General features: G+C 70.9%; 53 protein-coding genes (2 of these 53 cut by a window edge). 31 read left to right on the top strand and 22 right to left on the bottom strand.

Annotated elements, in window-relative coordinates; genetic code table 11:
• Both AB0B64_RS34625 and AB0B64_RS34620 read right to left on the bottom strand, forming a co-directional pair.
• Window positions 1-800, bottom strand: partial view of a propionyl-CoA synthetase gene (locus tag AB0B64_RS34625; protein WP_358182618.1) — the 5' portion only. It extends 1,057 nt beyond the left edge of the window; 800 of the gene's 1,857 nt are visible here — the first part of the coding sequence; the start codon lies at window positions 798-800; the stop codon falls past the left edge of the window.
• Window positions 801-968: 168 nt separating this feature from the next.
• The gene (locus AB0B64_RS34620; RefSeq protein WP_358182673.1) at window positions 969-2,843 is read right to left on the bottom strand and encodes an amino acid transporter; all 1,875 of its coding nucleotides are present in this window, start codon (window positions 2,841-2,843) and stop codon (window positions 969-971) included.
• A gap of 300 nt (window positions 2,844-3,143) precedes the next feature.
• Here AB0B64_RS34620 and AB0B64_RS34615 point away from each other — a divergent pair, with 300 nt between their 5' ends.
• From AB0B64_RS34615 to AB0B64_RS34595, 5 genes are read left to right on the top strand one after another with little or no spacing between them, the layout of a single operon-like run.
• Window positions 3,144-5,765 (top strand): MXAN_6230/SCO0854 family RING domain-containing protein, encoded by a 2,622-nt coding sequence (locus tag AB0B64_RS34615; protein ID WP_358182615.1) that lies wholly within the window; start codon window positions 3,144-3,146, stop codon window positions 5,763-5,765.
• Window positions 5,762-6,415 (top strand): nucleotidyltransferase domain-containing protein, encoded by a 654-nt coding sequence (locus AB0B64_RS34610; protein ID WP_358182612.1) that lies wholly within the window; start codon window positions 5,762-5,764, stop codon window positions 6,413-6,415. The genes AB0B64_RS34615 and AB0B64_RS34610 overlap by 4 nt, the downstream gene beginning before the upstream one ends.
• Window positions 6,412-7,149, top strand: coding sequence for a nucleotidyltransferase domain-containing protein (locus tag AB0B64_RS34605; RefSeq protein ID WP_358182609.1), 738 nt, complete (start codon window positions 6,412-6,414; stop codon window positions 7,147-7,149). Before AB0B64_RS34610 ends, AB0B64_RS34605 begins: the two co-directional genes overlap by 4 nt.
• 43 nt (window positions 7,150-7,192) lie before the next feature.
• Window positions 7,193-9,544: an AAA family ATPase gene (locus AB0B64_RS34600; RefSeq protein ID WP_358182606.1), complete on the top strand. Its 2,352-nt coding sequence runs from the start codon at window positions 7,193-7,195 to the stop codon at window positions 9,542-9,544.
• Between the two features lie 17 nt (window positions 9,545-9,561).
• Window positions 9,562-9,738, top strand: coding sequence for a helix-turn-helix transcriptional regulator (locus AB0B64_RS34595; protein ID WP_357953185.1), 177 nt, complete (start codon window positions 9,562-9,564; stop codon window positions 9,736-9,738).
• A gap of 63 nt (window positions 9,739-9,801) precedes the next feature.
• Here the strand turns inward: AB0B64_RS34595 and AB0B64_RS34590 are convergent, their stop codons facing one another.
• Together AB0B64_RS34590 and AB0B64_RS34585 are read right to left on the bottom strand one after the other, a co-directional pair.
• Entirely contained in the window at window positions 9,802-10,584 is a 783-nt protein-coding gene (locus AB0B64_RS34590) for an arylamine N-acetyltransferase (RefSeq protein WP_358182603.1), read from the bottom strand.
• A 116-nt stretch (window positions 10,585-10,700) separates the two neighbouring features.
• Complete coding sequence (locus AB0B64_RS34585) at window positions 10,701-11,645, bottom strand: GNAT family N-acetyltransferase (RefSeq protein WP_358182600.1); 945 nt, start codon at window positions 11,643-11,645, stop codon at window positions 10,701-10,703.
• Between the two features lie 142 nt (window positions 11,646-11,787).
• On the opposite strand from AB0B64_RS34585, the gene AB0B64_RS34580 reads away from it, so the two are divergent.
• A complete protein-coding gene (locus AB0B64_RS34580; protein WP_357953190.1) occupies window positions 11,788-12,762 on the top strand; it encodes a hypothetical protein in 975 nt (324 codons plus the stop codon).
• 11 nt (window positions 12,763-12,773) lie between these two features.
• Window positions 12,774-13,319 carry a hypothetical protein gene (locus AB0B64_RS34575; RefSeq protein WP_358182597.1) on the top strand — a complete coding sequence of 182 codons (546 nt, stop codon included), beginning with the start codon at window positions 12,774-12,776 and terminating at the stop codon, window positions 13,317-13,319.
• A gap of 130 nt (window positions 13,320-13,449) precedes the next feature.
• Here the strand turns inward: AB0B64_RS34575 and AB0B64_RS34570 are convergent, their stop codons facing one another.
• Window positions 13,450-14,244: a methyltransferase domain-containing protein gene (locus AB0B64_RS34570; protein ID WP_358182594.1), complete on the bottom strand. Its 795-nt coding sequence runs from the start codon at window positions 14,242-14,244 to the stop codon at window positions 13,450-13,452.
• A 140-nt stretch (window positions 14,245-14,384) separates the two neighbouring features.
• On the opposite strand from AB0B64_RS34570, the gene def reads away from it, so the two are divergent.
• Together def and AB0B64_RS34560 are read left to right on the top strand one after the other, a co-directional pair.
• Window positions 14,385-14,924, top strand: a complete 540-nt coding sequence (gene def / locus AB0B64_RS34565; protein WP_358182591.1) for a peptide deformylase — start codon at window positions 14,385-14,387, stop codon at window positions 14,922-14,924.
• A 79-nt stretch (window positions 14,925-15,003) separates the two neighbouring features.
• Window positions 15,004-15,366, top strand: coding sequence for an MmcQ/YjbR family DNA-binding protein (locus AB0B64_RS34560; protein WP_357953198.1), 363 nt, complete (start codon window positions 15,004-15,006; stop codon window positions 15,364-15,366).
• Here AB0B64_RS34560 and AB0B64_RS34555 read toward each other — a convergent pair.
• The gene (locus tag AB0B64_RS34555) at window positions 15,335-16,198 is read right to left on the bottom strand and encodes a hypothetical protein (protein WP_358182588.1); all 864 of its coding nucleotides are present in this window, start codon (window positions 16,196-16,198) and stop codon (window positions 15,335-15,337) included. The genes AB0B64_RS34560 and AB0B64_RS34555 overlap by 32 nt on opposite strands.
• Window positions 16,199-16,219: 21 nt before the next feature.
• Here AB0B64_RS34555 and AB0B64_RS34550 point away from each other — a divergent pair, with 21 nt between their 5' ends.
• Window positions 16,220-16,825, top strand: coding sequence for an SAM-dependent methyltransferase (locus AB0B64_RS34550; protein ID WP_358182585.1), 606 nt, complete (start codon window positions 16,220-16,222; stop codon window positions 16,823-16,825).
• A gap of 15 nt (window positions 16,826-16,840) precedes the next feature.
• On the opposite strand, the gene AB0B64_RS34545 is transcribed toward AB0B64_RS34550, so the two are convergent.
• Window positions 16,841-17,749, bottom strand: coding sequence for a hypothetical protein (locus tag AB0B64_RS34545; RefSeq protein WP_358182582.1), 909 nt, complete (start codon window positions 17,747-17,749; stop codon window positions 16,841-16,843).
• An 88-nt stretch (window positions 17,750-17,837) separates the two neighbouring features.
• Here AB0B64_RS34545 and AB0B64_RS34540 point away from each other — a divergent pair, with 88 nt between their 5' ends.
• The 8 genes from AB0B64_RS34540 (at window position 17,838) to ptsP (ending at window position 24,504) form a co-directional block, all read left to right on the top strand.
• Window positions 17,838-18,599: a DeoR/GlpR family DNA-binding transcription regulator gene (locus AB0B64_RS34540; protein ID WP_357953205.1), complete on the top strand. Its 762-nt coding sequence runs from the start codon at window positions 17,838-17,840 to the stop codon at window positions 18,597-18,599.
• 34 nt (window positions 18,600-18,633) lie between these two features.
• Window positions 18,634-19,584 carry a 1-phosphofructokinase gene (gene pfkB / locus AB0B64_RS34535; protein ID WP_358182579.1) on the top strand — a complete coding sequence of 317 codons (951 nt, stop codon included), beginning with the start codon at window positions 18,634-18,636 and terminating at the stop codon, window positions 19,582-19,584.
• A 111-nt stretch (window positions 19,585-19,695) separates the two neighbouring features.
• The gene (locus tag AB0B64_RS34530) at window positions 19,696-20,868 is read left to right on the top strand and encodes a PTS mannitol transporter subunit IICB (RefSeq protein WP_357953207.1); all 1,173 of its coding nucleotides are present in this window, start codon (window positions 19,696-19,698) and stop codon (window positions 20,866-20,868) included.
• A gap of 3 nt (window positions 20,869-20,871) precedes the next feature.
• Window positions 20,872-21,180 (top strand): PTS lactose transporter subunit IIB, encoded by a 309-nt coding sequence (locus tag AB0B64_RS34525; RefSeq protein WP_357953209.1) that lies wholly within the window; start codon window positions 20,872-20,874, stop codon window positions 21,178-21,180.
• Entirely contained in the window at window positions 21,161-21,601 is a 441-nt protein-coding gene (locus tag AB0B64_RS34520; protein WP_358182576.1) for a PTS sugar transporter subunit IIA, read from the top strand. Before AB0B64_RS34525 ends, AB0B64_RS34520 begins: the two co-directional genes overlap by 20 nt.
• On the top strand, window positions 21,598-22,602 hold the full coding sequence (locus AB0B64_RS34515; protein ID WP_357953212.1) for a zinc-dependent dehydrogenase: 1,005 nt from the start codon (window positions 21,598-21,600) through the stop codon (window positions 22,600-22,602). The genes AB0B64_RS34520 and AB0B64_RS34515 overlap by 4 nt, the downstream gene beginning before the upstream one ends.
• Window positions 22,603-22,613: 11 nt before the next feature.
• Complete coding sequence (locus AB0B64_RS34510; RefSeq protein ID WP_225292945.1) at window positions 22,614-22,895, top strand: HPr family phosphocarrier protein; 282 nt, start codon at window positions 22,614-22,616, stop codon at window positions 22,893-22,895.
• The gene (ptsP, locus tag AB0B64_RS34505) at window positions 22,888-24,504 is read left to right on the top strand and encodes a phosphoenolpyruvate--protein phosphotransferase (RefSeq protein ID WP_357953214.1); all 1,617 of its coding nucleotides are present in this window, start codon (window positions 22,888-22,890) and stop codon (window positions 24,502-24,504) included. The genes AB0B64_RS34510 and ptsP overlap by 8 nt, the downstream gene beginning before the upstream one ends.
• Before the next feature lie 3 nt (window positions 24,505-24,507).
• Here the strand turns inward: ptsP and AB0B64_RS34500 are convergent, their stop codons facing one another.
• Window positions 24,508-25,542 (bottom strand): aldo/keto reductase, encoded by a 1,035-nt coding sequence (locus tag AB0B64_RS34500; RefSeq protein ID WP_357953216.1) that lies wholly within the window; start codon window positions 25,540-25,542, stop codon window positions 24,508-24,510.
• Window positions 25,543-25,627: 85 nt separating this feature from the next.
• On the opposite strand from AB0B64_RS34500, the gene AB0B64_RS34495 reads away from it, so the two are divergent.
• Window positions 25,628-26,320: an HAD family hydrolase gene (locus tag AB0B64_RS34495; protein WP_357953218.1), complete on the top strand. Its 693-nt coding sequence runs from the start codon at window positions 25,628-25,630 to the stop codon at window positions 26,318-26,320.
• 66 nt (window positions 26,321-26,386) lie between these two features.
• Window positions 26,387-27,811, top strand: coding sequence for an NADP-dependent phosphogluconate dehydrogenase (gene gndA, locus AB0B64_RS34490; RefSeq protein WP_357953220.1), 1,425 nt, complete (start codon window positions 26,387-26,389; stop codon window positions 27,809-27,811).
• Between the two features lie 55 nt (window positions 27,812-27,866).
• On the opposite strand, the gene AB0B64_RS34485 is transcribed toward gndA, so the two are convergent.
• Window positions 27,867-28,637, bottom strand: coding sequence for a thioesterase family protein (locus tag AB0B64_RS34485; protein WP_358182573.1), 771 nt, complete (start codon window positions 28,635-28,637; stop codon window positions 27,867-27,869).
• 11 nt (window positions 28,638-28,648) lie between these two features.
• On the bottom strand, window positions 28,649-29,587 hold the full coding sequence (locus tag AB0B64_RS34480; RefSeq protein ID WP_358182570.1) for a YafY family protein: 939 nt from the start codon (window positions 29,585-29,587) through the stop codon (window positions 28,649-28,651).
• Window positions 29,588-29,650: 63 nt separating this feature from the next.
• Here AB0B64_RS34480 and AB0B64_RS34475 point away from each other — a divergent pair, with 63 nt between their 5' ends.
• Window positions 29,651-30,763, top strand: a complete 1,113-nt coding sequence (locus AB0B64_RS34475) for an epoxide hydrolase family protein (protein WP_358182567.1) — start codon at window positions 29,651-29,653, stop codon at window positions 30,761-30,763.
• On the opposite strand, the gene AB0B64_RS34470 is transcribed toward AB0B64_RS34475, so the two are convergent.
• Window positions 30,661-31,077, bottom strand: a complete 417-nt coding sequence (locus tag AB0B64_RS34470) for an SRPBCC family protein (RefSeq protein ID WP_358182564.1) — start codon at window positions 31,075-31,077, stop codon at window positions 30,661-30,663. The genes AB0B64_RS34475 and AB0B64_RS34470 overlap by 103 nt on opposite strands.
• 4 nt (window positions 31,078-31,081) lie before the next feature.
• Entirely contained in the window at window positions 31,082-31,441 is a 360-nt protein-coding gene (locus tag AB0B64_RS34465) for a VOC family protein (RefSeq protein ID WP_358182561.1), read from the bottom strand.
• A gap of 212 nt (window positions 31,442-31,653) precedes the next feature.
• Here AB0B64_RS34465 and AB0B64_RS34460 point away from each other — a divergent pair, with 212 nt between their 5' ends.
• The 4 genes from AB0B64_RS34460 (at window position 31,654) to AB0B64_RS34445 (ending at window position 35,799) form a co-directional block, all read left to right on the top strand.
• Window positions 31,654-32,496, top strand: coding sequence for an AraC family transcriptional regulator (locus AB0B64_RS34460; protein WP_358182559.1), 843 nt, complete (start codon window positions 31,654-31,656; stop codon window positions 32,494-32,496).
• Window positions 32,497-32,645: 149 nt separating this feature from the next.
• Complete coding sequence (locus tag AB0B64_RS34455) at window positions 32,646-33,077, top strand: type II toxin-antitoxin system PemK/MazF family toxin (RefSeq protein WP_357953234.1); 432 nt, start codon at window positions 32,646-32,648, stop codon at window positions 33,075-33,077.
• Between the two features lie 41 nt (window positions 33,078-33,118).
• Window positions 33,119-34,345, top strand: a complete 1,227-nt coding sequence (locus AB0B64_RS34450; protein ID WP_358182556.1) for an FAD-dependent oxidoreductase — start codon at window positions 33,119-33,121, stop codon at window positions 34,343-34,345.
• 242 nt (window positions 34,346-34,587) lie between these two features.
• A complete protein-coding gene (locus AB0B64_RS34445; protein ID WP_358182553.1) occupies window positions 34,588-35,799 on the top strand; it encodes a cytochrome P450 in 1,212 nt (403 codons plus the stop codon).
• A 192-nt stretch (window positions 35,800-35,991) separates the two neighbouring features.
• Here the strand turns inward: AB0B64_RS34445 and AB0B64_RS34440 are convergent, their stop codons facing one another.
• Complete coding sequence (locus tag AB0B64_RS34440) at window positions 35,992-36,570, bottom strand: helix-turn-helix domain-containing protein (RefSeq protein WP_357953239.1); 579 nt, start codon at window positions 36,568-36,570, stop codon at window positions 35,992-35,994.
• A gap of 94 nt (window positions 36,571-36,664) precedes the next feature.
• Between AB0B64_RS34440 and AB0B64_RS34435 the strand changes: the two genes are divergently transcribed.
• The 4 genes from AB0B64_RS34435 (at window position 36,665) to AB0B64_RS34420 (ending at window position 40,937) form a co-directional block, all read left to right on the top strand.
• Window positions 36,665-37,453, top strand: a complete 789-nt coding sequence (locus tag AB0B64_RS34435) for an SDR family oxidoreductase (protein ID WP_358182550.1) — start codon at window positions 36,665-36,667, stop codon at window positions 37,451-37,453.
• 90 nt (window positions 37,454-37,543) lie between these two features.
• Window positions 37,544-38,665, top strand: coding sequence for an MBL fold metallo-hydrolase (locus AB0B64_RS34430; protein ID WP_357953243.1), 1,122 nt, complete (start codon window positions 37,544-37,546; stop codon window positions 38,663-38,665).
• Window positions 38,647-39,918, top strand: coding sequence for an MFS transporter (locus AB0B64_RS34425; RefSeq protein WP_358182547.1), 1,272 nt, complete (start codon window positions 38,647-38,649; stop codon window positions 39,916-39,918). Before AB0B64_RS34430 ends, AB0B64_RS34425 begins: the two co-directional genes overlap by 19 nt.
• A gap of 104 nt (window positions 39,919-40,022) precedes the next feature.
• Window positions 40,023-40,937 (top strand): pirin family protein, encoded by a 915-nt coding sequence (locus AB0B64_RS34420; RefSeq protein ID WP_358182544.1) that lies wholly within the window; start codon window positions 40,023-40,025, stop codon window positions 40,935-40,937.
• Between the two features lie 165 nt (window positions 40,938-41,102).
• Here AB0B64_RS34420 and AB0B64_RS34415 read toward each other — a convergent pair whose 3' ends face one another.
• Together AB0B64_RS34415 and AB0B64_RS34410 are read right to left on the bottom strand one after the other, a co-directional pair.
• The gene (locus AB0B64_RS34415) at window positions 41,103-43,637 is read right to left on the bottom strand and encodes a protein kinase (RefSeq protein ID WP_358182541.1); all 2,535 of its coding nucleotides are present in this window, start codon (window positions 43,635-43,637) and stop codon (window positions 41,103-41,105) included.
• Between the two features lie 61 nt (window positions 43,638-43,698).
• A complete protein-coding gene (locus AB0B64_RS34410; protein WP_358182670.1) occupies window positions 43,699-44,853 on the bottom strand; it encodes an Lrp/AsnC family transcriptional regulator in 1,155 nt (384 codons plus the stop codon).
• A gap of 136 nt (window positions 44,854-44,989) precedes the next feature.
• On the opposite strand from AB0B64_RS34410, the gene AB0B64_RS34405 reads away from it, so the two are divergent.
• Window positions 44,990-46,459, top strand: a complete 1,470-nt coding sequence (locus tag AB0B64_RS34405) for an MFS transporter (protein WP_358182538.1) — start codon at window positions 44,990-44,992, stop codon at window positions 46,457-46,459.
• A 38-nt stretch (window positions 46,460-46,497) separates the two neighbouring features.
• Window positions 46,498-46,989, top strand: a complete 492-nt coding sequence (locus AB0B64_RS34400) for a hypothetical protein (RefSeq protein ID WP_358182535.1) — start codon at window positions 46,498-46,500, stop codon at window positions 46,987-46,989.
• Between the two features lie 353 nt (window positions 46,990-47,342).
• On the opposite strand, the gene AB0B64_RS34395 is transcribed toward AB0B64_RS34400, so the two are convergent.
• The 7 genes from AB0B64_RS34395 to AB0B64_RS34365 form a co-directional block, all read right to left on the bottom strand.
• Complete coding sequence (locus tag AB0B64_RS34395) at window positions 47,343-48,191, bottom strand: hypothetical protein (RefSeq protein WP_358182532.1); 849 nt, start codon at window positions 48,189-48,191, stop codon at window positions 47,343-47,345.
• Between the two features lie 135 nt (window positions 48,192-48,326).
• Window positions 48,327-49,280, bottom strand: a complete 954-nt coding sequence (locus tag AB0B64_RS34390; protein ID WP_358182529.1) for an ABC transporter permease — start codon at window positions 49,278-49,280, stop codon at window positions 48,327-48,329.
• Window positions 49,281-49,300: 20 nt separating this feature from the next.
• On the bottom strand, window positions 49,301-50,239 hold the full coding sequence (locus AB0B64_RS34385) for an ABC transporter permease (RefSeq protein ID WP_358182526.1): 939 nt from the start codon (window positions 50,237-50,239) through the stop codon (window positions 49,301-49,303).
• Between the two features lie 41 nt (window positions 50,240-50,280).
• A complete protein-coding gene (locus tag AB0B64_RS34380) occupies window positions 50,281-51,843 on the bottom strand; it encodes a sugar ABC transporter ATP-binding protein (RefSeq protein ID WP_358182523.1) in 1,563 nt (520 codons plus the stop codon).
• A complete protein-coding gene (locus AB0B64_RS34375) occupies window positions 51,830-52,891 on the bottom strand; it encodes an ABC transporter substrate-binding protein (RefSeq protein WP_358182520.1) in 1,062 nt (353 codons plus the stop codon). Before AB0B64_RS34375 ends, AB0B64_RS34380 begins: the two co-directional genes overlap by 14 nt.
• Window positions 52,892-52,907: 16 nt before the next feature.
• Window positions 52,908-55,418: a PA14 domain-containing protein gene (locus AB0B64_RS34370; protein WP_358182517.1), complete on the bottom strand. Its 2,511-nt coding sequence runs from the start codon at window positions 55,416-55,418 to the stop codon at window positions 52,908-52,910.
• Window positions 55,419-55,429: 11 nt separating this feature from the next.
• Window positions 55,430-56,692, bottom strand: the 3' end of a protein-coding gene (locus AB0B64_RS34365) for a PA14 domain-containing protein (protein ID WP_358182514.1). The gene runs 1,545 nt beyond the window's last position; only the last 1,263 of its 2,808 coding nucleotides appear in the window; its start codon lies off the right edge, out of view; its stop codon occupies window positions 55,430-55,432.

Here is a 56,692-nt window from a genome sequence, read left to right as displayed (position 1 = left end):
GCGGCGCCATAGACGTTGGCCATGCTCCAGTGCAGCGCCACGGCGTGCCCGCCATTGTCGCGGACGACGCCCTTGGGCACGCCGGTGGTGCCGGAGGTGTAGAGGATGTAGAGCGGATCGGTGGCCGCCACGCTCACACAGCCGGCGGGCGCGGCGTCGCGTACGGTCTCGGCCCAGTCCAGGTCCCGCCCTTCGGCGAGGTCGGCGGGCGACTCGGGCCGCTGGAGGATCACGCACCGCGCCGGCCGATGCCCGGCCTGCTCCAGGGCGGCGTCGAGCAGCGGCTTGTACGGCACGATCCGAGTCGGCTCGATCCCGCAGGAGGCGGAGAGCACGACCTTGGGCTTGGCGTGGTCGATGCGTACGGCCAGCTCATTGGCGGCGAAGCCGCCGAACACCACGGAGTGCACGGCGCCGAGCCGGGCGCAGGCCAGCATCCCGATCACCGCCTCGGGCACCATCGGCATGTAGATCACCACGGTGTCCCCGGCGACGACGCCGAGGTCACGCAGCATCCCGGCGGTCCGGGACACCGCGTCGAGCAGCTCGGCGTAGCTGAAGCTCCGCACCACCCCGGTCACGGGGCTGTCGTAGATCAACGCGGCCTGCTCGCCCCGTCCGCCGGCGACGTGCCGGTCGACGGCGTTGTGGCAGGTGTTCAGGCGCCCGTCGACGAACCAGCGCCCCTTGTCGAAGACGATCGTGGGGGCCACATCCCACTCGATGTCCCGGGCGGCCTCTCCCCAGAACGCCTCAGGCTCCACGATGCTCCGCTGGTAGACCGCATCATAAGCACTCATAATCCGATCAGATCAGCGCCTCACCCCCGATGGCAAGCGCAAACGGAAGCCACGGCCAAGAAGACGCGCGTAACGGCGCCCGGCCCCGTGCGGGTTCAGCGGCCGTATTCCTGGAGGCCACCCGCCCAGCGCGGCGGGTGGCGGTGGGTGCGGCTGTGCCGTAACAGATCAGCCGACGTGCACCTGAGGGCGGCGGCCGGGCTCCTCCTCGGCCTGGCGCAGGACCTCACGCGTGAGCGGCGGCACGTCACCCCCGCCGAACAGCAGGTATCTCAGCAGCGCCAGCACCGGATTGCCCTCCGCCCAGTGGAAGTACACGTGGGGACGGCGGGCGGACGTGTCGCGCAGATGCAGCAGGATCGCGGCGATCGTGTTGGGCACCGCCGCGCTCGTCGCGGTCAGCACCCCGTAGCCGTGCCGCACCTCGCCGCGCACGAGCACCTCGGACTCGAACTCCGACGTGTCGCCGAGCGTGACCTCCAGGAACAGCATCGGCTCGTCGTCGGGCAGGTGATGGTACTGGCGCGTCTCGCGGTCCTTCTCGGCGTACTCGGCCTCGTCGCGGGCGTCGGGCTCGTTGGCGATGATGCGCAGCTCGCCCGGCGGTAGCTCGTCGATGAGCCGCTTGGCCTCCTTGTCGAGCGCCACCCCCGTCACCCGCAGCTCGGTGGAGCGCGTGGCGCGGGAGATGATCGAGGTGACGATGATCGCCACGACGAAGAACACCGCGATCGACAGGCCGTCGGGGCGTTCGATCACGTTGGCGGCGAAGGTGTAGGTGAGGATCAGCGAGATGAGGCCGAACGCCGCCGCCGCGCCCCGCCGCCCGGCGCGCGCGACCGAGATGGTGACGGCGACCGCGGCCGACAGGATCAGCGCGAGCACGCCGGTGGCGTAGGCGCCGCCCTGCGACTCGACGTTCGCGCCGAACAGGATCGTGATGACGAACGAGATCGCGGTGAACACCAGCACCAGCGGTCGTACGGCCCGCGCCCAGTCGGGCGCCATGCCGTAGCGGGGCAGGTAGCGCGGCACGATGTTGAGCAGGCCCGTCAGCGCCGAGGCGCCCGCGAACCAGAGGATGGCGATGGTGCTGATGTCGTAGAGGGTGCCGAACCAGTCGCCCAGGTACTCGTGCGCCAGATACGCCAGGGCGCGCCCGGCCGCACGGCCGCCCTCCTCGAACTCCTTGTGCGGGATGAGCACGGCCGTGGCGAACCCGCTGAACACCAGGAACACGCTCATGATCAACGCGGCCGTGGTGAGCAGCCGCTTGGCGCCCTTGACGCGCTGCTCCAGGTCGCCCTCGATCTGCGGCATCACGGCGACGCCCGTCTCGAACCCGGACAGGCCGAGGGCGAGCTTGGGCAGCGCGAAGGCGGACAACGCGATCATCGCGAGCGGGCTGGAGTGCCCCGCGGTGAGCGCGTCCTGCCAGTCGCCCACCAGCTCCGGGCGGGACAGCACCTGGGCTATGGCGGTGCCGACGACGACCAGGTTCAGGGCCAGATAGACGGCCACGAGCGCGATGGCCAGCCCGATGGCCTCGCTGAACCCGCGCAGGAAGATCGCGCCGAGCGCGGCGATGAGCAGCAGCGTGATGGGCACCTGCTGACCGGCGAGCGCGTCGGGGAAGAACGGGTTCTGCAGGATGTGGGCGGTCGCGTCGGAGGCCGACAGCGTGATCGTGAAGATGAACGCCGTCGCCACGAACCCGAGCAGCACCAGCACCAGCAGCTTGCCCCACCAGCTCGGCAGCAGGCGTTCGAGCATGGCGATGGAGCCCATGCCGTTGGGGCTCTCGGCCGCCACCACGCGGTAGGTGGGCAGCGCGCCGAACAGCGTCAGCGCCACCAGCATCAGTGTGGCGATCGGCGACAGCGCGCCCGCGGCCAGCGCGGCGATGCCCGGCTGGTAGCCGAGGGTGGAGAAGTAGTCGACACCTGTGAGGCACATGACCTGCCACCAGGAGTGACGCTTGCCGGGATGTTCGTCGTGCATCCCGGACGTCGGCTGCAGCCCGTGTAGCAGCCAGCTCCGCATGGTCACCGGTCGGCCCTTCTCTCCTGGACTCTGTCCTGGTCGAATTCGGAGACCCTATCCATCGGAGCGGCTCTCGCGCATGTCGGGCCTTGCCGGACTGGAAATTCGGCGGACATTTGGCTATTTGTGCCGGTACCGTGGATCACCGGGGTGGCTCTTTGGGTGTGCTTCCTTCTTCATCTTTCAAATGATTCCAGCGCGCCCGCTCTCCACCTCTCCAGAGGTCGCGCGGTGCTCCCACGCGGCCTCTCTCAATGCGAAGGGTCGCTCCGCGGTCTCTAGGGCATCGGAGGTGCCTCCATGAACGGTCCCGCCGAGATCCTGCTGCGCCGTACGCGGGTGGTCGCGCCCGCGCTGCTGGCCGCCGATCCGCGCATGCCCGAAGCCGTCGGCAAGCTGCCCAAGTCCCTGAGCATGACGCGGGCCGATGTGCGGTCCGGAGTGGCGGCGCTGGAGTTCGAGCTGCTGCAGCTGGGCTTCCTGGTGTCGGCGGAGCTGTATCGGGCGCTGGCGGCGCTGTCGTCGAAGGAGCTGACGCGCGTCGGGCGGCGGCTGCTGCACGGCCTGCGGGGTGAGCTGGGCGCGGCGGTCTCGCACGTACCCCTGTTCCGGAAATTTCCGGACAGCGTGCCCAGGGACACCGGCGACTTCTACGTGCGGCGGGTGTTCTCGCTGCTGCTGCAGCAGCCGGAGCGGCCGTGCGTCCTGTGCGGGAACGTCGGCACCGTCCACGCCGTGGCGCCCTGCGCGCACCTGGTGTGCCGTTCGTGCTGGGACGGGGCCGACTTCAGCGCCTGCCCCATCTGCCACCGGCGCGTCGACCCGGACGACCCGTTCCTGCTCCCGTCGGAGGAACGCGCAAGCGTCGACCGCGCCGCCGTCACCGCCACCGGCCTGCTGCGTCTCGCGGACGACCCCGCGGCGGCCTGCCGTGAGGTGGCCGTGGACCTGATGACCCGCCGCACCCCCATGCCGCCGCACGACCGGGCCGACCTGGAGGCGCTGCTGGAGGCGTTCTGGCCCGAGTCGGGCGACTGGCTGCCGGAGAGCGTCCCGGTCAAGGAGACGCGGGCCGTCGTGCTCGCCGTCGCGCTGCGCCGGGGCGCCCCCGACGAGCTGCTGCGCAACCATCTGGAGACGGCCACGGACGTGCTGCGGCTGCTGTACGTGCTGATGGACGCCGATCCAGGGCTGCGGATCCGCCCGCGGCGCCGCGTGTCGCTGCCGCGCGCCGTCCGCCGGACCCTGCTGTCGTGCCTGGACGCGATGCCGTACGCGATCGAGGACCTGTTCCGGTACGGCGAGCAGTGGAAGCGCATGGCCGAGGTGCTGCACCCCCACGAGCACCACGCCCGCTACCCGAACGCCGCACTGGCCTTCGCCGCCCTGCGCGGCACCCGGCTCGACTCGGAGACGGCCTTCGGGCGGACCTTGCTGGAGCTGGCCGCGCGGCGGCCGGGGGTGCTGCGGGTGCGCGACGGGCGGCTGGTGGCCACGTCGTTCGCGAGCCGTGTGGAGACGGCCCTGGCCGACGGCCGCCACTCCGACGCGGCCGACCTGCTGGTCCACCGGCCCGGCGAGCTGATGCGGCGGCTGTCGCAGCTGCTCCGCCTCTCCCCCCGCCTGCTGGAGACCATCGGCCGGGCAGAGGCGGACACACCCGCGTCCGGACCGGCGGTTGCCGGACCGGCGGGCGTGGCGACGCCTGCCGGACTGGCGGGTGTGGCGGCGCGGGTCGCGCCCGGGGTGCTCCTCGCCGCCCTGGGGCAACTGCGGACGCCGCCCGGCGGGCTGCGGCTGTTCCTGCCGCGCGGTGGCACCGCGCGCTTCCACACCCGGCCCGACGACCGGCCGCCGCTGCCGGACGAGGTCGTGCTGGAGGCCGAGCGGACGCTGGCCGCCGAGCTGCTGCGCCGCGCCGCCGCGCTCCCCCCGCTGCGGCGGGTGCTGCTGGACGAGGGCCTGGCCGACCTGATCGCGCCGACGTCCGAGCGGACGGCGGTCAAGGCGCTGGTACAGCTGCCGCGCGGCAGCGTCCAGCCCATTCCCGGCGGCGAGCGGCTCCGGTTCTTCCTCCACTGGGCCGAGCCGAAGGACACCCGGGTGGACCTCGACCTGTCCGTGGCCGTCTTCGACGAGCGCTGGGCCTTCGTCGGGCTGTGCGACTACACGAACCTGCGGCTGGGCATCGCCGTCACCCACTCGGGCGACCTGACGTCGGCGCCCGAGCCGCTGGGCGCCTCGGAGTTCATCGACGTGAACGTACGGGCCCTGCGCGGCCGCTACCTCGTGCCGGTCGTCTTCAGCTACAACGACGTGCCGTTCGAGGATCTGGTACGCGGGTTCGCCGGGTTCATGGAGCAGCCGAAGGGGCTGTTCGACCCGCTGGCCGTCCGGCAGCGCTTCGATCTGACGGGGCAGGCCAAGATCCTGGTGCCGCTGGTGGCCGACCTGTGGACGCGGACGATGCGGTGGGCGGACTTCAACCTGGGCGCCGCCGGTTACGGGCACAGCGTGGACGGGAGCGCCGACGAGCTGAGCCTGCTGGGCGCGGCGCTGGAGCAGGCGTTCACGCACCGGGTGACGCTGTGGGAGGTGGGCTGCTGGCACGCCGCCGCGCGCGCCGCCGAGGTCCTCGTCCGAAACCGCCAGGGCGAGCTGGTCCGCTACGAGCGGCGGCCGGGCGAGGACGTGGCCGCGTTCGCCGACCGGCTGATGGCCCGCGCCGACGCCCCGGCCGTCGGGCGGCCCGCGTCGTTCGACGGGGTCGAGCTCGCCATGCTCGTCCAGGGCGACCTGCCCCTGCCCAGCGGCTGCGCGGCGTACGCGCTGCACCCGGACGGCCTCGGTGACGTACACCGGCTTGGAGCGGCCGACCTGCTGGCCGGCCTGTCCCCCGACCCTGTGAAAGTGGCCACGTGAGCGAAGACCTGATCCTCTCGGTCGTGGTGGGGTCGCGGGCCTACGGTCTGGACACCGCCGAGTCCGACACCGACCGGCGCGGCGTGTTCGTGGTGCCGACGGAGGCGTTCTGGCGGCTGGACAAGCCGGTGACGCACCGCGACGGGCCGCTGCCCGAGCAGTTCTCGTGGGAGGTCGAGCGCTTCTGCGGGCTCGCCCTCGACGCGAACCCCACGGTCCTGGAGTGCCTGTGGTCTCCCCTCACGGAGGTGCTCACGCCGGAGGGCGGGCGGCTGCGCGACCTGCGCGGGGCGTTCCTGTCGCGGCGGGCGCACGAGTCGTTCACCCGGTACGCCGACGCCCAGTTCCGCCGCCTCGACCCGGCCGCGCCGAAGTGGAAGCAGGCGATGCACCTGATCAGGCTGCTGCTGAGCGGCCGCCACCTGGTACGCCACGGCGAGCCCCTGATCCAGGTGGGCGACTACCGCGACCGGCTGCTGGCGATCAAGCGGGGCGAGGTGGCGTGGGCGGAGATCGCCGCCTGGCGGGCCGAGCTGACCGGCGACCTGGCCGACGCGGCCGGCGTTCTGCCCGCGGCGCCGGACCGGGCGTCCGTCGAGACGTATCTCGTGGCCGTACGGAGGGCCCACCTGTCCCGGGAGCGCGTGTGAACCTGCCTGCCTGGCTGCCGGAGATCCCCGAAGAGCAGCCGTACCCGCTGGTGTTCGCCACGATCAGCGGCGCGCACCTCTACGGTTTCCCCTCGGCCGACTCGGACGTGGACCTGCGGGGCGTACACCTGCTGCCGCTGCGGGAGGTCGTCGGCCTGCGTACCGGACCGGCGACCCTCGACCGGACCTGGACGCGCGACGGCGTCGAGGTGGACCTGGTCACGCACGACCTGGCCAAGTTCTGCGGGCTGCTGCTGAACCGCAACGGCTACGTCCTGGAACAGCTCCTCTCCCCCTTGGTCGTGTCCTCCTCTCCGCTGCACCAGGAGCTGAAGGACCTGGCGCCCGGCTGCCTGACGCGGCATCACGCCCATCACTATCTGGGGTTCGCGCGTACGCAGTGGCGGCTGTTCGAGAAGAACGGGGAGCTCAAGCCGCTGCTCTACACCTTCCGTGTGCTGGCCACCGGCATCCACCTGATGCGCACCGGTGAGCTGGACGCCGACCTGACCCACCTGTTCGCGTACGTCCCGGCGTATCTGCCCGACCTGGTGGCCGCCAAGCGGGAGACCGAGCACGGCCGCGCGCCGGGGGTGAGCACGGCGGGCGACGACGTGACGCGCCTGACCGCCGAGCTGGAGGCGGCCAGGGACTCCTCACCGCTGCCGGAGGCCGCCACGGTCCGGGACGCCATGCACGACCTCGTGGTCCGGGCGCGCCTCGCCACCGCGTGAGGACTGGTCCGGACGTTCCTCGGTACCGCGTGAGGACGACGTCGTGACGGGGGAAACCAGAGGCGACGCGCTCCGGCACATCGAGGAGATCCTGCCGTCGGGCGGCTGTGTGATCGTCGACGGGGTGGCGGGGATCGGCAAGAGCCACCTGCTGGCGGCGGCGATGGCGCTGGGACGCTCGCGCGGGCTGGCGATCGGCGCCGGGCACGCCACCGAACTGGATCGCGTCGCGCCGCTGTCCACCCTGCTCACCGCCCTCACCGTCCTGCCCGGCACACTCACACCGCCGTCACGGCTCGGCGGGTTCCGGGAGATCCACACGCCGCCGTCGCGGCCCGGCGGATTCCGGGAGATTGAGCGGCTCGGTGACGCGATCGAGCGCTTCACCCGGGATCGGCCGCTCATGGTGGTGCTGGATGACGCCCAGTGGGCCGATGAGCTGACCTGCCTGGCGCTGCGACTGCTCGTCCCCGGGCTGAGCTCGTCCCCCGTGACCTGGCTGCTGGCCCGCCGTCCCCTGCCCGCCCAGGAGGCCCTCGACCGGCTGATCGCCGAGGGCGCGCGGCGGCTGTCGCTGCCGCCGCTCACTCCCGGCGAGTCCGCCGAGCTCAGTGCCCGCCTCCTCGGCGCCGAGCCCGGCCCGTCGGTGCTGGAGCTGGCCGAAGCCGCCGGCGGCAACCCGTTCCTGCTAGAAGAGGTGCTCACGGCCATGCGGGCGGACGGGCGGGTCACGGTGGCGGACGGGCGCGCCGCGATCACCGGGGCGCCGGACGGGCCCGGCGCGGCAGGGATGGGGCTTCCCCTGCGGTTCCTCGCGCCGGAGCTTCCGCAGCGGTTCGTCGCGACGGGTCTTCCGCAGCGGTTCGTCGCGGCGGTGGAGCGGCGGTTGCGCGACCTGTCGCCGCAGGCCCGCAGGCTGCTGGAGGTGGGGGCGGTGCTCCGGCGCCCGTTCTCGGTGCATGAGGCGGCCGGGCTGCTCGGCGTGCCACCGGTCGGGCTGCTGGCCACCGTGGAGGAGGCCGTCGGCGCGGGAGCGCTGACGGGTGAGGGTGAGCGGCTCGGGTTCAGGCACGATCTGATCAGGGAGGCGGTGTACGGCGGGCTCTCGACGCCGGTCAGAACCGCGCTGCACCGGGAGGCGGCGACCGTGCTCAGGGAGGAAGGGCGGCCACCGGCCGAGCTGGCCGAGCACCTCCTGCACGGCGCCCGGCACGGAGACACGACCGCGATCCGCGAGCTGCGGGCCGCCGCCGAGGAGATGAAGTCCACCGCCCCGTCGGCCGCCGCCGACCTCATGCTGCGCGCCCTCGACCTGGCAGGCGTCCCGGACGCCGCCGTCACGGGCGATCAGCCGACCTCGCCAGGTGGGCCGGTATCCGGGCTGGTCGCCGGGGCGGTGCGGTTGCTGGCCTCCGCAGGACGGCTGGGCGAGGCCCGGCAACTGGCCGACGGTGCCGGTCAGCTGGGCGCGGCCCAGGAGGCGGACGTCGTACTGGGGCTGGCCGAGGCGCTCAAACACGCGGGAGAGGACCGGGCGGTGATCTCGCGGACGGCGCGGGTGCTGGCCCGGCCGGGAGTGCCGGTCGCGGCGCGGGCGCGGCTGCTGGCCGTACAGGCTCACGCGCTCATGATGTCCGGGCGGATCGACGCCGCCGACCTGGCGGCGGCCGAGGCGGTGGCCGGTGGGGAGCCGTTCGGGCAGGTGGTGGGGTTGCAGGCGCGCTCGACCGTGGCCCTGTTCCGGGGCGAGCTCGCCGCCGCGCTGGCATACGCCGAGGAGTCGGTACGGCTGGCCGACGCGGCCGGCGGGGAGGTGGCGCACAGGCATCCCCGGCTCTGGCTGGGGGCGGCGCTGGTGGCGCTGGATCGGTTCGAGGAGGCGGACGACGCCTACGCCGTCGTGGAGCGGCGGTCCGGGGCGCTGGGCACCGCGTGGTCGATGCCGTTGCGCCACCGGCTGCGGGCCGAGCTCCTGCTGGCCTGGGGGCGGCTGGCCGACGCGGCGGCCGAGGCGGAGGCCGGGCTGCGAGTGGCCGAACAGCTGTCGGCGCCGGCGCTGGTCCCGGCCCTGCTGGGGATACTCGGGTACCTGGCGCTGTCGCGGGACGACGTGGCGAACGGCCGTACCCACCTGGAGCACGGACGTTGTCTCGCCGGCGACCAACCGGGACTCGTGCGGGACGAGCTGCGGTGGCGCATCGGCCTGTTCCGTCAGGCCACCGGCCCGGCGCAAGGAAGCGGTTGGGTCGATGAGATGGCGGGGACGCTGCCGTACCTCATTCTCCAGGAGCCGCAGGCCGCGGCGCGGTTGCGGGCGATCCCGCGCGTCACGGCCCGCGTGCGGGAGCTCGCCGACCGCAATCCCGGAGTCCCGTCGCTCAAGGCCGCGCGCTGACTCCGTCGGAGGTACGTGTGGCCCGGCTGGTCGCTGAGGGGCTGACGAACCGGGAGGTGGCCACGGCCCTGTTCGTGTCACCGCACACGGTCGACAGCCACCTCAGGCACGCCTTCGCCAAGCTGGGCGTGAACAGCCGCGTCGAACTCACCCGCAAGGTGCTGGCCGCCCTCGGCCACGACCCTGGCTCATGACACGACCCTGTGGCTCAGGAAACGGTCACGACCCCGGCGCATGAAGGGGGCACGATCCCTCGTTCACGAATCGGCCGCGGGTCGGCTCGCCAGCCGAGGCAGCAGTTGCGCCGCGTCCGACTCCACGATGTCGATGCCCAGCCGGTCGCGCAGTGCGGCCGCCAGCTCCCGCGCCGTACTCGCGGGGGGCAGGTCCTCGACCCGGATCCGGGCGTCCGCCGTGGTGCGCTGGGCGAGGACATGGTGGACGAACGGCGAGTGCGGATTCGTGGCGACGTAATAGTTGGCCACCTCGAAGTCGCTCGGGTAGTGCGGCTCGTCCTCACGGAAGGCGTACAGCTCGACGTCACCATGATGCAGCACCCAGAAGTCGTCGTCCCTGCCGAGACGCCACCGCCACGGACCCACCTCGGCTGTGGCGCCGTCGGCGAAGGGCAGCGGCTCCACCAGCCCGTCGCCGCCGAAACCCACGTCGGCCAGCCAGCGAGTGCCCGACGCCTCGACGGTCAGCGTGGCGTGTGAGCGCGGCAGGTGGCGGCGGCCCAGCCGGATCCTGGCCAGGTGCCTGGTCAGGGGGAAGCCCAGGCGTTCGAGCACGGCGGCGAACAGCAGGTTGTGCTCATGGCAGTAGCCGCCGCGCCCGCCCGTCACCATCTTGTCCTGCAAGCTCCCGAGGTCGAGGGAGATGCCCCTGCCGAGCACCGCGTCCAGGTTCTCGAACGGGATGGCCAGGACGTGCGCGCGGTGGACGGCGCGTAACGTCTCGGCGGTGGGGTCGCGCGGGCCGTCGTAACCGACGTGAGCCAGATAGGTGTCAAGATCGAGCTTTTCGATGTTCCACGTCATGGCTCCACTCTGCCGGTCGCCACGGCCCGCGCACCATCACGTGTTCACGTGATCAGACGGCGCCGGCTCCCGTGTTCACCGGACCGGCGGCGCCACCGGATCACGTGTTCATGTGGTCAGGCGGCCCCCGCCGACAGGATGAGTCTGACGGCGAAGTTGTGGTAGCCGGACCGCTCGAAGGCCCTGGCCATCGGGACGTTCACGGCGTCGGTGTCGGCGACGATCCGCTCGGCGCCCCGCTCGGCGTGCAGCCGGGTGATCTCGCCGAGCAGGTCGTCGGCGTAGCCGTGGCCGCGGTGCTCGGGCACCACGCCGAGGTAGCCGACCACGGGCCCGCCCGCGTTGGCCGACGGCAGCGCCACGCCGACGAGGTCGCCGTCCGGCGTGTACGCCAGGCGCCACCAGCCCCTGTCGCCCGGCATGCTCCGGTAGTCCTCGACGTCCTCGCGGGCCTGCGCCTCGGGGTCGGTAGTGGCCAGGGCCTGCCGGGTGTGGTGGTCGAGCGTCCCGACGGCCACGCGGCTGAACGCCTCGACGAACACCTCGTCGTCGTCCTCCGCCCGGAACACCAGCCGGTCCGACGCCTCCGGCACCGGCGTGCCCCGCGTCCACTCGTACCTGAGCCGTTCGAGCTCGTCGGTCAGCCCGGCCAGGGCCCCGGCCCGCCACCGCCAGTCGATGGCGGCCGTGACCTCCGGGTCGTCCCGCCAGCCGTTCGCGACGAACACGTGATAGGCGGGCGCGTCGCCGTACCCCTTATGGGCGTGTCGCAGCAGCTCGGCGGCCAGTTCCACGCGGTCGGGCACCGACGGGTGGACCCAGAGGCAGTCGAGCGCGAGCGGGCGGTCATCGTCGGGCAAGCCCCACCAGACGGCGCGGGCGAGGATGCGGCCGTCCTGTTCCGCGACCCAGATGCGGTCGTGGCGGTAATGGCCGGTTTCGAGGAAGGGAAGCAGCCGGTCGGGGTCGGCCCAGCTGATGGGCTCATCGACGGCGCAGTCGAGCAGTCGGTCGAGGTCAGCCTCGACCGTAGAGCGGAAAAGCGTTGTGGCAGAAAGCACGATTCCTCCGGAAAGTTACACCAGCGGACGCGGAGAGCGTCCGGATACCACGGACCATCTCGACGCCTCCCTTCTTCCGGACTTTTCGCGGTCAGCGGGGACTTTATCGCAAATGTAAGGCGAGTTCCGACAGGATAAGGACGTGGGCTCCTACGACGACGACACGCTTCCGCTCCAGCCTCCCGTCCGGCTGCCGGCCGACGACGAGCTGGTGGCGGCCGTACGCGAGACTCCTCTGGCGACCGGCGACGCCGACGCTTCCGCTCATCCGGCGTTCGCGCCGGACGCGGCCGAGGCGCTGCGTGACGGCTCCGACGACAAGGTGCTCCAGGTGTGGGCGGACGTCTGCCGCCGCACGCTGAGCACCGACGAGACGCTGTTCATGGAGGTGGTACGCCTCTATCTGGGCCGCGGCCCACTGACCGACGAGGTGCCCTCCGTCCTGACGGACCTGGGCCTGGTACGCCAGGCGCCGCCGCGCACCCTGACCCCGCTCGGCATCTGGGCGGCCGGGCTGGTGATCGGCGAGGCGACCGGGCAGGACATCCCGGTCATGGGCTCGCTGGCCGGCCGGGACGCCGGCGCGCTGCTGTACGGCCTGCGCTCCTACCCGGAGCCGGAGCGCGACGAGGAGCTCGCCGGCTGGCTGGCCGGCCGGGATCAGGGCGAGGCGGCGGCCGAGATCGCGGCCGCCCTCAGCGAGGTCAGCCCACTGAGCCGGGCCGTCGGCGTGGAACTGCTCGCCACGGGGCTGGGCGACGCGGGCACGCAGGCGCTCGACGGGCTGCTCGGCGCGCCGAGGCTGGGCGCCGTCGTGGCCGCCCGGCTGGGCCGCGAGGAACGGCCGCCGACGCCCGAGGAGATCGCGTGGGCGTTCGTGGACATGGCGGCGGCGCTGCTGGAGTTCGGCGGGGAGGCGGCCGAGGTCATCAAGTCGGTCTCCCAGGGCATGGAGAAGGACGAGCAGGCGGGCACGATCGCCCTCCTGGCCCTCGGCGACCATCCCTGGACCGAACGGGTGCTGCAGGTGTTCATCGACCACCATCCGGACGAGCGGGTGGTGGCGGCGGCCCGCAAGGCGCTGCGCCGGCACGGCCTGATGGACGTCCGAGGGTAGGGTTTCCCGAGATGACGAACCACACGATCAGCCCGCGGACCGGCGTTCTCGGCGCGTACTCCTGCGGTTGCGAGGCTGACCTGCCCGACCTCATGTCCGCCGAGCTGCACGCCTCCGAGACCAACCAGTGCACCGTCTGCCTCGGCTCGGCGGAGCAGCCGGTGCTGCCCGGCCTGGTGCCCGCCATCCTGCCCGGCCTCTCGCGTGGCCTGATGCGCCCCTGCACGGCCTGCGCGGCCACGGGCCGCCGCAGGGAGCAGATCGTCTGGGAGCTGGCCCACGCCGAGGCCGAACAGATGATCACCATGAGCCTGGTGCGGGGTGTGGTGGCGGAGTTCGGCGGGCCGTTCCACCTGTCGGAGGTCGCGGACGCGGTCCGATCGGGCCTCGGACTCCCGCCCGGCCGCCTGCCGGTGGGGCCACGGGTCCGCGACCTGCTGCTACGGCTGCAGGCGGCGGGCGAGATCACCATGCTGTCGGCTCCTGACGAGCTGCTGGACGGCGCCGACGTGGTCCTCTACCGCGACCCGCAGTGGGCCCGCACCTCCAGCCTTTAGCGCCGTGGCCACCGAGGTCCCCCTCGGGTTCGGTCCGCTCCCTGTGACGGGTCCGTCGTGGCTGACGTCCCTAAGGACGGACACCCCCTTCGGGAGGGAAGAGGCACGCGGCCCGTCGGGAGAGAACGGGCTAGCGTGCGATGCGGCAGAGGATTTCGCCGTGGGTGATCGAGATCCAGCCGTCGTCGGCCGCGGCCCACTTCAGCCAGCCCTCGGAGATGCGCCGTAGGTCCTCCTCCGTGGCGGCGCCCGTGGCGAGCGCCTGTTCGGCCATCGCGGACTGCTTGATCCGGTCGGCCCACATCCCGCCCCACCAGGCTCGGTCCTCCGGCGTGGCGAAGCACCAGGTGGACGAGGTGGCGGTGACGTCGTCGAAGCCCGCGGACCTGGCCCACGACAGCAGGCGTCGCCCGGCGTCCGGCTCGCCGCCGTTGCTCCGCGCGATGCGCTGATAGAGCGCCAGCCACTCGTCGAGCTCCGGCAGCAGCGGGTACCAGGCGAACGCGGCATAGTCGCTGTCACGCGCCGCCACCAGGCCGCCCGGCTTCGTCACCCGCCGCATCTCCCGCAGCGCCCGTACGGGGTCGCCGACGTGCTGCAGCACCTGGTGGGCGTGGACGACGCAGAACGTGGCGTCGGGATAGTCGAGCGCGTGCACGTCGGCGACGGCGAACTCGACGTTGCCCACGGCTCCCACTCCGGCCCTGGTCAGCTCCAGCGTCTCCGCGCTCACCTCGGACGCCGTCACGTGCGCCACCCGGCCGGCCAGGTCGGCCGTGATGGTGCCGGGCCCGGCGCCCACGTCCAGCAGCTTCATCTGGGGCTTGAGGTGGGGCAGCAGGTACGCGGCCGAGTTCTCGGCGGTGCGCCAGCGGTGGGAGCGCAGCACGGACTCGTGGTGGCCATGGGTGTAGACGGCGTCCATCGAAACTCCTTCGTCTCGCCTCGATAGGACGACCATAGCCTCTATCTCACAATTCAAGAATATATGTCTCATTATATGAGCAACATTGAGTGCTGATCATCTCCTGGTCGCTCGTACACTTTGTGGCGACACATCCGCATGTGGAAAGGGCACTGGTCGTGGGAGAGGTCCGGCCGATCGTTCAGGTGGGAGACCCGGTGCTGCATACGCCCTGCGAGCCGGTCACCCGGTTCGACGGAGCGCTGGCGGCGCTGGTGGAGGACATGTTCGCGAGCATGTACGCGGCGGAGGGCGTGGGCCTGGCCGCCAACCAGATCGGCGTGGCGTTGCGGGTGTTCGTCTACGACTGCCCCGACGAGAACGGCGACCGGCACAAGGGCGTCGTGGTCAACCCATCGCTCGAACTGCCCGGACTCGGCGAGCGGCACCTCGACGCGGGCGAGGAGGGCTGCCTGTCGGTCCTGGGCCAGTACGCCCCGCTCCCCCGCCCCGACCACGCCACCGTGCACGGCTTCGACGCCGAGGGCGCGCCGGTCACGGTCGAGGGCACCGGCATGCTGTCGCGCTGCCTGCAACACGAGACGGACCACCTCGACGGCTATCTCTACATCGACCGCCTCCCGGCCAAGCGCCGCAAGCAGGTGCTGGCGGCGTACGAGGAGTCCCGCGCCGTGAGGTAACCACGGAAAGGGGACTGCCCGCGGAAAGTGGGCTGCCCGCGAAAAGTGGACTAAAGCGGAAATGGACTACGGTGGCGATGTGATCACGGTGGAGGACGTGCGGCGGCTGGCGATCACGCTCCCGCGCTCGTCGGAGCATCTCATCAGAGACCGGATCAAGTTCCGCGTCGGCTCGATCGTCTACGTCGCCTTCTCCCGCGACGAGACCCTCATGGGCTTCGGCTTCCCCAAGGAGGAGCGGGCCGCCCTGGTGGCGGCCGAGCCGGACAAGTTCCTGCTGCCCGGCGAGTCCGACATGCGGTTCAACTGGGTCGTCGCGCGACTGGCCGCCATCGACGCCGACGAGATGCGGGAGCTGGTCGTCGAGGCGTGGCGGCTGGCGGTCCCGAAGAAGGTCTACGCCGCCTACATCAGCTCAGCCGGTCAACACCCAACGCGCTGATCAGCAGGCGCTCCTTGCGGTTGCCGAGCAGGCGGGCCGTCCAGTCGACGAAGCCCCCGTCACCCAGCTCCACGCCGTCCGCGTAGATCTTGAAGCACAGCCCTGTGTAGTAGCCCCGCCCGGACTGCCGGTCCAGGTCGTCCGTCGCGCCGATTCCGTCCGCCACCCGCTCAAAGCGAGGATCGAGGACGGTGAGGCGGACCTCCGGCTCGGGGATGCCGCACGCCCGGACGGCGTCCGTCAGCACGCCCAGGTGCTCGGCCAGGTGACGGCGTTCGAAGGCCAGGTTCCCCTTGTCCCGGTCGCCCGACACCAGCGCGAACAGGCCGAAGTGCGCGGACATCCCCGCGCCCGCGAAGTGCTGCGCCCGCACCACGCGCTGGAACGCGGCCAGCCGCACCGGACCGGTGGAGCGGCGCCGCCGGACGGCCGCCTCCAGCGCGAGGGCGTTGGTCGGGTCGGCCGCGACCTCGGTGTTCCTGATCGTGGTGATCACCTTGTTCTGGTCCACGGTGGCCGGCGCCGAGTGCGCCCCGAGCGGCGCGACCGGCGCCAGCGTGAGCACCTCGAAAGCGTCCGGTACGACCGACAGCACCGCGTCCTCAGCCCGGCGGACGCGCTCGAACGGCACCGTGGCCGGCCCCACGAACCGGTCGGTCGTGTAGCGGCGCAGCACATCGGCCGGGGTCAGGCCTTTCGCCCGCACCCGCATGACTTCGAGCAGCAGTGTGGTGAGGTCGGCGCCGGACAGCCGCTCGGCCAGCACGTCGAGGATCTCGGGGCCGCCCGCTTTCCTGAGCACCCGCCGCAAAGCCGTTGATTCATCACCCATCACCCAAGCATGATCGTGATCATGAGTGAGCGCGACTGGATTACCTGGCACGACCACTACGACACGCCCGGCTCCTCCCTGAGCCGGCGGCTGGCCGTGGTACGAGAACGCGTCCGGCTCGCCCTTGACGCCGGCGCCGAACGGGTGGTGAGCCTGTGCGCCGGACAGGGCCGCGACCTGCTGCCCGTGCTCGCCGGCCACCCCCGCCGGGACCGCGTACGCGCCCGACTGGTGGAGCTCGACGAGCACAACGCCCGGATCGCCGAGCGTGACGCGCCGGACGGCGTCGAGGTGGTGTGCGGCGACGCCGCGCTGACCGACGCCTACGCGGGCGCCGTGCCCGCCGACCTGGTTCTCGCCTGCGGGATCTTCGGCAACATCAGTGACGCCGACATCCGGCGTACGGTCGCCACGCTCCCCCGCCTCTGCGCGCCCGGCGCGACCGTGATCTGGACCAGGGGCCGCCACGAACCCGACCTGCTGACGACGATCTGCGACTGGTTCGAGCAGGACGAGTTCGAGCGGATCCACCTGGACAGCGACGGCCACTACGGCGTCGGCGTGCACCGCTACACCGGCCCGCCCAGGCCGCTGGAGCCGGGCGTCCGGATGTTCACCTTTCTTTAGGACGCACTCCGGTCTTTAGGACACGCTCCGGTACAGGCTCTGGGTCAGCCCGGTGATGCGCTTGACCGAGGAGCTCCAGGTGCCGCCCACGGGGTGCGCCGTGAGCAGTGCCATGATGAACCGGTCGTCCTTGCCCAGCAGGCCGGTGGTGTGCAGCACCGGACGGCCGTAGTCGGGCACGCCGGACCCGGTGGCCCGTGACGCGACCCCGCTGATCGACAGGTCGGCCCCCGGCGCCCGCAGCGGGACCGGGTTCACCGAGGCGCCGGTGCCGCACTTGGTGGGCGCGACCTCGCCGAACCCCGACCAGCCCTGCTTGACCGCCCACGGCTTGGGCACCGCGCGCGGGATGCCGAAGTACTGGTCGAAGCCGTCGGTGCCGCACGGCGTGGAGTTGCGCAGGTGCCCCAGGATCGTCTCCCGCACCCCGGGCGCCGCCGTGTCGAGCAGGTAGCGGTACGTCCGCACGATGTCGTACGCGCTCAGCGACGTGTAACCCCAGAATCCCGGCTTGGACGCGGGCGGCGGTGCGGTGTCGGACAGGCCGAGCTTGCGCGCCATCCGCTGGACGATCGCGCCCTTGCCGCCGCGGTTCCAGAACGTGGTGGCCGCGCCGTCGTCGCTGGAGCGCAGCATGACCTTGAGCAGCCGGGCGTCGGCCGCGGGGACGCTCTTGCGCTTCTCCAGGTAGTCGATCGCGATCAGGATCTTGACGACCGAGGCCGAGCGGAACTTGCGGTGCGCGTTGCGGGTGGCGACGAACTTGCCCGCCTTCCTGTCGAACACCAGCCACGACGCCGTCGTACCGGCCGGCACCGTCGGAGGCTTGACGCCATCGGTGGACGCGGCCGCCGGTGGCCCGGCGACGCATGCCACGGCGAGAGGTAAGGCTGCCGCGACGGCGGCCCAAGGCTTGGTTCGCATCCGACATACCTACCAGAGTCTTGACCTTCCAACAGAGTCGGGTATAAACACAGATGAAACCACATTGAAACGGCGGTGAATCAACATCATGTACGCCGAGGAGCGGCAGCAGGAGATCCTTCGCAGGGCCCGCGCCGCGGGCCGTGTCGACGTGGTGTCGCTGGCCGGCGAGCTCGACGTGACCACCGAGACGATCCGCCGCGACCTGACCGCGCTGGAGCGGGCGGGCGTGCTGCGCAGGGTGCACGGCGGCGCGATTCCCGTGGAGCGGATGGGGTTCGAGCCCGCGCTCGCCACCCGCGACGAGGTGATGACCGCGGAGAAGGAACGCATCGCCAAGGCCGCCCTGGCCGAGCTGCCGGAGGACGGCTCGGTCATCATCGACGCCGGCAGCACCACCGGCCGCCTGGTGCAGATCCTGCCCGCCGACCGGGAGCTCACGGTCGTGGTCAACTCACCGCCGCTGGCCACCGCGCTGGCCGCCCGCGCCAACATCAGCGTCATCATGCTCGGCGGCCGGCTGCGCGGCCGGACGCTGGCCACCGTGGACGACTGGGCGTTGCGGCCGCTGTCCCAATTGCACGTGGACGTGGCGTTCATGGCGACGAACGGCTGCTCGGTCGCCAAGGGCCTGACCACGCCCGATCCGGCGGAGGCGGCGATCAAGCGGGCGATGGTGTCGGCCGCGGAGCGCAGCGTGCTGCTGGCCGATCACACCAAGTTCACCAACACCTACCTCGCGAGCTTCGCCGAGCTGAGCGAGATCGACGTGGTGATCACCGACGCGGGGCTCGACCTCGCCCTGGCCGCCGACCTGTCCGCCGCCGGCCCGGAGGTGGTCCGCGCATGACCCCTTACAGAGACCTCGGCGGAGGGTGGCGGCCATGATCCTCACGCTGACGCTCAACCCCAGCCTGGACCGCACGATCGAGATCGGCTCGCTCGACCGGGGAGCCGTCATCCGGGCCGCCGCCGCCCGCCTGGACCCCGGCGGCAAGGGCGTGAACGTCTCGCGCGCGCTGCTCGCCAACGCGGTCGCCTCGCGCGCGGTGGTCCCGTTCGGCGGCGACGAGGGCAGGCAGCTCGTCCGCCTGCTCACCCTCGAAGGGCTCGACATGGTGACGGTCCCGGTGACCGGCACGACCCGGTCGAACGTCACCCTGGCCGAGCCCGACGGCACCATCACCAAGATCAACGAACCCGGCACCGCCCTGTCCCCCGGCGAGCTGGACACGATCGCCGACACCGTACTGGCCGCCGCGCACGAGGCCGACTGGGTGGTGGCCTCGGGCAGCCTGCCACCGGAGGTGCCCGCCGACGTCTACGCCAGGCTCTGCCGCCGCTTCGCCGGCGCGGGCATCCACGTCGCCGTCGACACCAGCGGCCCGGCGCTGGCCAACGCGCTGGCCGCCGGGCCCGCCCTGGTCAAGCCGAACCTGGAGGAGCTGGCCGCCGCCACCGGCATGCCGATCCGCTGTCTCGGCGACGTGGTGGAGGCCGCGGGCAAACTCCGGGCGGCGGGCGCGCGTACGGTCCTGGCCAGCCTCGGCGCCGACGGCGCGGTTCTCGTCGAGGACAGCGGCATCTGGTACGGCCACGCCACGGTGACCGAGCCGCGCAGCTCGGTCGGGGCCGGGGACGCCATGCTGGCGGGCTTCCTCGCCGGCGGCGGGCACGGCGAGCGGGCGCTGGTCGAGGCGCTGGCCTGGGGCGCGGCGGCGGTGTGCCTGCCGGGCAGCCGGATGCCCGGACCGGCCGACATCCGCCCCGACGGCGTCCGCACCGGCCCGCCCGTCCTGACCCGCCCGCTGGAATCCCCCGCCGACCCCACCTGACCCCCTCCTGGAAGCCCTCGCCGACCCCACCTGACCCGCCTCCTGGAAGCCCTCGCCGACCCGACTTCGACATACCAGGAACCTGCTCATCCCCCCGAAGGAGCACGTCCAATGGCCGAAACCTACACACCCCCGGTCTATGGGACCGGGGCCAAGGCCACCATCCAGCGCATCGGCGGCCACCTGGCCGGCATGATCATGCCGAACATCGGCGCGTTCATCGCCTGGGGGCTGATCACCGCGCTGTTCATCCCCACCGGCTGGCTGCCGAACGCGGCGCTGGGCGCGATGGTCGACCCGATCATCAAGACGCTGCTGCCCATCCTCATCGCCTACACCGGCGGCCGGATGGTCCACGGGCAACGCGGCGCGGTGGTGGGCGCGGTCGCGGTGATGGGCGTCATCGTGGGGTCGGACATCCCGATGTTCCTGGGCGCCATGATCATCGGCCCACTCACCGCCCTGATCCTGAAATATGTGGACAAGTTCACGGAGGACCGGACCAAGTCCGGCTTCGAGATGCTCGTCGACAACTTCACCGCGGGCATCGTCGGCGCCGCCATGGCCATCGTGGGGATGTTGGCCATCGGGCCGGTCGTCCGCGTGGTGACCACGGCCGCGGGCAACGCGGTCGAGTGGCTCATCGTCAACAACCTGCTGCCCCTCGCCTCGGTCCTCATCGAGCCCGCCAAGGTGCTGTTCCTCAACAACGCCGTCAACCACGGCGTCCTCGGGCCGCTCGGCGTCGCCGAGTCCGTCAAGCACGGCAAGTCGATCCTGTTCATGCTGGAGTCGAACCCGGGCCCCGGGCTCGGCCTGCTCATCGCGTTCCTGCTGTTCGGCCCGCGCCCGCTGCGCCCGAGCACGCCCGCCGCGATGATCATCCACTTCTTCGGCGGGATCCACGAGATCTACTTCCCGTACGTCCTGATGAAGCCCCGCCTCATCCTCGGGGTCATCGCGGGCGGCGCGGCCGGCGTGTTCACCTTCATGATCACCGGTGCAGGGCTGGTGGCGACTCCTTCGCCGGGCAGCATCTTCGCCTACCTGGCGGTGACGCCGAAGGGCGGCTGGCTGGGCGTGATCGCCGGCATCCTCGTGGCCACCGCCGTGTCGTTCGCGGTCTCCTCGCTCCTGCTCGGCTTCGGCCGCGGCGAGAAGGAGGAGCCGCCGGAGGACACCCCGGAGGCCGCCGCCGCCCCCGAACCCACGGCCGACCGCGTCGAGGAGAGCGGCGCGAACGACCGCGACACCCAGGCCCAGCCCGTCGCCAAGGAGGCGTGAACCATGGCCAGCATCGACAGCAAGGACATTCACAAGATCATCGTGGCCTGCGACGCGGGCATGGGCAGCAGCGTCATGCTCGCCAGCCAGCTGCGCAAGCAGCTCAAGGACACCGGCGTCACCGTGGAGCACACGCCGGTCAACGAGATCCCGGCCGACGCCGACGTGGTGGTCTGTCACTCCGGGCTCGCCGCCCGGGCCAGGGTCTCGGCGCCGGGCAAGGTGCTGGTGTCCTTCCAGATCTTCCTCGGCGACCCGGCCGTGACCAAGCTGGTCGCCACCATCAAGAACGGTGGCACGGTCGATGCGTGACGACCTGCTCGATCCGCGCGCCGTACTCCTGCACGAGAGCGCGGCCGACCGGGACGAGGCGATCAGGCGGTGCGGGCGCGCCCTGGTAGACGTGGGCGCGGTCGCCGAGCCGTACATCGACGCCATGCTCGAACGCGAACAGACGATCTCCACCTACGTCGGCGAGGGCGTGGCCATCCCGCACGGCACCGCGGCCGCCAAGGAGGTCGTCCGGCACGACGCGATCTGCGTCGTACGCTTCCCGGAAGGCGTCGACTGGGGCGGCGAGCCCGTCACCCTCTGCGTCGGCATCGCCGCGAAGAACGACGGGCACGTACAGCTGCTGGCGGCGCTCGCCGACATCCTGCTCGACCCCGAACGCGCCAGAGCACTCCGTGAGGCGACGGAGGTCGGCCAAGTCATGAAGGAGCTCAGATCGTGAAGGTCGCCCGTTTCCACGCCCCAGGGGACATCCGCGTGGAGGACGCACCGGAGCCGGTCGCCGGTCCCGGCGAGCTGAAGATCCGGGTACGCAACTGCTCGACCTGCGGCACCGACGCCAAGATCTTCAAGCACGGCCACCACCACATCCGCCCGCCCCGGGTGATGGGCCACGAGATCGCCGGTGAGGTGGTCGGCACGGGCGAACGCGTGCAGGTGATCGCGGCCATCCCGTGCGGCACCTGCGAGGAGTGCCGGCGCGGCCGCCTCACCGTCTGCCCGAACCAGGAGTCGATGGGGTACCACTACGACGGCGGTTTCGCCGAGTACATGGTGATCCCGGCGAAGGTGCGGGCCGTGAACGGCGTCAACGTCATCCCGTCCGGTGTCGGGTTCGCCGAGGCGTCGGTGGCCGAGCCGCTCGCCTGCGTGCTGAACGGCCAGTCGCTGGCGCGGGTCGGACCGGGCGACGACGTGGTCGTCATGGGCGCGGGCCCGATCGGCTGCCTGCACGTGCGGCTGGCCCGCGCGCGTGGCGCCGCGCGGGTGTTCCTGGTCGACGTGAACGCCGACCGGCTGGCGATGGCGGCCGAGCTGGTACGCCCCGACGCGGTCGTCGACACCGACGCGGTGGACCAGGTGCTCAAGCTGACCGGTGGCCGCGGCGCCGACGTGGTGATCACGGCGGCGGCCTCCGGCGCGGCCCAGGAGCAGGCGCTGCGCATGGCGGCCAGGCAGGCCAGGATCAGCTTCTTCGGCGGCCTGCCCAAGGACGCCCCGATCATCGCCCTGGACTCCAACCTGGTGCACTACCGCGAGCTGACCATCGTCGGCGCGAACGGCTCCAGCCCGGCGCACAACGCCGAGGCCCTCGGGCTGATCGCCGAAGGTCTGGTGCCGGTGGCGGACCTGATCACCCACCGGCTGCCGCTGTCCCAGGTGCTCGACGGGATCGACCTCGTCAGCCGGGGCGCGGCCATCAAGGTCACGATCGAGCCCTGAGGGGGGTTGTGATGGCACAACGTACGGTGACGGTGGCATCGGCGAGCGGCCTGCACGCGCGGCCCGCGAAGCTGTTCGTCCAGGAGGCGGTGCGGCTGGGGGTTCCGGTGCGGATCCGGGTGGGCGAGAAGTCGGTGCCCGCGAACAGCATGCTCGGCGTGCTGTCGCTCGGCGCCACCCAGGGCACCGAGGTGACGCTGGAGTCGGACGCGCCGGGCGCGGACGCCGCGCTGGACGCGCTGGTGGCGCTGCTCGCCCAGGATCTGGACGCGGAAGGGGCCCTCGATGGCTGACCCCGGCCGACCGGCCGAGGTCCCGCCGGATACGGAGTTGGCAGGGCTGGGGGTCAGTCAGGGGCGGGCCGCGGGGCCGGTGATACGCATGGCGCCGCCGCCCGTACTTCCCAGCCCCCGACAGGTCGCCGACCCTGCCGCAGAGTCCGCCGCAGTAGTGAAGGCCCTGGAGTCAGTCACCGCCGACCTGCGGCAACGCGGCGCCCTCGCGGGTGGCGGTGACGCGGCGGAGATCCTCGACGCCCTCGCCATGATCGCCGACGACCCGATGCTGCGCGAAGACGCCGAGGCCGCCGTCCGCGACGGCCTGGACGCGCCCCACGCCCTGGACGCCGCCTTCACCCACCACCGCGAGACCCTGGCCGCCCTGGGCGGCTACCTCGCCGAGCGGGCCGCCGACCTGGACGACCTCAAGCACCGCGCCGTCGCCGCCTGCCTGGGCCTGCCGATGCCCGGCATCCCCGCCCCCGGCCACCCGTACATCCTGGTGGCCGAGGACCTCTCCCCCGCCGACACGGCGGGCCTGGGCACGGACGTGGTGGCGCTGGTCACCGAGAAGGGCGGCCCGACCAGCCACACCGCGATCCTGGCGCGCGGCCGCGGCCTGCCCGCCGTGGTCGCCTGCGCGGGCATCACCGACCTGGCCGACGGCACGGTCATCTCGGTCGACGGCAAGACCGGTCAGGTCGGCGTCGGCCTGACGGACGAGGCCGTGGCGGAGCTCCGCAGGAGCGACCGGGAGGAACGCGCGCGCCTGGCGAACAGCAGCGGCCCCGGCAGGACGGCCGACGGCCACCCGGTCAAGCTGCTGCTCAACATCGGCTCGGCCGCCGACCTCCGGCCGGGCGCGGAGGGGGTCGGGCTGTTCAGGACCGAGTTCCTGTTCCTGGACCGCAAGCAGGAGCCGTCGTTCGAGGAGCAGGTGGCCGCCTACGCCGAGGTGTTCGCGCGGGCCGGGACGGTCGTGGTGCGCACGCTCGACGCGGGCACGGACAAGCCGCTGCCGTTCCTCGGCCTGCCGCCGGAGCCGAACCCGGCGCTCGGCATCCGCGGCCTGCGGGTGGATCGGGTGCTCCCGGCCGTACTGGACACGCAGCTCGACGCGATAGCGGAGGCGGCCCGCGCGACGGGCGCCGACGCCTGGGTGATGGCCCCGATGGTCACCACCCCGGCGGAGGCGGCCGGCTTCGCCCGCCGCGCCCGCGCCCGGGGGCTCACCCGGGTCGGCGCGATGGTCGAGGTGCCGGCCGCCGCCCTGCTGGCCGACCGCCTGCTGGCGGAGGTGGACTTCCTCAGCATCGGCACCAACGACCTCAGCCAGTACACCTTCGCGGCCGACCGTCAGCACCCCGGCCTGGCCGACCTCCTGGACCCGTGGCAGCCCGCGCTCCTGAAGCTCATCGCCGCCTGCGCGGACGCCGGCCGCGCCGCCGGCAAGCCGGTCGGCGTCTGCGGGGAGGCCGCCGGCGATCCCCGGCTCGCCCCGGTGCTGGTGGGATTGGGGGTGACGAGCCTGTCCATGGCGGCGGTGTGTGTGCCGTCCGTACGCGAGGAGCTGTCCCAGCACTCCCTGGAGGAGTGCCGCGAGCTGGCGGCACTCGCCCGGTGACGGTCAGGGGCGCCGGCGGAGTTTCGCGTCGGACAGCTGCGGGGGCTGCCAGCCCTCGTCGCCCGGGTTGATGGTGACGCCCGGCGCCACGATGGCGTCGATCCTGTCCAGTACGTCGTCGCTGAGCCGTACCTCGGGGGCGCTGAGCTGGCCCTCCAGATGTTCCATCGTGCGTGGCCCGATGATGGCCGAGGTGACCGCCGGGTGCCTGATCGTGAACGCCAGGGACAGCTCGATCAGCGTGTGCCCGGCCTCCTCGGCCAGGACGGCGAGCTGTTCGACGGCGTCGAGCTTGCGCTGGTTGACCTCCAGCTTCATGTCGTAGCGGTGCGGCAGCCGGCTCGCGCGGCGGCTCTCCGGCAGTTCCTGGTTCTTGCGGTAGCGGCCGCTCAGCCAGCCGCCCGCCAGCGGGCTCCAGACGATGGCGCCCATGCCGTACTTCTGGACGGTGGGCAGCACGTCGGCCTCGATGCCGCGGGCGAGCAGGGAGTACGGGGGCTGCTCGCAGACGAAGCGTTCGAGCCCGCGCCGCTCGGCCGCCCACTGGGCCTCGACCACCTGGTGCGCGGGGAAGGTGGAGCTGCCGATGTAGCGGACCTTGCCCTGCCGGACGAGGTCGGTGAGGGCGCCGAGCGTCTCGTCTATGTCGGTGGCGGGGTCGGGGCGGTGGATCTGGTAGAGGTCGATCCAGTCGGTGCCGAGGCGGCGCAGGCTGTTCTCGACGGCCTGGAAGATCCAGCGCCTCGAGTTGCCACCCTCGTTGGGGCCGTCACCCATGGCACCGTGGCACTTGGTGGCCAGGACGACGTCGTCGCGCTTGCCCGACCTGGCCAGGGCCTTGCCGACGAACTCCTCCGACTGGCCCCGCGAGTAGACGTCCGCGGTGTCGATGAAGTTGATGCCCGAGTCGAGGGCGCGGTCGATGATGTCGGCCGACTTCTCGGCCGACTCCTCACCGAACCCGCCGAACATCATCGCGCCGAGGCAAAGAGGGCTGACCTTGAGACCGGTATGTCCGAGTACCCGATATTCCGTCATGCCCCTCACTCTGGCATGACCGCCTGGGCGGCGGGCAGCCGCACCGCGATGAGGGCGTTCATGGCGGCCGTGGTGTCATGGAGCCATGACGGAGTTCCCGCACGCACCCACACCGGCGTTCCTCTTCGACCTCGACGGCACCTTGATCGACAGCGTCTACCAGCATGTCATCGCCTGGCGCCAGGCACTGTCCGGGCTGGGCATCGACCTGTCGGTGTGGCGCATCCATCGCCGCATCGGGATGAGCGGCGGGCTGTTCGTGAGCGCGCTGCTGCGGGAGACGGGGCTGAAACTGTCGGCGGAGCAGATCGACGAGTTGCAGACGATCCACGGTGACGCCTACACCGAGCAGATCGACTCCGTCCGCCCGCTGCCGGGCGCCGCCGAGTTGCTGAGCGAGCTGACCTCGCGCGGTGTGCCGTGGGCGATCGCGACCAGCGGTTACGCGCGTACGGCCCGGCTGGCGCTGGGCATGCTGGGCCTGCCGGAGGACACTCCGATGGTGACCCGCGACATGGTGCGCAGGGCCAAGCCGGACCCCGACCTGTTCCTTGCGGGTGCGGCGCTGCTGGAGGTGGATGTGCGGCATGCGATGGTGGTAGGAGACAGTGTCTGGGACCTGCTCGCCGCCCGCCGGGCGGGGGCGCTCGGGATCGGGGTGCTGTCCGGCGGATACGGCAGGGACGAACTGGAGCGCGCGGGTGCTTTCCGCGTGTACTCCGATCCGGCTGACATGCTGCATCGGCTCGACGAGCTGGGCGTACGCCAAAGCGACTGAAATATTGGAATATCCAGCCGAACCTCTACCGCTGGATCATGCGTATCCCCCACAGAGGAGCTTGATATGGACTTGGCAGATATCGGGGTCACCGGCCTGGCGGTCATGGGCAGGAACCTGGCGCGCAACCTCGCCAGGCACGGCTACGCGGTGGCCGTGCACAACCGCACGCCCAGCCGGACGCAGCAGCTGGTCAAGGAGTTCGGCGGCGAGGGCACGTTCGTACCGTCGGAGGAGCTGGCCGCCTTCGTGGCCTCGCTCAAGCGGCCGCGCCGGGCGATCATCATGGTGAAGGCGGGTCCGGGCACCGACGCGGTGATCGACCAGCTCGCCGAGCTGATGGAGCCGGGCGACATGATCGTCGACGGCGGCAACGCGCACTTCGCCGACACCCGGCGGCGCGAGGCGGCCCTGCGCGACAAGGGGATCCACTTCGTCGGCACCGGCATCTCCGGCGGCGAGGAGGGCGCGCTCAACGGCCCGAGCATCATGCCCGGCGGCTCCAAGGAGTCGTGGGAGGCGCTCGGCCCGATCCTGCAGGACATCTCGGCCAAGGTCGACGGCGTCCCGTGCGCGGTGCACGTGGGCCCCGACGGTGCCGGGCACTTCGTCAAGATGGTGCACAACGGCATCGAATACTCCGACATGCAGCTCATCGCCGAGTCCTACGACCTGCTGCGTCAGGCTCTCGGCGCCACCCCGGCGGAGCTCGCCGAGGTCTTCCGCGAGTGGAACCAGGGCGAGCTGGAGTCCTACCTGATCGAGATCACCGCCGAGGTGCTCGACCAGGTCGACGCGGCCACGGGCAAGCCGTTCGTGGACGTCGTGGTGGACCAGGCCGAGCAGAAGGGCACCGGCCGCTGGACCGTGCAGGGCGCGCTCGATTTGGGCGTACCGGTGACGGGCATCGCCGAGGCGGTGTTCGCCCGCGCGCTGTCGGGTCACCCGGAGCAGCGCGCCGCCGCCGCGTCCCTGGAGGGGCCGAAGCTGTCGGGCGTCGGCGGGCGGGAGCTGATCGAGGACGTACGGCAGGCCCTGTACGCCTCCAAGATCGTCGCCTACGCGCAGGGCTTCGACCAGATGGCCGCCGCCTCCAAGGAGTACGGCTGGGACCTGGACCTGGGCGCCATGGCCACGATCTGGCGGGGCGGCTGCATCATCAGGGCCCGTTTCCTCGACCGGATCCGCGCCGCCTACGACACCGACCGGGCGCTGCCGACGCTGCTGGCCGACCCGACGTTCGCGGCGGCACTGAACCTGGCGCAGGAGTCCTGGCGCCGGGTGGTGACCACGGCGGTGCAGATCGGCGTGCCGACGCCGGGCTTCTCCTCGGCGCTGGCCTACTACGACGGGCTGCGCCGTGAGCGGCTGCCCGCCGCGCTGATCCAGGGGCTGCGCGACTTCTTCGGCGCGCACACCTATCTTCGGGTGGACCGTGAGGGCGCCTACCACACCGACTGGTCCGGCGACCGCACCGAGCGCCCCGCGTAGTCTTCAGCGGCCGCGTTCTAAAGCGGGCCCGTTTCGAGCTGCTTCGTCCTGTTCTTCAGCGGGTCCGCAAGGGGATCGGGTTGGCCACGGCGGTCACGAGGCAGAAGCCGATCGGCCCGGCGGCGTCGTGCAGGGTGCACTGCCCTGTGGCGACGCCGCCGTCGCTGAGGTGCCCGGTCGCCTCCACGCCGACCAGTTCCCCCTCGGGGACCCGGCCGAGCGTGATCGTGTAGTCGGCGTTGATGAAGTGCACGCCGCCGGTGCCGCCGGTGCTGAGCGGGCTGGCGAAGTCGGCCGCGAGCGCCACCCTGGTGAACGGCGTGACCGGCTCGTCGTCCACGAGCGGATGGGTCTCGCGCAGCCAGACCCGGTTGGGGCCCGGCTCGCTCCAGTCGGTCAGCCGCCACAGGTCGAACGGCGGCTCCCACTCCCCGCCCGTCACAGGCGGTCCGGCGGGCGGCGGCTCGTCCCAGGCGGGCGTGTCGTTCCGCTCGCCGTCCGGCTGCTCGCTCTGCCTGAGAAGCACGGCGCTGGCCCGGCCGATCACGCCCTGGTCGGTACGGATCGTCACGTCGGCCACCCGGATCCGGCGCCCGTCCCTGACCAGCTCGGTCTCGACGGTGACCGGGAGCATCGGGCTGTTGCGGAACAGATCGACGGTGAGCCGGGCGAACCGCAGGTCCGCCTCACCGTACTCCTGCTCGACGGCCATGGCGGCCAGGCCCCCGAGCAGGCGGCCGTGGAGCATGTCGGGCGACCAAGGGCTGCGGGCGTGCGGAGCGGGCACGAACTCGCCCGTCTTACGCGTGAAGAACGCTGACGTCACAGAATGAGATTCTAGAGGGTGGTGAGTCGCCGCCCGAGCCCGCGCAGCCGTTCCTTGAGCTCGACCGGCTCCAGTACCTCGAAGTCGAGGTCGAGGAAGGCCACGACCACGGCGATCAGATGCAGGTCGTCACCGCGCAATGTCAGCACGCAGGTGTCCTCGCCGACCGGCTCGACGACGCCCGCCGTACGGCCCGCGACCTGATCGGCAGGGGCGTGCAGCAGGACGCGGGCCTGGATCGGCCACATGTCGTGACCCATCCGGCGCTCGACCCAGGCCGCGACGTCGCCGCCTGGCGGCTCGCGCGGTGTGAAGCGGGGACCGTTCGGCGTGCGCGGGCGCAGGCGGTCGGCGCGGTAGGTGCGCCAGTCCCGCCGGTCGACGTCCCAGCCGACCAGGTACCAGCGGCGCGACCAGTTGACCAGGGTGAGCGGCTCGGCCTTGCGCTCGGTGGTGACGCCGTCGCGGCCGGTGTAGTCGAAGCGGAGCTGCTCGTGGTCGCGGCAGGCGGCGGCCACGGCGGTCAGCACCTCGGCGGCGACCGTCGGACCGCCGGTGGTGATCGGCACGGTGTGGGTCTGCAGCGCGTTGACCCGGTGCCGCAGCCGGGCGGGCAGTACTTGCTCCAGCTTGGCCAGGGCGCGCAGGGAGGTCTCCTCGATGCCCGTCACCGTGCCGCCCGCGGCCGTGCGCAGGCCGACGGCGACCGCCACGGCCTCATCGTCGTCCAGCAGTAGCGGCGGCAACTCGGCGCCCGCGCCCAGCCGGTAACCGCCGGAGACACCCGGCGTGGAGTGGACCGGATAGCCGAGACCGCGCAGCCGCTCGACGTCACGGCGCACGGTCCTGACCGCGACGCCGAGCCGTTCGGCCAGGTCGGCGCTGGGCCAGTCGCGCCGCGCCTGCAGCAGGGACAGCAGGCGGAGCAGCCTGGCGGAGGTCTCCAACACAAGGGCAATTGTGTCCTGATCCTGGCCGCAATGCCGCCTAGCTTTGGCGACATGGAGAAATTCATGATCGATATCCCGCAGGCCGCGTTGTCCGATCTGGCGGAGCGGCTGCGCCGTACGCGCTGGCCCGACGCGCTGGAGGGCGTCGGCTGGTCCTACGGCGTACCGCTTCCAGCGGTACGCGAGCTGGCCGAATACTGGCTCGACGGCTATTCCTGGCGTGCACACGAGGCCAGGCTGAACGCCCTTCCGCAGTACACGACCGTGATCGACGGCCAGCGCGTGCACTTCGCGCACCTGCGCTCCCCCCGCGAGGACGCGCTGCCGCTGCTGCTGACGCACGGGTGGCCCAGCACGTTCGCCGACTTTGCGCGTGTCGCCGAACCTCTCAACCGCGACTTCCACCTGGTCATCCCGTCGATCCCCGGCTTCGCCTTCTCGGGACCGACGGCGGAGACCGGCTGGGGCGTGCGGCGCGTCGCCGCCGCCTGGGCGGAGCTGATGAGCAGGCTCGGTTATCCGCGGTACGGCACCCAGGGCGGCGATTTCGGCTCGCTGATCTCCCCGGAGGTGGCCAGGCTCGACCCGGACCGCGTCGTCGGGGTGCATCTGAACGCGCTCACGACGCTCGTCAACGACGACCAGGCGGGACTGAGCGCGGCCGAGGTGGAGCGGGCCAAGGGGGTGGAGCGCTGGCACCGCCACTACTCCGGGTACGCCATGATCCAGGGGACCAGGCCGCAGACCCTGGCCTACGGCCTGGCCGACTCGCCGACCGGGCAGCTCGCCTGGAACCTCGACGCGTACGCCTCCTGGGGTCAGGACATCGGCGGCTTGTCGCGCGACGACATCCTGACCAATGTGACGATCTACTGGCTCACGGACACGGCGGGCTCCTCCGCGCGTCTCTACCGCGAGGGCGCCTCAGCCTGGGAGCCGCCCGCCGAGCCGGGCAGGACGCCGACCGCCGTGGCGGTCTTCCCCGGCGACAGTTCGGTGCGGCGCTACGCCGAGGTCGCGCACAACGTGGTGCGCTGGTCGGAGTTCCCCGACGGCGGCCACTACGCCGCGCTTCAGGCGCCGACGCTGCTCGCCGAGGACATCAGGGCGTTCTTCATGGCGCTCAGCCCCCGATCCATGAACTCGGCGACGACGGGCACCGCCTCCTCCGGGTAGAGGTCCGCGTGCCAGACGAACCGCGACCGGCCGTCGCCCTCGTCCACCACCGTCGAGGACGCGTTGTGGTGCCGCAGCCCGAGCGGGCTGTCGACCATGGCGTAGGCGATGCGGCGGGCCTCGTCGTCGACGTCCAGGATGAGCTCATGGGCGACGGCACCGTTGAAGAACGTGACGATCCTGACATCGCCCTCCATGTGGCACTCGAGCACGAACCCGGGCGCGAGCCGGTCAACCCGGCCGGCCTCGCGCAGGACCGCCCACACCCGCTCGGCGGGGACGTCGAGCATCGCTTCCTTGTGAATGGCGGCCATGGGGTCAGCCACCTGCCGCGACGCAGAACGGGTGGCCCTCAGGGTCGGTGAGCACGGTCCAGTCGGCGCCACCCGGCTGGAACTCCGGTACGGCGGCGCCCAGCCCGACCAGCTCCTTGACGGCGAGCTCGACGTCGGTCACCTGGAGGTCGAGGTGGACGTGCTTGGCGTCGCCGGGCCAGCCGGGGCCGCGGTAGCCGGCGACACGCTGGAACGCCAGCCCGACGGGGCCGCCCTCGACGGTGGCGAAGTCGTCGTCGCTGTGGGCGATCCGGCCCCCGGTGGCCTTGGCGTAGAAGTCGGCGAGAGCGGCCGGATCCTGGCAGTCGAAGATCACGATGGAGACCGTGATGGTTGTTGTCATGGGTCCAGGGTGGGGCGGGGCGGGCGACCGGGTCTTGAACATCCTTGCACCACCGCTGGGCGTTCGCCGACTGGCGGCACCGCCGCGGCGCTGCGCTTTCCGTCCGCTGGCGCGGCGGCGCTGGGCGGCACTGCGCGCCGGTGCTGGGCATACCGTCGTGTGCCGGCGCGAGGGCGGCAGGATTGTCGTAGCCGGAGCGTAGGGTTCGGCAGGTGCGTTCAGCAGTCCGTCTCGGCACCGGGTCCGGGTTCACCCTCGACGCGGTGACTTGCCACGACGATCACCGCAGGTGGTCGCCGCCCGAAACGAGCTCCGCCTACCGGGTGGTGCTGGTGCGCCGCGGCCGCTTCCGCCGCAAGGCCGACGGGCGGGCCGCCGTGGTGGATCCGACGATGGCCTATCTCGGCATTCCTGGCGAGGAGGAGCATTACGCACACCCGGCGGGTGGCGACGTGTGCACCTCCCTGTGCGTGACGCCGGATCTGTGGCGCTCGCTCGCGGGCGACAACGTGGTGCCCTCCCGCTCCACGATCTATGTGGATGCCCGCCTCGACCTGGCGCACCGCCGCTTCCTGGCCGCCGCCCGCACCGGCGACACGGCTTTCGAGCTCGCCGAAGCCCTGCTGCCCCTCCTCTCCACCGCCCTCGCCCAGCTCACCCCCATGCCGGCGCGGCGCGGCCGGGCTCCGGCGAGCTCGGAGGTGATCGTGGAGGGTGCCCGGGAGGCCATCGCCGCGGGCCATCCCGCCGCCGATGGGCTCCTGCCGCTGGCGGAGTTCCTGGCTGTCTCGCCGTACCAGCTGAGCCGGGCCTTCACCCGAGAGCTCGGCATATCCCTGACCCACTACCGCAACCGGGTGCGCGTCGGGCGGGCCCTCGACCACCTGGAGGGCGGCGCGGCGAACCTGGCGCTGCTGGCCGCCGAGCTGGGGTTCGCCGATCAGGCCCACCTGACCCGCACGGTCCGCCGCCACGCCGGCCGCACCCCCGCGGCACTGCGCCGCCTGCTCGCTCCTCCAGGATCTCCGACGGAGAGCCCGGGTCGCGACCGTTGACGCGTCCCCGTCCCTTTCCCCGCCGCTGTCACCGTCGGAGGACGAGGCTGAGCACGATCGCCGCCTCCTGTTTGCCGATATTTCGTGGCATTCCCGGATAGCCGCACCGGATTCGATCAACGACGGCCCGGTGGCGTAAGCTCCCTCGCGTGCGTGATTCAGGTGAGGACCCCCGGCCCGCCCGCGGTGCGGTGCGGGAGATCCACTCGCTCAGCCAGGCGGCGACCCTGTCCTACTCCCCCGACCTCGACGGACTGGCCGACCCCGGCGAGATCGTCTGGGCCTGGGTGCCCTACGAGGAGGACCCGGAGCGCGGCAAGGACCGCCCGCTGCTGATCGTCGGCCGCACCGGACGCAGGCTGCTGGGCATGATGCTGTCCAGCCAGGGCGACGACGGCCCCGACTGGCTGGAGGTCGGCGTGTGGGGGCGCGACGGCAAGACGTCCTACCTGCGGCTGGACCGCGTGTTCGGCCTGGACGAGGACGACATCAGGCGTGAGGGCGCGGTGCTCGACGGTGCGCGGTTCGCCCGCGTGGCGGCTCACCTCATGAAGACGTACGGCTGGACCGCCGGCGGCTGACCCGCTTCGTTCCGCGTCCTCCTGGCTGCGATCATGGGGACATGCGTGTTGCGGTGATCGGTAGCGGAATCGTCGGAGCGGCCGCGGCCTGGCACCTGAGCGGGCGCGGAGTGTCCGTGACGGTGGTGGACGGGGCTTTCAGCGGGCGAGCGACGGAGGCCGGCGCGGGCATCGTGTGCCCGTGGGTGGACCATCCCGACGACGACGCCTGGTACACGCTGGTGCGCGAGGGGGCTCGCCGCTACCCGGATCTGGTGTCGGCGCTCGGCGAGGACATCGGGTACGCACGGGTCGGAGCGCTGCTGGTGGCCACAGACCCGGGCGAACTGGAGCCGATACGCGCCCTCCTGCTGCGCCGCCATCCGGAGGCACCCGAAATGGGGGACATCACGGATGTGGCGGCTCCGTCGGCACTGTTCCCGCCGCTCAGGGAAGGTCTGAGCGCGATCCACGTGCCGGGGGCCGCTCGGGTGGACGGTCGGGCGGTACGTGACGCCCTCCTCCGCGCCGCCATCCGCCAAGGCGCCGACCTCCGTACGGGCACCGCGACCCTCACCCCCGACGGCGGCGTGCTCCTCCACACCACACCCGACGGCGATCCGCTCCTCCGCACCACCACCGGCGCGCCCGGCCCGGAGCCGCACGCCGGGGAGGCGGCGATGCCGGGAAGCAGGCTTGAGTCCCCGACTCGGGAGGTGGAAGCACCGAGCAACAGGCTCACGTCGCCGGCCGAGGAGTCCGAGGTGCGCGTGGAGGCGGATGTGGTGATCGTGGCCGCCGGAGCCTGGAGCGGGGAGGTGTCTCGGGGGCTTGGGGTGGAGATCCCGGTGTCCCCCAGGCGCGGGCAGATCGTGCATGCCGCCCTCGACGGCGTGGACACCGCCTCCTGGCCGATCGTGCTGCCCCGGCGCGGGCCGTACCTGCTGGGCTTCCCCGGCTCGCGACTGGTGGTCGGTGCGACCGTGGAGGACGCCGGGTTCTCGCCGTACGTCACCCTCGGCGGCATCCACGAGGTGCTGGCGGCGGGCCTGCGACTGGCGCCCGGCTTGGACGGTGCGAGGGTGGTGGAGACGAGGGTGGGCCTGCGTCCGGTGTACGGGGCGGGCACGGCTCTCATCGACCGGCTCACCGACCGGGTGGTGGTGGCGACGGGCCTGGGCGCGTACGGCCTGACGGCCGGCCCGTTCACCGGCCAGATCGCCTCCGCTCTCGCACTGGGCGAAACCCCACCCATCGACATCAGCCCGTACGCGCACATTCCCGCCTGAGCCCGCCCATCGACATCAGCCCGTACGCGCGCATCCCCGCCTGAGCCCGCCCATCGAGATCCGGCCCCCAGACGGCGGGCAGGACGGCTGAGAGCTGTTCCTTGGATCAGGTTTGGAGCCGAAGGACCAGGCCAGCCGCTCCACGCACCCCTTCCACGCATGGTTGGGGTCTTGACCGTCGGCGGCTTGTTTCGTACGTTCCCGGCGAGCTTGTTGGACGACGACATCGCCCGGAGGCGGCTTTGACAGAACAGTCCAGCACCACATCGACCTGGCCGGACCTTCCCCCTGGACCGTACGGCACCCCGTCGCCCGACCTGACCCGCCGGTACGCTGAGGCGCCGATGGAGGCGGCCACGCTGCCGAGCGGTGACCGGGTGCCCATGATCGTCCGGTACGCGGATGTCCGCAGCGTGCTCACCTCGCCGGCCAGCAGTCGTAACCTGCGTGAGCCCGGCCTGCCCAGAATGGTCAGCGGCACGTTCCTGGACGACGACCCGGCGGCGCTGATGAACCAGGATCCGCCGGAGCACACCCGATACCGGCGCATCATGCACGGCACGTTCACGCCCAGGCACATCGAATGCTGGCGGCCCCGCGTGGCGGCCATCGCCGGCGAGTTGATCGACGCGGCCGGTGATGAGTTCGATATGGTCGCGGGCTTCGCGCTGCCGCTGCCCGCTCGGGTGATCTGCGAGCTGCTCGGCGTGCCGATGGACCGCTTCGAGCAGGTCCGCGGCTGGACGGAGATGTTTCTGTCCGCCTCGGACGCGAGCGCCGACGCTCGGGCCCAGGGATTCGCCGCGTTCACGGCCTATGCGCGGGAGCTGATCGAGCAGCACCGGACCGAGCCCGGCGAGGACCTGATCGACTTGCTCATCGCGGCACGCGATGAAGGCGATGGGCTCAGCGAGGACGAGCTGACCAACATGGTGTTCACGCTGATCATGGCCGGGCACGAGACGACCGCCTCAATGATCGTCCGGGGCAGCTTCCGCCTGCTCTGCCACGCCGACCAGTACGCCGAACTCGCGGCCCATCCCGAACTGGTCGAGCCGGCGGTGGAGGAGATCCTGCGTCACGAAGGGCCTGGCTCCAACGGCATGCTCCGGCGGATCACTGATGACGTCGAGGTGTCCGGCGGGACCATCCTGGCCGGCACGGTTGTGCTGCCCAACCTTTGGGCCGCCGACCACGACCCGTCGGTGTTCCAGGACCCGCTGCGGTTCGACGTGAAGAGGTTCACCGGTGCCCAGCCCACCCCGCACCTGGCATTCGGCCATGGCCCTCACTACTGCTTAGGCGCGAACCTGGCGAGAATGGAACTGCAGGAGGCGTTCCACGCTCTGGTGACGCGCCTGCCAGGACTGCACGCGCAGGAGGACCTGTCGGCCGTGGTGTGGAGCGACGGGTTCGTCTACTGGCCACGCCGACTGCTGGTCAAAGCAAGCTGAGCCCGAACATGCGACCGCATCGCCGGCGCCGCCTCGGTGAGAGCAGCCGGGCGGCTCGGTCTGGATCGCGGTCAGCAGCATCTGCCAGGTGCCATCTGCCGACCCAGTTCTCAGCCCAGGCCCGGTCAGTGCCCACACCGCATGGCAAGGTGTCGACCGGGCCCCGGTCGGTGCCGACGCGTTGCGGGACGACTATCCCAGGCCCCGGTCGGTGCCGACGCCCCGCAGCAGGGTGTCGACCAGGAGCGTGGCCAGGGTGTCGGCGTCGTCGCCCTGGCTCTGCGCGGCCTCGTGGATCAGCGCGTAGTAGACACGCCTGGCCCACGCCGGATCCACGTCGGCCCGCAGCAGGCCGGTGGCCTGCGCCTTGCGGAACAGCTGGTCGCACCTGTCCTCGACCTCTGAGTGCACGCGGGCCACCTCGGGGTCCGACGACGCGCGGCTCATCGCGAAGCCCCAATCGATCTTCACCCGCAACACGCTGGCCGTGACCTGGTAGAGCGCGACCAGGGGCGGCGTGGTCTCGGGATTGGCGGACTCGACCGCCGCCGCGAACTGCCGCGTGGCCCACCCTTCCATCGCGCTGACCAGGGCATCGCGGGACGCGAAACGCCGGTGCACGGTCGTGCGGGCGACCCCGGCCGCCTCGGCGATCTGCTCCATGCTGGCCGACGGATTCTTGCTGAGCACCCGCTCGGCCGCTTCCAGGATCGTGCGTACGGTCCGTTCGGCGTCGGAACGCAGCGCGCGCCCCTGCTGACTCGCTTCCACAGTGCAACCATACACTCCAGAGTTGCAACACTGATGTTGCAACTGCTACCTTCCTAGCATCATCAGCGATGCACTTACGGAGGCACGCGTCACCATGGACATGCGACTCACCGGCAAGACCGCCGTCGTCACCGGCGCCAGCAGGGGCCTCGGTCTCGCCATCGTCGCGGCGCTGCGAGCGGAGGGGATGCGGGTCGTGGCCGGTTCACGGACGATCTCGCCCGAGCTGAAGGAGACCGGCGCGACGGCGATCGCGGTCGACCTGTCCAGCGCCGAAGGCCCGGCCGAGCTGATCGACACCGCCCTGGCCGAGCTGGGCGAGCTCGATCTGCTGGTCAACAACGTGGGCGGCGGCGACGGCGGCGAGGGACAGCTGGACGGGTTCCTGGGCTTCACCGAGGAGCACTGGCACCAGACCCACGATCTCAACTTCCTCAGCGCCGTCCGCGCCACCAGGGCCGCCCTGCCCAGCCTGCTGCGCCAGGGCGGGACCGTGGTCAACATCTCCTCCAACGGCGCCCGCATGCCGCACGCCGGCCCGATCACCTACACCACGGCCAAGGCCGCGCTGACCGCGTTCGGCAAGGCGCTGGCCGAGGAGTTCGGGCCGCAGGGGGTGCGGGTCAACACCGTCTCCCCCGGCGCCAGCCGCACGTCGATGTGGGAGGACCCCAACGGTTACGGCGCGGCGCTCGCCGTCAAGATGGGCCTGGAGCACGACCAGCTCCTGGCGGGGCTGCCGTCGAGCACGGGGATGACAACGGGTAGATTCGTCGCTCCCGCGGAGGTCGCCGCCCTGGTGACCTACCTGGCCTCACCACACGCCGCGAGCGTCAACGGCGCCGACTACGTCATCGACGGCGGCGCGATCAAGACGGTCTGAATCTATCGCGATATATCGTCGAAATCGGGAACATCGGAGATATCGCGATCAGTTGAGTGGTGTGGACCGACTTTCAGGGGAGTGTGAGCGATGGCGAGACTGCGGACGATACGACGGATTCTCGTAGGCGGGGCGGCCTTGGCCGCGGCGGGCTGGGCCCTGCGTGACGTACCCGCCGAGCTGGGCGTGCGGCCTTTGACCTCGGGACCGGACCGGGCGGCCAGGGTGCGGCGCTCCCCGCAGTTCAAGGACGGCGCCTTCTACAACCCGATGCCGGAATCCACCACCATGCTGTCCGCGCCGCCCCCGGGTCTGCTGCGCGAGATGTCCAAGGACAGAGACCTGCGCCGCCCGTCCGGCCCCGTTCCGCTGCGCGTGCCGCCGACCGGCGACCCGTCGCCCACCGGGCTGAGAGCGATCTGGTACGGCCACGCCTCCACGCTGGTGGAGATCGAGGGGCGTCGGGTGCTGTTCGATCCGGTGTGGAGCAGACGGCCGTCGCCGTCGCAGCTTGTCGGGCCGAAGCGGCACCACCCGGTGCCCGTCCCGCTGAACCGGTTGCCGCAGGTCGACGCGATCGCGATCTCGCACGACCACTACGACCACCTCGACATGGGGACCGTGCGCACGCTCACCGCGACGCAGAAGGCGCCGTTCCTGGTGCCGCTGGGCATCGGCGCCCACCTGGAGCGATGGGGCGTGCCCGCCTACCGGATCATCGAGCTCGACTGGGACGAGGAGGCCGAGGTGGCCGGGCTGCGCTTCATCGCGACGGCCGCCCGCCATTTCTCCGGCCGCGTCCTCACCCGCAACGACACGCTGTGGGGCTCCTGGGTGGTGGCCGGAGCGAGCAAGCGGGTCTTCTACGCGGGCGACTCCGGCTACTTCGAGGGCTACCGGGGCATCGGGTCGGCGCACGGCCCGTTCGACCTGACGCTGATGCCGATCGGCGCCTACAGCCCCTCCTGGCCCGACATCCACATGAACCCGGAAGAGGCGGTCAACGCCCACCTCGACCTGGGCGGCAGGCTGCTGCTGCCGGTGCACTGGGCGACGTTCACGCTGGCGCTGCACCCGTGGGCGGAGCCGGTGGAGCGGCTGTGGCGCGAGGCGAAGGCCCGCGACGTCGAGATCGTGGTGCCACGCCCCGGTGAGGCCGTCGACACCGACGGCGCTCCGGCCGTCGACGGCTGGTGGGAGACCCTGGGCTGACCACCTTCGACCACACCCGGCGGGCCTGCTATGCCGGATATGTCACCCAGGCCATCGTCAACAACCTGGCGCCACTGCTGTTCATCGTCTTCCAGACGCGCTATCAGGTGCCGTACGAGATGCTGGGCCGCCTGGTCCTGCTCAACTTCGCCACCCAGCTCGTCACCGACCTGATCGCGGTCAAGGTGGTGGACCGGACGGGTTACCGGGTGCCCTTGGCACTGGCGCACGTGTTCAGCGTGGCCGGGCTGGTGCTGCTGGCGGTCGCTCCGTCGGCGCTGCCATCGCCATACACAGGGCTGGCCGTGGCGGTGGTGGTCTACGGGATCGGCGGCGGACTGCTGGAGGTCCTGGTCAGCCCGGTGGTGGACGCCCTGCCCGCACCGGCTGAGCACCGGGCCGCCAGGATGAGCCTGCTGCACTCCTTCTACTGCTGGGGCCAGGTCGCCGTCGTGCTGGGCACGACGCTGATGCTGGCCTGGATCGGCGACGCGGCCTGGCAGGCGCTGCCGCTGCTGTGGGCACTCGTACCCCTGGCCGGCCTCGTGCTCTTCCTGCGGGTCCCGCTGCCCGCGACGGTGCCCGAGGAGCACCGGACCGGGCTCGGGGCGCTGCTGCGGACCCCGTTCTTCGCAGCGGCGCTCCTGCTCATGCTCTGCGCGGGCGCGGCCGAGCTGACCATGTCGCAGTGGTCCTCGCTCTTCGCCGAGCAAGGGCTGGGCGTGGCCAAGGTGTGGGGGGACCTCGCGGGACCCTGCCTGTTCGCGGTGCTCATGGGACTCGGCCGGATCGCCTACGGTCTCTGGGGTAGCCGGATCCCCCTGCTGCCCGCCGTGATCGCCTGCGGCGTACTGGCCACCGCCTGCTACCTCACCGCCGCCCTGGCCCGGGACCCGGTGCTCAGCCTGGTCGGGTGTGCGGTGTGCGGGCTGGCGGTCAGCCTGATGTGGCCGGGGACGTTCAGCCTGACGGCCGCCCGCTTCCCATTGGGCGGGACCGCGATGTTCGGGGTCCTGGCGATGTTCGGCGACGCGGGGGCGGCGGCGGGCCCGTGGCTGGCGGGCGCCGTCGCCCAAGGCGGCCTGCTCGGGGACGGCGCCGTCACCCAAGAAGGCCTGCTCGGCGACGGCTCAGGACTCCGTGCCGGGCTGCTGGTCGGCACCGTCTTCCCGCTCGCGATCGTCGTGGTGGGCATCGCGCAGTCACTCCTGGCCCGCCGCCGCACCTCCACTCCCGCACCCGCCGAGAGCTGACCCATGCCGCCGTACTCCGCCTCCCGCCCCCGCACCACACCCCCACCCACACCCACCGAGAGCTGACCCATGCCGCCGTACAGTGCCGTCGTACAGTTCATAACGTGAGCAACCTGGAGCAGGACCCCGACGAGATCCGCTGCGCCGCCGAGAGCGGTGGTGAGACCGAGTTGCTCGCCGGACGCGCGGTGCCGCTGGGCGGTCCGCGCAGCATATCGGTGAGCAGGACGCTGCCCAACGCGCACCGCCGCATGATCGGCGCGTGGTGCTTCGTGGACGCCTACGGCCCCGAGGTGGCGGTGATGCGGGTGCCTCCGCATCCGCACACCGGTCTGCAGACTGTGAGCTGGCTGATCGCCGGCGAGGTGCTGCACCGCGACAGTGTCGGCAGTCTCCAGGAAATACGCCCTGGCCAGCTGAACTTGATGACCGCCGGACGCGGCATCTCCCACTCGGAGGAGTCGCCCGAGACGCTGCTGCACGGCGTTCAGTTGTGGGTGGCGCTGCCCGACGCGGACCGGCGTACCGGGCCCGGGTTCGAGCACCACGCGTCACTGCCCGTGCGGTCCGGCACCGGGTTCGACGCCACGGTGATCATGGGGTCGCTCGGCGGCGTGACCTCGCCCGCGACCACCTACAGCCCCCTGGTGGGCGCCGAGGTGGCCGTCGAAGGGAACGCCGAAGTGCCGCTCGACCCCGGCTTCGAGCATGGGGTGCTGCTGCTCGACGGGGAGGTCGAGCCGCTGGAGGCGGGACCGCTGCTCTATCTGCCGCCGGGCCGCAGCCTGTTGCGGCTGAGCGGGCGCGGGCGGGTGCTGCTGATCGGCGGCGAGCCGTTCGCCGAGGAGATCGTGATGTGGTGGAACTTCGTCGGCCGCGACCACGACGAGATCGTCGCGTTCCGCAAGGAGTGGATGGAGGGCGAGGGGTTCGGCGCCGTCGAGGGGTTCGACGGCGGCCCGCTCCCCGCGCCCGTCCTGCCGGGCACCCGGCTGCGGCCTAGGGGCCGCGTCCGCTAGTCCTGTCTTTTTCGCACATACCGCCTTGTCGTAGGTCAGCCGCTAGGGCTGATCCAGCACTCGGTGTCATCGGTGTAGCCCGTGGACAGCGACCCGTGGAGAACAGGGCTGGTTCTGGTGACATGCGGAAACTGGGCAAGTTCCGGTGACACGCGGGGAATTGGGCTAGTTCCGGCGTGGGAAGGTGTAGATCACGTCCATGTTCGAGCTGTTCGTCGGTATCTCGGCCAGCAGTCGCAGCGCGGTGCCCGTGAAATCGACCACCTGTATCTGCTGCTTCTCCGCGCTCGCGTCGGGCCTGATCCAGCAGACCAGATGGCTGTCGTCGTACCAGGTGGCCAGGCCGGTGCAGGGCGACTCGAAGCGCTTCAGCTCGGTGCCGGTCTGGGCGTCGTAGACGCAGTTGTTGCCGCTGCCCAGACCGGGGCAGTTGGTGACGAACTGCTTGCCCGACGGCGAGAACAGCGACTCGGCGATACCCGACCCCACGTTCGGGATCCGGCGCAGCCGCACCCCGTTCGCGTCGAAGAAGCGCAGCGCCTGCTGCTTGGCGTCGTTCGACAGGGCCACCACGCCCGTGTCGGCCTGGTCGAAGCCGTAACGGATGCCGTGCAGCGAGCCTTCCCTGAGCGAGGCGACCGTGGCCTGCCTGGTGGCGACGGTCACGATCGCGAACCCGGTCGACTGCCAGACCCCCTTCACCGGGTTGCCGACGTTGAACAGCAGGCGGCCGCTGTCACGCGACCAGCCCTGCACGTACGCGCTGAGCGGCTGGCGTGACGTCTTGACCGTGAACGCCTCACCCGACACCTTGTCGGTGATCTTGACGCTGTCGTAGCCGTCGACGAACTTCTTGCCGCGCTGGGCCAGGTACCGGCCGTTGGGCGACAGCATGCTCTCCCACATGTCCGGATATTTCGTGAATGGTCCGGCCAGGGAGTCCCGGGCGTAGTAGATCCAGTTCTGAGTCTTCGCGTCGCGGACCAGGTAGGTGGTGAGCCTGACGGCATCGCCCGGATTCTCGTAGATGACCGCGTCGGTGTCGGGAAGCGTTGAGGTGACCAGGTTCGCGGTGGGAACGACCGTCGGGGCCGCGGATGTGGCCGTGCCTTCGGCGCTCGGGGAGGAGGTCGGGGTCGGCGGGCCGGGCAGGTTGGTCAGCGCGACGGCCACCACGACGACGGTCGCGACGATGGCCACAGCCGCGGCGATCGCCGCCACCACGTAGCTCTTCTTCCCGCCCGATCGAGGCGGCGGCCCCTGCGGGCCGGAGCCGTACTGCGGAGACTGCCCCTGCGTGCTCGGGGAGACCCACTGCGCCTGCTGGTGCGGCCCCGACTCCGCGTACGGACCCTGTGGAGACGGGCCCTGTGGTGGCGGGCCCTGCGGAGGTGGACCTTGTAGTGGCGGGCCCTGCGGAGATGGGCCCTGTAGTGACGGGCCCTGCGGGATCGGACCTTGGGGTGGTGGCCCGTACGGGTGCCCCGCCTGCGGTTGCGGCCCTTGGGGGTACGGCCCCGACTGCGGTTGCGGCCCCTCGGGGTATGACCCCGGCTGCCCGTACGGAGCCTGGGGGTACGGCCCCTGGGGGTACGGCCCCGACTGCGCGTACGGAGGCTGACCGTATGGGGGTTGTCCATATGGGGGCTGCATGGGGGACCCTGACCCCGGCTGGGACGGCGGCTGGGGCTGGAACGGAGGCTGAGGCGGAGCCGAGGGGTGAGACGGAGGCTGCATGGGGAACCCCGGCCCCGGCTGGGACGGCGGCTGGGATTGGAGTGGAAGCTGAGGCGGAGCCGAGGGGTTGGACGAGGGCTGAGGCGGAAGCGAGGGGCGGGACGGGGAGCCGCTGACCACGGCGGCCGCCTGCTCCAGTTCCGCGGGGTTCGACGTGGGATGCTCCAGCAGCCGCATGATCACCTGTTCGGCGGTAGGCCGCCGGGCGGGGTCCTTTGACAGGCAGGCGGCCACGAGTTCGCGCAGCGGCCCGGTCAGTGAGGACAGATCGGGCTCGTTGTAGAGCACCTGGTCGACGATCTCCGGCACGGACTCCGCCTCGAACGGCCCGGTGCCCGTGGCGGCGAACACGATAGTGCTCCCCCACGCGAACATGTCAGCGGCCGGCCCCACCGGCTGCCCCAGAACCTGCTCCGGCGCCATGAACGCGGGCGTCCCCACCGGGGTGGAGGTGATCGTCGAGGTGGCGTCGAGCGCCTTGGCGATGCCGAAGTCGATCACCCGGGGGCCTTCGCCGGCGAGCAGCACGTTGTTCGGGCTGAAGTCGCGGTGCACGATGCCCGCCTGGTGGATGGCGGCCAGCGCGGTGACGCTCCCGATGGCCAGCCGGTACAGGGCGGCGTCCGCGCGCGGCCCCTCCTCGGTCACCACCTGCCGCAGCGGCGGCCCCTCGACGTACTCGCTGACGATGAACGGCCGCTCCTCATGCACCCCGGTCGCCAGCACCTTCGCGGTGCAGAACGGCGCCACCCGCTGCGCCACGGCCGCCTCCCGCGCGAACCGCTCGGCCGCGACCACGTCGCCCGCCAGGTTCGGCCGTAACCACTTGATGGCGGCCTGGTCGCCCTGCTCGTCGACGCCCAGATAAACGACGCCTTGTCCGCCTTCTCCCAGCCGTCCGCGGATCTCATAACCTCCGAGACCGGCGGGATCTCCTGCTCTCAGCTCACTCATCGACGGCATGACCAAATTATGGGCGTGCTTCTTGCGAATGACTTAACTTGCCCTGTCCGGAAATTTCGTGTCAGTACGGCATGGACGACTGTGCGCGCGTGCCCATCGGGACCAGTGGGCCCGCGGCCTTGACGGTGTGCAGCACGGGGGCCGTTTCGAGTGTGTGAATGGCGTCGAGGCCACCCAGCCGATGGGTGAGGTAATCGTGCAGATCGGCGGGGCTGCGGCAGAGCGCGTTTGCCAGCAGGTTGGTCCGGCCGGTGGTGGCGGCCACCAGGGCGAGTTCACGGTGACCGGCCAGGGTGGTCGCGACTCGGTCGAGCTGTCCTGGCTGAACGGACATCCAGAGCAGGGCTTGGGTGGTGGCCCCGAGAACGGCGGGGGCGACCTCGACATCGAAGAAGATCGCCTCGTTGGCGCGGAGTTCGGCCAGACGGCGGGCGACGGTGGCTTGGGACACTCCGGTGGCCGCGGCGAGGTCGGCGTGCGTCGCCCGGCCGTCGTGACGCAGAGCGTCGATCAGGTCGTGATCGACGCGCGCCAGCGGCGGCCGACCGTCCGACTGATCCGTCGGCTGATCGGCCAGCCGATCGGCCGACCGATCAGTCTGCCGATCAGTCGGAGATGACTGGCGGGCCGACTGAGGGGCCGACTGAGGGGCCGACGATGGCGGGTGGGCCGATTGATGGGTCGGTGATGGCCAGCGGGCTGGCGAATCAGTGTCGCGGGCCTGTGCGAGCCGCTGTTGCTGCTGTTCGGTGAGGGTCTCGAGGCGGCCTCGCCACCCGGTCGGCCCGCCCAGGTAGGTGTGCAGCAGGCAGTGGGCGGAGACCGCGGTGATGCCGGCCCTTCGGGGGATGTCGTGCAGCAGCAGCGACGGTACGGCCTGCGCACCATTCGGCGCGTGGATGACGGCGAAGATCTCCGTACCTCCGGAGGCCAGTTTGACCCACGAGGTGTCGGCTCGCCGGGCCAGCGAATGCGAAAGATCTCGCACGGTGGACGGGGTGGCGGTGAGCCGGATCATCCACTGGGTCTGGCCTGCCCGATCCGGGTTCGGGAGCCCGACCACGCGCAGCGCGGCCTCAGCGCGCAGCCGCCGATAGCGGCGGGCCACGGTCTGCGCCGAGGTACCGATCACCTCGGCGATACGGCCGAAGGGTGCTCGCCCGTCAATGCTCAGGGCGTGGATCAGCCCGCGGTCCACATCGTCGAGCGTGAGCATTTCCCTCACAAATCCGTCAGTTATGGAAGATAGTCGCCAACTATACATTCCAGATGGAACAACCGACCCGGCCTCTTTCACGCTGGGACCCCGCCCGTCGACGGCGCGGGTTCGCGGAGTTGGAGAGGAACGTGGGATGTCGGTACATGTGTCATCGCCCCCGAGGAGGGCTTACCGGTGGCGGTGGGTGGCGCTGGCGGCGTTGCTGGTGGCCGAGGCCATGAATCTGCTGGACTCGACGATCGTGCAGGTCGCCACGCCGGCGATCCGGGCCGACCTGGGCGGGTCGGCGTCGGACATGCAGTGGTTCAGCACGGCGTACACCTTGCCCTTCGCCCTGCTGCTGATCACCGGGGGCCGGCTGGGTGACATCGCCGGTCGGCGGCTGGTCTTTCGGATCGGTGTCGCGGGGTTCCTCGCCGCGTCGCTGGCCTGCGCCCTGGCGGACTCGGTCGGCGCGCTGATCTGCTTCCGCGCCGTGCAAGGCGCCGCGGCCGCGGCGATCATTCCGCAGACCATCGGCCTGATCCGCGCCATGTTCGACGGCGAGGAGATGTCCAAGGCCTTGGGCAGCATCGGTCCCGTCATGGGTCTGGCCGCTGTCTGCGGGCCCATTCTCGGTGGCGTGCTGACCCAGGCCGACCTGTTCGGCTCGTCATGGCGGTCGGCGTTCCTGGTCAACGTCCCGCTCTGCGTCGCCGTGCTGGCCGTCGCGCCGACCCTGATCGAGGACCGCGCGCCGCGGCGACCGGGTCTCGACCCCGCGGGCACCGCGCTGGCGATGCTCGGCACGGCTCTGATCGTCTACCCCCTGATCGGGGCTGGGACGGCGCACATGTCGACGGGAAACTGGGTGGCCATCGGCATCGGCTTGGCGGCCGTCTTCGGCTTCGGCCTGCAGCAGCGACGGCGAGCCGGGCTCGGCCGCAGTTCGCTGGTGGAGACCAGCCTGTTCGCGCACCGCGTCTTCCCGGCCGCGCTGGTGACGTCCGCCCTGTTCTTCGCGGTGACGACCGGGCTGATGTTCGTCGTGGTCCTGCACCTGCAGCTGGGAGTGGGCGCCGACGCGCGCACCGCGGGTCTGACCATGACGCCTTGGTCGGTGTGCCTGGCGGTGTCGTCGTGGATGGCGGGCGCGTATCTGGTTCCTCGTTACGGGCGGCGGGTGATGTTCGCCGGACTCGCCACGCTGGGGGTGGGCATAGTGGCCGCCATCGCCGTGTACCACGCGGCCTCCCCCACGACCTATCCCACCCCGCTGCTCGGCGCCCTGGGAGTCGCGGGCCTCGGCGTCGGGGTGTTCACCCCGTCGTTCTTCACCGCCGCGCTGAAACCGCTCAAGCCGCAAGAGATCGGCTCAGCCGCCGGCCTGCTCAACGCCGTCCAGCAACTCGGCGCCACGCTCGGCGTCGCCGTCCTGGGCAGCGTCTACCTCAACGGCTCCATGTCCGGTTCTCCTGGTGGCGCGATCCAGGTGACCTGCTGGGTCGCGGGTGGCATGCTCGTGGCGAGCTTCCTCTCCGCTGCGCTTATGACGAGGGCCGAGCCGCGGTTACAGGATCTTCATCCCGGGAGTAAAGATGCCCTCCTCGACCTCGACCTGTGACGCCTCGTGATGTATTGATCACCGCTAGTATTCTCGGCATGACAACCCTCCAGGAGCTGGAGATCCGGGTGACTCGCCTCGAAGAGCGCTCGGACAACCAGCGAGAAGACATCCGGATCATCGGCTCAGAGGTCTCCAAGATCCTTCTGACTCAGGACGAGATCCTGAAAGTCCAGCGTACGCACACGCAGAAAATCGACGCACTGGACAAGAAGTTCAACAAGCTAGACGACAAGGTCGGCAAGCTAGACGAGAAGGTCGACAAGCTCGCCACGGTGGTGGGCGGGCACAGTGAGACGCTAGCCGGGCACACCCAGATACTGGCGGGGCACACCCAGACGCTAGCCGAGCACGGCCAGATACTGGCCGGACACACCCAGACGCTAGCCGAGCACGGCCAGATACTGGCCGGACACACCCAAACGCTAGCCGAGCAGGGTCAGACGCTGGCCAAGCACACTCGGATGTTCGAGACGCTGTTCGCCCACTTCGGCATCCCCCTCCCCGCCGAAGGGCACCAGCACAACTAGTGCGGCGACCACGATCGCTCCCCGGACAGTTCGCCACACGACCGTCCCGATGCCCGTGACGGTCCGTGGTGGCCGGGGTCCTTTCAGCGGAATACCCCTTCGGGGGACAGGAAGAAGACGGCCCGTCGTGGCACAGGCCCCCTAAAGGGATACCTCCTCCGGAGGAGAAGAAGAAGACGCCCCGTCGCGACACGGGCCTCATGGAGGAACACCCTCCGGGAGCCGAGGAAGACGGCCCGTCATAGCTGGGGTTCCTATGGAGGGATCCCCCCTTCGGGGGAGAGGAAGAATCGGATAGCCGGCTTCGTCTTATGCCGCCCGGGGCCGCGAGGCCCCGGGCGGCAGGTCGGCCCTTACTTGTCGGAAAGCTTGTGGCCGCGGAAAATCGGGTGGTCGGTCTCCCAGTAGCGCCAGCCTTCGATTCTCGATGGAATGTCGGCGATACCCGTGGCGATTCTGACCTCGGCACAGTTGTGGAGCCGGGCCCACTGACCCCAGCCGATGCGGTAACCGAAGACGCGGTACCACATGTTTCCGTACTTGCCGTCGTGGATTGTCTGCGTGTAGTCGTGCCCCGTGAAGATCATGTGCCTCTTCTCGAGGTGTGGAGTGACCTCCCTGGTGAGCGCGCGGAGGATGTCCTCGGTGGTGACCGTGCTGCCGATCGTCTTGGCGACCGAGTCGGTGACCGATTTGGTCTTGATCTTGTCGGCCTCCACGAACGCGAGCACCTCATACTCGTGGTGGACCGAAACGGTCATCGAGCCGCCGGGACCGTCGGTGTATCTGGTCCGGGGAATGAAGAAGTTGTGGGGCCTCAGAGAGTGAGCCCTGATGAAGGTTCCCGGCTCGCAGCCATTCCCGCTGTCGGTCAGGACTGTCTTGCGGAATTTGTGGAAGAAGTGGTGATGGCGGTGGAACCGATGGTCCGGCACCGGATCGGCGTTGGCCGGGATGGTCGTGATGCCGGCGAGGGCCACGGACAGGGGGGCTGCCACGGCCAGCGTCATCCGTCTTCTGGCCCGCCGCCTCGCCGGGCGGGTCGGTATTCCTGTGGCGTCGGCTCTCGGAGTGTGCGTGAACATAGAGGTACCGTTTCTTTTGGAGCGCGGCCAGCGGTCGCGGCTAACCCATTGGCCGGAAGACGGCCCATTCCTGCCCGCTGAGCAACACAGCGTGACGATAAAGATGCTTACAGTCACAGCCAGGCTCCCCTCGACGCCACGCCGAAAGGGACTTCCCCGGACAGGAAAAGCAAAGGTGAATAAAGCCTCAGCACCGACTGTCTTGGTTCGAGAGGACAGGGCACCAGACGCGACTCGGAGGCCACGCCACCACTACGACAGCCGCTGCGCCTTGCTCAGCAACCGCTGCGCCACCACCACCAGCGCCAGGAACGCCCCACTGACCACCTGCTGAAAGGCCGACGTCAGGTTCCCCACCTGGTTGATCAGGCTCTGGATCACGCCCAGCAGCAGCACCCCCGCCACCGTCCCGGTGATCCCGCCCGCGCCCCCGGTCAGCAGGGTGCCGCCGATGACGACGGCGGCGATCGCGTCCAGTTCCAGGCCGATGCCCAGGATCGTCACCCCGGACGAGAGCCGTGCCGCGTTCAGCGCGCCGGCGAGACCGGCCAGCAGGGCCGACATCACGTACACGGTCACCTTGGTACGCGCCACGGGCACGCCCATGAGCGCCGCCGCCTGCTCGTTGCCGCCGATCGCGTAGACGTTCTGCCCGAAGCCGGTCCGTTGCAGCAGCACCATCGCGACCAGCGCCAGCGCCGCGGTGATGTACACGGGGTACGTCAGGCCGAGCAACTCCCCCTGCCCCAAGGACGCGAAAGCGGGATTTTTCACCAAATAGGTGGTTGCGCCCTCATCCGAGATGGCGAGCATCAACCCCCGCACACCCAGCAAACCCGCCAATGTCACGATAAAAGGAGCCATACCGGTGCGAGCTATGACCAAACCCTGCAGCAAGCCGACGATCCCGCACGCGCCCAGCGGCAGCGCCAGCGCCACGAGCAGGCCGTACTGGGACCCATAGGCCGCCAGCACGCCGCCCAGCACGAACAGCGACCCCACCGACAGGTCGATCCCGCCGCTGATGATCACGAACGTCATTCCGATCGCGATGATCGCCAGGAACGACGACGAGACCACCACGCTGGCCGCGTTCCCCGCGGTCGCGAAGGAGTCGAAGGCCAGGCTGCCCACGATCACCAGCAGCGCCAGCACCATGAGCGCCCCGTGCTGCTGGAGCACCCGGCTCACCTGCTCACGTCGCAATGAAGCAAGAGAAGCGGAGGTCATCGGTTCGCACGCTCCCTGGTGGCGTAGACGGCGGCCAGGATGATGACCGCCTGGACCATCTGGGTCCACGACTGCGGCAGATTGTGCTTGATCAACGTCGCCGCGAGCAGTTGCATCAGCAGCGCGCCCATGACCGTGCTGAGCACCCTGATGCGCCCGCCGGTGAGCGGCGTGCCGCCGACCACGACGGCGGTGATCGCCGACAGCTCGATGAACAGGCCGAGCGACGTCGGGTCGCTGGCCTGCAGGCGGGCCGTGGCCAGCACCCCGGCCAGCGCGGCGAGCAGCCCGGAGATGACGTACACGATCAGCAGCACCCGTTTGACCGGCAGCCCGGACAGTTCGCTGGCCGACCGGTTGCCGCCGATCGCGACGACCTGACGGCCGAACGTCGTGCGCCGCACCACGAACAGCACGATCAGGGTCAGCGCCGCGGCGATCAGCACGATGACCGGGATCCCGGCCACAGAGCTGCCGCCCAGCGCGATCAGGTCCGGGTTGCGGAACTCCACGAGCTGCGGCACCAGGACGTTGGCGATGCCGCGTACGCCGACGAGCAGCGCCAGTGTGGCCACGATCGGCTGGACGCCCACGTAGGCGACCAGGGCCCCGCCCGCCGCGCCGACGACCGCCCCGCCGATCACGGCGACGATCAGCGCGGGCAGCGCGCCGTACCCCAGGTAGAGAGCGACGAGCGCGGCGGCCAGCGCCATGACCGAGCCGACGGACAGGTCGATGCCCTGCGTGCCGATCACCAGCGCCATGCCCAGCGACACGATCACGATGGGCGTGACCTGGACGAACTGGGTGCGGAAGTTCGAGGCGTCGAGGAAGTGCGGCGTGAACAGCACGTTGAACAGCAGCAGCGCCAGCACGGCCGCGTACACGCCGTAGTCCTGCACCCAGGCGAAGATCCGCGGTTTGAGGTCTGCCATCCCCCCGCTCCGAGGGGCCGGTTTCGAAGTGAGCTCAGTCATCAGGTCACTCCGCGATCGTCGAGGTGAGCGCGGTCATCCGCGATCGTTGCCATGATCCTCTCCTCGGTCACCTCGTCGCCGGTCAGCTCCCCGACGACCGCGCCCTCGCGCAGCACCAGGATGCGGTCGGCGCCCTCGACCAGTTCCTCCAGGTCGGAGGAGATCAGCAGCACGCCCAGCCCCTCCTCGGCCAGCTCGTCGATCAGCGCCTGCACCTCGGCCTTGGCGCCCACGTCGATGCCGCGGGTGGGCTCGTCGAGCAGCAGCACCTTGGGACGGACGGCCAGCCAGCGGGCCAGCAGCACCTTCTGCTGGTTGCCGCCGGACAGCTCCGACACGAGCTGGTTCGGCGAGGCCGCCTTGATGCGCAGCCGCCGCATGAAGATCTCGACCATCCGGTCGATCTTCGCGTCGGACACCACGCCCGCCCTGGCCAGAGCGGGCAGGGCGGCCAGCGCGATGTTCTCGCGGACGGACAGCGTCGGGACGATGCCCTCGGCCTTGCGGTCCTCGGGCAGCAGGCTGACGCCCGCCCTGATGGCCGCGGTGGTGGAGCCGCCGCGCAGCGGCAGCCCGGCCACGAGCACCTGCCCGCCGTCCAGGGGCATCGCGCCGACGATGGCCTTGGCGGTCTCGGTACGGCCGGCGCCGAGCAGACCGCCGAGACCCACGACCTCACCGGGCCGTACGGACACGTCGATCCCGTCCAGGACATGCCGCCGCGTGAGGCCGCGCGCCTCGACGGCCGGTGGCTCCTGGCCGTCGGCGGCGCGGTGGCGGTCGCGGGAGAACCTGGTCAGACCGTCCGCTTTGACGTCGTTCAGGTCGCGGCCCAGCATGAGCGAGATGAGCTTGAGCCGGTCCAGCCCGGCCAGCGGCCCGGTGTGCGCGACGCGGCCGTCACGCAGCACGGTGACCCGGTCGCACACCTGGTAGAGCTCGTCGAGCCGGTGGCTGACGTACATGACGGCGATGCCCTCGTCGCGCAGCCGCCTGATCACCCCGAACAGCGTCTCGACCTCGCGCGGCTCCAGGGACGAGGTGGGTTCGTCCATGATGACCACGCGGGCGTCGACGGCCACGGCCCTGGCCAGGGCGACCATCTGCTGGGCACCGATGCCGAGCGTTCGCAGCGGCCGCCGGACGTCGGTCTCGACGCCGTAGCCGGACAGGACGCGGGCGGCTTCGGCGTACATCTTCGTGGCGTCGATGACCCCGAATCGGCCGCGTGGCTCGCGGCCGAGCAGCAGGTTGCGGGCGACGCTCATCATCGGGACGAGGTTGACCTCCTGGTAGATGGTGGAGATCCCGGCGCGCTGCGCGTCGAGCGGCGTGCCGAAGAAGGCGGGCGCGCCGTGGTGGCGCAGCTCGCCGCCGTCGGGATGGTACACGCCGGTGAAGACCTTGATCAGGGTGGACTTGCCGGCGCCGTTCTCCCCCACGAGGGCGTGCACCTCGCCGGGGAGGAGGGCGAGATGCACACCGTCGAGAGCGAGTACGCCGGGGAAGCGCTTGCTGATCCCCTTCGCCTCGAGAACCGCTGCCAACTCAGTACGCCTCACCGAGGGAGTCCTTGGCGTTGGACGTGTCGTAGTCGCGGTCGGAGATGATCACCTTGTCGGGGATGGCCTGGCCGTCGAGGAACTTCTGCGCGGTCTCGAAGGCGAGCGGCCCGAAGCGGGGGTTCGACTCGATGACCGCGTGCAGCCAGCCGTCGGCGATGCCCTGGACGGCGCTGCGGGTGCCGTCGACGGACACGATCTTGATGGTGCCCGCCTCCTTGCCCGCGCCCTTCAGGGCGGTGACGGCGCCGAGCGCCATCTCGTCGTTCTCGGCGTAGATGCCGTTGATGTCGGGGTTGGACTGGATGAGCTGCTCGGTAACCTGCTGACCCTTCTCGCGGGCGAACTCGCCGGTCTGCTCGAAGGAGATCGTGATGCCGGGGGCCTTCTCCTTGATCCGGTCCTTGAACCCGTTCGTCCGCTCGGTGGTGACGTTGTTGCCGGGCGCGCCCAGCAGGATGGCGACCTTGCCCTTGCCCGCGAGGGCGTCGATCATCCGGTCGGCGGCCCGCTTGCCCTGCTCGTAGAAGTCGGAGCCGATGAAGGTCAGGTAGTCGCTGCACGCCTTTGCGTTGATCTTCCTGTCGACCGTGATGATCGGCACCTTCTTGGCCGCGGCCTGCTGGAGCACCGGCTCCCAGCCGTCGGAGTTCAGCGGCGCGATGACCAGGAGCTGCGCGCCCTGGGCGATGAGCTGCTGCACGTCGGTGATCTGCTTGGAGAACTGCGACTGGGCGTTGGTGACCTTGAGATGGGCGATGCCGAGCTTGGCCGCCTCGTCCTTGATCGACTTGGTCTCGGCGATGCGGAACGGGTTGGCCTCCTTCTCCGACTGGGAGAAGCCGACGGTGGCCGTCTTGAGGTCGAACTTCTTGCCGCCGAACTGGTCGAGCGTGCATGTCGGCCCTACCGTGCCGCTGGGGCTCTGCACGACCTGCTGCCCGGCCGTGCTGGTGGCGGCGGGCGCGCTCTGCGGCTCCTCCGCCTTGGCGCAGGCCGACGCGGTCAGGAGTACGGCCAGCGCCAGGCAGGCTGTCCGGAGATTCATGGGGGGTTCCTTCCTATCAGGCGCAGGCCGGGCTGATCTGCCCGGTGAGCGCCCGGTTGGCGGCGCTGACCCGCTCGACGTCGGGCTTGGTGACGGCTCTGTCGTAGGTCATGAGGCCGTTGAGCTCGGTCTCGACGTCGGTGGTCTGGGTGTAGATGGCGGCGCTGAGCTGGTCGCAGGCGTGCAGCTTCTGGAGTTCCTGGATCATGCCGACGTAGCGGGTGGTGAGGGCCGCCGGGTCGGGCTCGACCGCGTAGCCCCAGCCGCCGCCCGACCAGGTGTGGCCGATGAGCGGGAGTCCCAGGCCGCCGTACTCGCCGATGACGACCGCGCGGGTGCCGGTGGGCTTTCCGGGGACGCCGGGGCCCGGGTAGATGTGGTAGTCCTTGACGTCGCCGTTGCCGCCGTCCTGGGCGCCGCAGCAGTTGATGCCGCTCATGTTGTCGACGAGGCGCGAGGGGTCCCAGCTCTTGACCAGGTCGGCGATGCGCGCCTGGTCGTACTGGCCCCAGCCCTCGTTGAACGGCACCCACATGACGATCGACGGGACGCTGCGGTGCTGGTCGACCATCTCCCGCAGCTCGGCCTCGAACTGGGGCTTGTCACTGGTCCTGAACATGGCGGGCATGTCCTGCCAGACGAGCAGGCCCAGCTTGTCGGCGTGGTAGTACCAGCGGTCGGACTCGACCTTGGTGTGCTTGCGTACGGTGTTGAAGCCGAGCTTCTTGGTCTGCGTGAGGTCGTACTTGAGCGCCTCGTCGGTGGGGGCGGTGTAGATGCCGTCAGGCCAGAAGCCCTGGTCGAGGGGGCCGAGCTGGAAGATGGGCTGGCCGTTGAGCAGCATGCGGTTGTTCTTCAGCTCGATGGAGCGCATCCCGAAGTAGGACGAAATATCGTCCTTCTTGGTGCGGACCTTCAGGTCGTACAGGAACGGCTTGTCCGGCGACCACAGCTTGGGATTCGGGACCGGCAGCCTGAGCTCGGTGCCGACGGGGCCGGTCACGGTGCCCACGACGCGGTGACCGTCCTTGGCGACCACGGTGGCCGTGCCCGCCGCGCCCTGGACGGTCACGCGCAGCGCCTGGCCCGCGACGTCGGGGACGGTGTCGACCCGCTCGATGTGGTCCCTGGCGACGGGCTCCATCCAGACCGTCTGCCAGATGCCGGAGACGGCGGTGTACCAGATGCCGCTCGGGTCCAGCCGCTGCTTGCCGATCGGCTGCGCGCCGGAGTCGGTCGGGTCGGCGACGCCGACGACGAGTTCCTGCCGGCCGCCGCGCTTGAGCGCGTCGGTGACGTCCACGGTGATGCGGTCGTAGCCGCCCCTGTGCGTGCCGACCTGCTTGCCGTTGACGTAGATCGTGGCGTCCCAGTCGACCGCGTCCAGGTGCAGGAGCAGCCGGTCACCGCTCCACGAACGCGGCACCTCGAACGTCCTGCGGTACCACATGCGGTCCTCGTGGCGGCCGATGCCCGACAGCTGCGACTCCACCGGGTACGGCACGACGATCCGCTCGGCCAGGTCGCGGCCGGTCGGGGCGGCCTCGCCCTGCTTGGCGGCGGCGAACTGCCAGACGCCGTTGAGGCTGCGCCACCTGTCCCTGACCAGCTGGGGGCGGGGGTACTCGGGCAGCGGATTCTTCCGGTCGACGTCCTTGGACCAGCGGGTGCTGAGGATGTATGTGGAGTCGTTGAGGACGTAGGCGTACGGGAAGGCCGCCACCGGCGTGCCGTCGGCGTAGCTCAGGCCGGTGCCGTCATAGGTGGCGCGGAGTGTGTTACCCGCCTTTGCTGGAACCGGATATTGCAGCTTAAGCACCACCGTGTCCCGATTTTTCAGGGCCGTGGAGGCTATGGGCCATTTGGTGCCTGCGACCGTCAGCGCCAGGTGGTCGGTCAGAGTCGTGGGCAGCGAACCCAGGGGCTTGGCGAACGTCAGCGTGGCCAGGTCACCGGAGGCGCCGACCGACGCGGCCGCCGGCCCGGGCGGGTCGAACCCGTCCGGCAGCGTGAACGACGCCGCCGGGACTGCGGCCTTCGGCTGGCTGGCGCTCTGCCAGCGCAGGTGCAGGTTCGCCCCGCCGAAGTGCTCGAAGTACTCGACCTTGATGTCGTAGTCTTTGCCCGCCTCCAGCGCGATGGGCGTGCCCACCTGCTCCCTGTCCCAGTCGTCCACCCAGTGGTCGATGACGGCCTTGCCGTCGACCCAGAGCCGGAAGCCGTTGTCGCCGATGATCGAGAAGGTGTACGTCTCGGAGTAGGCGGGCCGGATCTTGCCGGTCCACCGGACGGTGACGTCGTCCTCCCGGCCGGCCAGCAGCTTGAACACGGGGTTGAGGTCGCCCTGTTCGAGGCTCGGGTCCACGACGCTGGCCTTGAGCTCACCGAAGTCGAACGCGCCGGGCGCCGAGGCGAGGTAGTAGTCGCCGCGCAGCCCATGTCGTTCGGCCGCGGCGCCCGCGGGGGCGGGAACCTGCCAAAACACGGCCAGCAGCACGGCGATCATAGCCGCGAGTGACTTTCGCACAGATTGTCCTTTCACGCTGAGGGGCGGAGGGAGCAGGTCGGAATGGTCTCCTTGCCGGCACCGGGCGGCTGCCAGCGCAGCTGCAGATGGGCGCCGCCGAAGTGCTCGAAGTATTCGAGCTTGATGTCGTAGCTCTGGCCGGCTTCGAGGCGGACGGGGGCGCCGGTCTGCTCGATGTCCCAGTCGTCCACCCAGTGGTCGATGACGGCCTTGCCGTCCACCCAGAGCCGGAAGCCGTTGTCACCGGTGATCGAGAACGTGTGGTCCCCGGCGCTGCCGGCGGTGAGCCGTCCGCTCCACCGGACGGTGACGTCGTCCTCGCGCCCGGTGAGCTTGGCGAGCACCGGGTTCAGGTCGGCGAAGTCGATGACCGGGTCCACGACACTGGCCTTGAGCTCGCCGAAGTCGAACGCGCCGGGCGCCGAGGCGAGGTAATAGTCGCCGCGCAGACCGTGTCGCTCGACGGGGTCGGGGACGAGGTCGAGTGCCGCCCGCGCCCTGGTGAGCTGGCGGGCGCCGGCCGTGTAGCGTGCCTCGGCGCTCAGTGCGGCCTGTTGACACGGGCTCCCGCCGCCCGGGGGCGTCAGCTCCCATCGCGTGACCAGGCGCCCGTCTGCCTGCAGGCGCTCTTTCGTGGCGGCGGTGAGCGCTCTGGCCGCCCACCCCGCGGGCAGCCGGAGCCGCACCGCCACGTCCCGCGCCTGCCGCCCCTGATTGACCAGCGTGGTCGTCACGGTACCGGTCTTCCCGGGGACGACCTCGCCGGGCGTGACGGCCAGGGTCATGGCCTCGCTGGAACGGCTCCACGACTGCAACTCGACCACGCCGACCGACTCGGCGCCGAACAGTAGCCGGATCCTGCTGGTGGTGATCTCCGGGAACGTGATCCGGTTGAGCCCGTTGCCCAGGGGTTTGTCCGGCGAGCGGACCTGGCCGGGGATGTCCTGCCAGGCGCTGCCCGTCCACTGCTGGAGGCGGTAGGCGGTGGCGGTGCGCACTCCCCCGCCGTCGTCGTAGCCGTACCAGCGGACGTCGCCGACGGGGGTCGGGCCGCCGAAGTCGACACCGTAGTAGTCCTCCGCGTTCGGGGAGGTGTAGTTGGTCCAGCGGGTGTTCTGCGGCACCTCGTCGAACCAGACCTTGCCGTCGATCGCGCTCCAGGGGTTGTCGTAGCGCGAGGTGAAGGAGGCGATCGGCTTCGGGAAGCCGGTGCGCAACGGGTTGGCCGCGTCGTTGACCAGCCGCTCGCCGTCGTCCTGCCGGGCCGGTCCGAT

Source organism: Nonomuraea sp. NPDC049129 (genome assembly GCF_040648495.1).
GTDB lineage: Bacteria > Actinomycetota > Actinomycetes > Streptosporangiales > Streptosporangiaceae > Nonomuraea.
Note: the sequence above shows the minus strand (reverse complement) of the source record. Positions and strands in the feature narration are given on the sequence as shown.

What these genes read in the sequence shown, in the direction of transcription:
- AB0B64_RS34450 (WP_358182556.1), top strand. Translation starts at nt 33,119, where the DNA reads ATGCGTGTTGCGGTGATCGGTAGCGGAATCGTCGGAGCGGCCGCGGCC.
- AB0B64_RS34615 (WP_358182615.1), top strand. Translation starts at nt 3,144, where the DNA reads ATGAACGGTCCCGCCGAGATCCTGCTGCGCCGTACGCGGGTGGTCGCG.
- AB0B64_RS34385 (WP_358182526.1), bottom strand. Translation starts at nt 50,239, where the DNA reads ATGGCAGACCTCAAACCGCGGATCTTCGCCTGGGTGCAGGACTACGGC.
- AB0B64_RS34525 (WP_357953209.1), top strand. Translation starts at nt 20,872, where the DNA reads ATGGCCAGCATCGACAGCAAGGACATTCACAAGATCATCGTGGCCTGC.
- AB0B64_RS34620 (WP_358182673.1), bottom strand. Translation starts at nt 2,843, where the DNA reads ATGCGGAGCTGGCTGCTACACGGGCTGCAGCCGACGTCCGGGATGCAC.
- AB0B64_RS34570 (WP_358182594.1), bottom strand. Translation starts at nt 14,244, where the DNA reads ATGGACGCCGTCTACACCCATGGCCACCACGAGTCCGTGCTGCGCTCC.
- gndA (WP_357953220.1), top strand. Translation starts at nt 26,387, where the DNA reads ATGGACTTGGCAGATATCGGGGTCACCGGCCTGGCGGTCATGGGCAGG.
- AB0B64_RS34465 (WP_358182561.1), bottom strand. Translation starts at nt 31,441, where the DNA reads ATGACAACAACCATCACGGTCTCCATCGTGATCTTCGACTGCCAGGAT.
- AB0B64_RS34375 (WP_358182520.1), bottom strand. Translation starts at nt 52,891, where the DNA reads ATGAATCTCCGGACAGCCTGCCTGGCGCTGGCCGTACTCCTGACCGCG.
- AB0B64_RS34550 (WP_358182585.1), top strand. Translation starts at nt 16,220, where the DNA reads ATGAGTGAGCGCGACTGGATTACCTGGCACGACCACTACGACACGCCC.
- AB0B64_RS34555 (WP_358182588.1), bottom strand. Translation starts at nt 16,198, where the DNA reads ATGGGTGATGAATCAACGGCTTTGCGGCGGGTGCTCAGGAAAGCGGGC.
- AB0B64_RS34500 (WP_357953216.1), bottom strand. Translation starts at nt 25,542, where the DNA reads ATGACGGAATATCGGGTACTCGGACATACCGGTCTCAAGGTCAGCCCT.
- AB0B64_RS34410 (WP_358182670.1), bottom strand. Translation starts at nt 44,853, where the DNA reads ATGCTCACGCTCGACGATGTGGACCGCGGGCTGATCCACGCCCTGAGC.
- AB0B64_RS34530 (WP_357953207.1), top strand. Translation starts at nt 19,696, where the DNA reads ATGGCCGAAACCTACACACCCCCGGTCTATGGGACCGGGGCCAAGGCC.
- AB0B64_RS34475 (WP_358182567.1), top strand. Translation starts at nt 29,651, where the DNA reads ATGATCGATATCCCGCAGGCCGCGTTGTCCGATCTGGCGGAGCGGCTG.
- ptsP (WP_357953214.1), top strand. Translation starts at nt 22,888, where the DNA reads ATGGCTGACCCCGGCCGACCGGCCGAGGTCCCGCCGGATACGGAGTTG.
- AB0B64_RS34430 (WP_357953243.1), top strand. Translation starts at nt 37,544, where the DNA reads ATGGCGAGACTGCGGACGATACGACGGATTCTCGTAGGCGGGGCGGCC.
- AB0B64_RS34435 (WP_358182550.1), top strand. Translation starts at nt 36,665, where the DNA reads ATGGACATGCGACTCACCGGCAAGACCGCCGTCGTCACCGGCGCCAGC.
- AB0B64_RS34575 (WP_358182597.1), top strand. Translation starts at nt 12,774, where the DNA reads ATGACGAACCACACGATCAGCCCGCGGACCGGCGTTCTCGGCGCGTAC.
- AB0B64_RS34415 (WP_358182541.1), bottom strand. Translation starts at nt 43,637, where the DNA reads ATGCCGTCGATGAGTGAGCTGAGAGCAGGAGATCCCGCCGGTCTCGGA.
- pfkB (WP_358182579.1), top strand. Translation starts at nt 18,634, where the DNA reads ATGATCCTCACGCTGACGCTCAACCCCAGCCTGGACCGCACGATCGAG.
- AB0B64_RS34470 (WP_358182564.1), bottom strand. Translation starts at nt 31,077, where the DNA reads ATGGCCGCCATTCACAAGGAAGCGATGCTCGACGTCCCCGCCGAGCGG.
- AB0B64_RS34405 (WP_358182538.1), top strand. Translation starts at nt 44,990, where the DNA reads ATGTCGGTACATGTGTCATCGCCCCCGAGGAGGGCTTACCGGTGGCGG.
- AB0B64_RS34590 (WP_358182603.1), bottom strand. Translation starts at nt 10,584, where the DNA reads ATGACGTGGAACATCGAAAAGCTCGATCTTGACACCTATCTGGCTCAC.
- AB0B64_RS34510 (WP_225292945.1), top strand. Translation starts at nt 22,614, where the DNA reads ATGGCACAACGTACGGTGACGGTGGCATCGGCGAGCGGCCTGCACGCG.
- AB0B64_RS34400 (WP_358182535.1), top strand. Translation starts at nt 46,498, where the DNA reads ATGACAACCCTCCAGGAGCTGGAGATCCGGGTGACTCGCCTCGAAGAG.
- AB0B64_RS34545 (WP_358182582.1), bottom strand. Translation starts at nt 17,749, where the DNA reads ATGCGAACCAAGCCTTGGGCCGCCGTCGCGGCAGCCTTACCTCTCGCC.
- AB0B64_RS34540 (WP_357953205.1), top strand. Translation starts at nt 17,838, where the DNA reads ATGTACGCCGAGGAGCGGCAGCAGGAGATCCTTCGCAGGGCCCGCGCC.
- AB0B64_RS34495 (WP_357953218.1), top strand. Translation starts at nt 25,628, where the DNA reads ATGACGGAGTTCCCGCACGCACCCACACCGGCGTTCCTCTTCGACCTC.